Here is a 57,671-nt window from a genome sequence, read left to right on the forward strand (position 1 = left end):
AACGAGGACGGACTGTAAATCCGTTGGGAAACCTTCGCAGGTTCGAATCCTGCTCTCCCCACAGAGAATAAGAAGCATCAAGCCGGTGTAGCTCAGGGGTAGAGTGCTTCCTTGGTAAGGAAGAGGTCACGGGTTCAAATCCCGTCATTGGCTCAGGTTTTTTTATTATATTTGAACACTAATTATATAACTAAGATTAAATTATTAAATCATGGCAAAGGAAACTTTTGATCGTTCGAAACCGCACTTAAACATCGGTACTATCGGACACGTTGACCACGGTAAAACTACTACTACTGCTGCTATTACTAAAGTATTAGCTGACGCAGGATTCTCAGAAGCTCGTTCATTTGATTCAATTGATAATGCTCCAGAAGAAAAAGAGCGTGGTATTACAATTAATACTTCTCACGTAGAGTACCAAACAAAAAACCGTCACTATGCACACGTTGACTGTCCAGGTCACGCGGATTACGTGAAAAACATGGTTACTGGTGCTGCTCAGATGGATGGTGCTATCTTAGTAGTTGCTGCTACTGATGGACCAATGCCACAAACTCGTGAGCACATCCTTTTAGGACGTCAGGTAGGTATTCCAAGAATCGTTGTATTCTTAAACAAAGTTGACTTAGTTGATGATGCTGAGTTATTAGAGCTTGTTGAGATGGAAGTAAGAGATTTATTATCTTTCTACCAATACGATGGTGATAATGGACCAGTAGTTCAAGGTTCTGCTTTAGGAGCATTAAACGGAGAGCAAAAATGGGTTGACGCATTATTACACTTAATGGAAGAAGTTGATGCTTGGATCGAAGAGCCAGTACGTGACAACGAGAAACCATTCTTAATGCCAGTAGAAGACGTATTTACAATTACAGGACGTGGAACTGTTGCTACAGGACGTATCGAAACTGGAGTTGCTAATACAGGAGATGCTGTTGAAATCATCGGTATGGGAGCTGACAAATTAACTTCTACTATTACAGGAGTTGAGATGTTCCGTAAAATCTTAGACCGTGGAGAAGCTGGAGATAACGTAGGTTTATTATTGAGAGGTATTGACAAAACTGATATCCGTCGTGGTATGGTTATTTGTAAACCAGGTTCAGTAAAACCACACGCTAAATTCAAAGCTGAGGTTTATATCTTGAAAAAAGAAGAAGGTGGACGTCACACTCCATTCCATAACAACTACCGTCCACAGTTCTACGTACGTACAACTGACGTAACTGGAACTATCCAATTACCAGAAGGAGTAGAGATGGTTATGCCTGGAGATAACTTAACTATCACTGTTGAGTTATTAAGCCCAATCGCTTTATCAGTAGGTTTACGTTTCGCTATCCGTGAAGGTGGTAGAACAGTAGGTGCTGGTCAGGTAACTGAAATTATTGACTAATTATTTAGTATAAATAAGTTCCAAAAGTCAGTGGTTACGGCCACTGACTTTTATTAACAAACGGGTGTAGTTCAAGGGTAGAATAGCGGTCTCCAAAACCGTTGATGGGGGTTCGAATCCCTCCACCCGTGCAAAAACAATATTAACATGGCAAAGGTTTTTAATTACATATCTGATGCTTTCACAGAGTTAAAAAGTAATGTTACTTGGTCTCCGTGGTCAGAAGTTCAACGATACACTATAATAGTTGCTATTTTTGCAATTTTGTTTTCTTTAGCAACGTGGGGTGTAGACACTGCGTTCGGAAGAGTTTTAGGAGTATTTTATAATTGGGCTACTGCATAGAGAAAATTAAAGAAAGATTATGGCTGATACAAGTGTCAAAAAATGGTATGTGGTTCGTGCGGTAAGTGGACAGGAGAATAAGGTTAAGAATTATATCGAAACTGAAATTACTCGTTTAGGTTTATCAGATTACTTATCACAGGTATTAGTTCCTACTGAAAAAGTAGTAACTGTAAAAGATGGTAAAAAGAAGACTACGGAACGTGTTTACTTTCCAGGTTATGTTATGATTGAAGCTAACTTAACAGGAGAAGTTCCTCACGCTATTAAATCGATAACAGGAGTTATTGGTTTCTTAGGAGGTGAAAGAGGTGGAGATCCACTTCCTTTACGTGAGTCAGAAGTAAACAGAATGTTAGGTAGAGTTGATGAACTAGCTGTAAAAGTTGAGTCAGGATCTATTCCTTATGAAGTAGGAGAGTCAGTGAAAGTTATCGACGGGCCATTCAATGGATTCGATGGAACAATCGAAAACATTAATGAAGAGAAACGTAAACTAGAAGTAATGGTTAAGATTTTCGGAAGAAAAACACCATTAGAATTAAGTTTTACACAAGTAGAAAAATTATAATGTTACAATAGTCACATCTTGGCTTCCAAATGAGATGTGCCAAATTTTTTTAAGAAATGGCAAAAGAAATTAGTAAAGTAGTTAAACTACAAGTTAAGGGAGGTGCTGCGAACCCATCGCCACCGGTTGGACCTGCTTTGGGGGCTGCTGGAGTTAACATCATGGAGTTCTGTAAGCAATTTAATGCTAGAACACAAGATAAACCAGGCAAAGTTTTACCAGTACAAATTACTGTTTACAAAGACAAATCATTTGACTTTGTTGTTAAAACGCCACCTGCTGCTGTTCAATTATTAGAGGCTGCGAAAGTGAAATCTGGATCTGGTGAGCCTAATAGAAAAAAAGTAGCTAGCGTAACTTGGGAACAAGTTCGTGCTATTGCGGAAGACAAAATGCCTGATTTAAATGCATTTACTGTTGAGGCAGCTATGAGTATGATAGCTGGTACTGCAAGATCTATGGGAATATCAGTAACAGGAACAGCTCCTTTTTAATTGTAAAAGAAAGAAGAAATGGCAAAATTAACGAAAAAGCAAAAAGAGGCTGCTGCTAAAATTGAAAAGAATAGATTGTATTCTTTGAAAGATGCATCTGCATTGATTAAAGAAGTTGCTTCTGCAAAATTTGACGAGTCTGTAGATATCGCTGTACGTTTAGGAGTTGATCCACGTAAAGCAAATCAAATGGTTCGTGGTGTGGTTACGTTACCTCACGGAACAGGTAAAGATGTAAGAGTGTTAGCATTGGTTACTCCTGATAAAGAAGCTGAAGCTACAGCTGCTGGGGCTGACTATGTTGGACTAGATGAGTACTTACAAAAGATCAAAGACGGTTGGACAGATGTTGATGTAATCATCACTATGCCTGCTGTTATGGGTAAATTAGGTCCTTTAGGTCGTATTTTAGGGCCAAGAGGTTTAATGCCAAACCCTAAAACAGGAACTGTTACTATGGACGTAGCGAAAGCTGTTCAAGAAGTGAAAGCTGGTAAAATCGATTTTAAAGTTGATAAAACTGGTATTGTTCACGCATCTATCGGTAAAGTTTCTTTCGAAGCTGATAAAATTACTGAGAATGCAGCTGAATTAATCCAAACATTAATCAAATTGAAACCAACTGCAGCTAAAGGTACTTATATCAAGTCTATTAATATATCTAGTACTATGAGCCCTGCTATTGCTTTAGACCCTAAAGCAGTATAATTGGTAAATAAAAAATTATTCGTATGACTAGAGAACAGAAAGCAGTAGCGATAGAAGAATTAAAAGCTAAGTTAGCTGACGCTAATATCTTCTATATCGCTGATATATCAGGATTGAATGCTGAAGTTACTTCAAACTTAAGAAGAGCTTGTAACAAAGCTGGAATTAAAATTGAAGTAGTTAAGAATACATTGCTTGCTAAAGCAATGGAAGCTTCAGATAGAAATTATGAAGAGCTACCTTCTACTTTAAAAGGGAACAGTGCTGTTTTATTTGCAGATGTTGCAAATGGACCTGCTAAAATTATCAAAGACTTTAGAAAAAAATCTGATATTCCAGCTTTAAAAGGAGCTTATATCAACGAGGAAATCTATATCGGAGATAACAATTTAGATGCATTAGTTGCTATTAAATCTAAAGAAGAAGTTATTGGAGAAATCATTGGATTACTTCAATCACCAGCTCAAAGAGTTATTTCAGCTCTTAAAAACCAATTTAAAGACGAAGAATAGTCGACGACTAGATCTAGTTTTTAAAGTTCATCAGAACGCACATTAATAAATTATATTTTTACAAATCATTAAAAGATAGAAAAATGGCAGATTTGAAACAATTCGCAGAACAATTAGTTAACTTAACTGTAAAAGAAGTTAACGAATTAGCAACTATATTAAAAGATGAGTACGGAATCGAACCAGCTGCTGCTGCTGTAGTAGTTGCAGGAGGTGCTGGAGGTGATGCTGCTGAAGAGCAAACAGAATTCACTGTAGTATTAAAAGAAGCTGGAGCTTCTAAATTAGCTGTAGTTAAAGCTGTTAAAGAATTAACAGGTTTAGGATTAAAAGAAGCTAAAGATATCGTAGATTCTACACCAGCTAACATCAAAGAAGGAGTTTCTAAAGATGAGGCTGAAGGTCTTAAAAAAGCATTAGAAGAAGCTGGAGCTGTAGTAGAGCTTAAATAGTTTTTTTCTAAAAAATATTTTAGGTTTAGGTCTTGGGAAGCTTCCCACAGGCCTAAACCATTTTGCGTATAAAGAGATTTTGCGTAAAAACAATTCAAATTCTAATCAAAATTTTTTGTCCATTGATGATCACAAATCAGACTGAAAGATTAAATTTTGCCTCTACAAAGAACATACCTGCGTATCCAGATTTCTTGGATATTCAAGTTAAGTCTTTTAAAGATTTCTTTCAATTAGAAACGAAATCTGAAGAGAGAGGTAAGGAAGGTTTATACAATACCTTCATGGAGAACTTCCCGATCACTGATACAAGAAACCAGTTCGTATTGGAGTTCCTTGATTACTTTGTTGATCCTCCTCGTTATTCAATCGAAGAGTGTATTGATAGAGGATTGACTTACAGTGTTCCGCTAAAAGCGCGTTTAAAATTGTACTGTACTGATCCTGAACACGAAGATTTTGAAACAATAGTTCAAGATGTTTATTTAGGAACAATTCCGTATATGGCACCAAGTGGTACTTTCGTAATCAATGGAGCAGAGCGTGTTGTAGTTTCACAATTACACCGTTCACCTGGTGTTTTCTTTGGACAGTCATTCCATGCAAATGGAACTAAGTTATATTCGGCGAGAGTAATTCCTTTTAAGGGATCATGGATTGAGTTTGCTACCGATATTAATAGTGTAATGTACGCTTATATCGATAGAAAGAAAAAGTTACCTGTTACAACATTATTCCGTGCTATTGGATTCGAAAGAGACAAGGATATCCTAGAGATTTTCGACCTTGCAGAGGAAGTTAAAGTATCAAAAACAGGACTAAAAAAATATAGCGGAAGACGTCTTGCTGCACGTGTGTTAAACACTTGGCATGAGGATTTCGTAGATGAGGATACAGGAGAAGTTGTTTCAATTGAGAGAAATGAGATTATCTTAGACCGTGATACAGTCCTAGATAAAGATAATATCGAAGAAATCATTGAGGCTAACGTTAAGACGATCCTTTTACATAAAGAAGATAATAATCAGGCAGATTATGCCATCATACATAATACATTACAGAAGGACCCTACTAACTCTGAAAAAGAGGCAGTAGAGCACATCTACCGTCAGTTGCGTAATGCAGAACCGCCAGATGAGGAAACTGCACGTGGTATTATTGATAAATTGTTCTTCTCAGATCAACGTTACAATCTAGGTGAAGTTGGTCGTTATAGAATGAACAAGAAACTTAATCTTGATACTCCAATTGACAAACAAGTTTTAACAAAAGAGGATATTATTACTATTGTTAAATACTTGATTGAATTAATTAACTCAAAAGCTGAGATTGATGATATCGATCACTTATCTAACCGTCGTGTTAGAACAGTAGGAGAGCAATTATCTGCTCAGTTTGGTGTTGGTTTAGCTCGTATGGCTAGAACTATTCGTGAGCGTATGAACGTACGTGATAACGAGGTGTTTACTCCAATCGACTTAATTAACGCTAAGACTTTATCGTCAGTAATTAATTCATTTTTCGGAACGAACCAGTTATCTCAATTCATGGACCAAACGAATCCATTAGCTGAGATTACACACAAACGTCGTTTATCAGCTCTAGGACCTGGAGGTTTATCTAGAGAAAGAGCAGGTTTCGAGGTGCGTGACGTTCACTATACTCACTATGGACGTTTATGTCCTATTGAGACACCAGAGGGACCAAACATTGGTTTGATTTCATCTTTAGCAGTTTATGCTAAAGTAAATAATATGGGATTCATCGAAACTCCTTACCGTCCAGTTACTGAAGGGCAAGTAGATATCGTTAATGATCCTATTTATTTAAGTGCAGAAGAGGAAGAAGGTATGTTAATCGCTCAAGCGAACATTCCTGTTGATGAAAAAGGATTTATCACTGAGCAAAAAGTAGTAGTAAAAGAAGAGGGTGACTTCCCTGTAGTTGAACCAAAAGATGTTCACTATACTGACGTTGCACCAAACCAGATTGCTTCTATTTCTGCGTCATTGATTCCTTTCTTAGAGCACGATGATGCCAACCGTGCGTTGATGGGATCGAACATGATGCGTCAAGCGGTTCCTTTATTACGTCCAGAATCTCCAATCGTAGGTACTGGATTAGAAAGACAAGTAGCTTCAGATTCTCGTGTTTTAATTAATGCTGAAGGAGAAGGTACTGTTGAGTATGTTGATGCTCAGAAGATCATCATTAAGTATGATCGTACTGATGAAGAGCGTTTAATTAGCTTTGATCCAGATGAGAAAACATACAACTTAATTAAGTTTAGAAAAACGAATCAAAGTACAAGTATCAACTTAAAGCCAATTGTAAGAAGAGGTGATAGAGTTACTAAAGGACAAGTACTTTGTGAAGGATATGCTACTCAACAAGGAGAGCTTGCTCTAGGTCGTAATATGAAAGTGGCGTTCATGCCATGGAAAGGTTACAACTTCGAGGATGCTATCGTTATTAGTGAAAGAGTAGTACGTGAAGATATCTTTACATCTATCCATATTGATGACTATACTTTAGAAGTTAGAGATACTAAGTTAGGTAACGAAGAGTTAACTAATGATATTCCTAACGTTTCTGAAGAGGCAACAAAGGATCTAGATGAAAACGGTATGATCCGCATTGGTGCTGAAGTTAAGCCTGGTGATATTCTTATCGGTAAGATCACTCCAAAAGGAGAGTCTGATCCTACTCCAGAAGAGAAATTATTACGTGCTATCTTTGGTGACAAAGCAGGAGACGTTAAAGATGCTTCATTAAAAGCTTCTCCATCATTAAGAGGGGTTGTTTTAGATAAGAAATTGTTCGCAAGAGCAGTAAAAGATAAACGTAAACGTTCTAAGGATAAAGACGAATTGGCTTTATTAGAAACTAGATTTGAAGTTAAATTCAACGAGTTAAAAGAGCGTTTAGTTGAGAAATTATTCTTCATCGTGAATGGTAAAACATCTCAAGGTGTATTGAATGATTTAGGAGAAGAGATTTTACCAAAAGGTAAGAAATTTACTCAAAAAATGTTATTTGCAGTAGATGATTTCGCTCACTTAACTAAAGGACAATGGACAACTGATGAGGATACAAATGGTATGATTACTGATTTGATCCACAACTACAAAATCAAATTAAACGATCTTCAAGGAGTTCTAAGAAGAGAGAAATTCATGATTACTGTAGGGGATGAGTTACCATCTGGAATTTTGAAATTAGCGAAAGTATATATTGCTAAAAAACGTAAATTACGTGTAGGAGATAAGATGGCTGGACGTCACGGTAACAAAGGTATTGTAGCTCGTATCGTTAGAGATGAGGATATGCCTTTCTTAGAAGATGGAACACCAGTAGATATCGTATTGAACCCATTAGGGGTACCTTCTCGTATGAACATTGGACAGATTTATGAAACAGTATTAGGGTGGGCTGGTCAAAAACTTGGTAAAAAGTATGCGACTCCAATCTTTGATGGTGCTGAATTAGATCAAATCAATGCTCTTACAGATGAGGCAGGTATACCACGTTTTGGACATACTTACTTATATGATGGAGGTACAGGAGAGAGATTCCACCAACGTGCAACTGTTGGGGTTATCTATATGCTGAAACTTGGTCACATGGTAGATGATAAGATGCACGCGCGTTCTATTGGTCCTTACTCATTGATTACGCAACAACCATTAGGAGGTAAAGCTCAGTTTGGTGGTCAACGTTTCGGAGAGATGGAGGTTTGGGCATTAGAGGCTTATGGAGCATCTAGTACATTACGTGAAATCTTGACGGTAAAATCGGATGACGTTATTGGTAGAGCTAAAACTTACGAAGCAATCGTTAAAGGAGAGACTATGCCAGAACCAGGATTACCAGAATCATTCAATGTATTAATGCATGAATTAAAAGGTCTTGGACTAGACATCAGATTAGAAGAATAAACTAAGATTATAGGGTAAGCAGTGTTGCACTGCTTACTCTTTATCATACACTTTAACAAGTAAGTTTACCATGAATAAAAATAAAGAGAAAAATACCGTAAAAAGGTTTAATAAAATCTCAATAGGTTTAGCATCGCCAGAGTCTATTCTTGCAGAATCGAGAGGTGAGGTTTTAAAACCTGAAACAATCAACTATCGTACTCATAAACCAGAACGTGATGGTCTTTTCTGTGAGCGTATTTTCGGACCTGTAAAGGATTACGAATGTGCGTGTGGTAAGTATAAGAGAATCCGTTATAAAGGAATCGTGTGCGACCGTTGTGGTGTTGAAGTTACTGAGAAGAAAGTACGTAGAGATAGAGTTGGTCACATCAATTTAGTTGTGCCAATTGCTCATATCTGGTACTTCCGTTCATTACCAAACAAAATTGGTTATATCTTAGGTCTTCCTTCTAAGAAATTAGATATGATCATTTACTATGAGCGTTATGTGGTAATCCAAGCTGGTATTGCTAAAAACGTTGATGGTGAACCTATCAATAGATTAGATTTCTTAACTGAAGAAGAGTACTTAAACATTTGTGATACTCTTCCGATGGAAAATCAATATTTAGATGATACAGATCCAAATAAATTCATCGCTAAAATGGGTGCTGAATGTATTATGGATTTATTAGCTACTACAGACTTAGATCAGTTATCATATACTCTACGTCACGCAGCTAATAACGAAACATCTAAACAAAGAAAAACTGAGGCGTTAAAACGTCTTCAAGTAGTTGAGTCTTTCCGTGATTCTAATTTGAATCGTGAGAACAGACCAGAGTGGATGATTTTGAAAGTTATTCCAGTTATTCCACCAGAATTACGTCCATTAGTTCCACTTGATGGAGGTCGTTTTGCTACATCTGATTTAAATGACTTATACCGTCGTGTAATTATCAGAAATAATCGTCTGAAACGTTTAATGGAGATCAAAGCTCCTGAAGTAATTTTACGTAATGAGAAACGTATGCTTCAAGAAGCTGTTGATTCATTGTTCGATAACACTAGAAAATCTTCTGCTGTTAAAACAGAATCTAACCGCCCATTAAAATCTCTTTCTGATTCATTAAAAGGTAAACAAGGACGTTTCCGTCAAAACTTACTTGGTAAACGTGTTGACTATTCAGCTCGTTCGGTAATTGTTGTTGGACCAGAATTAAAATTATTCGAGTGTGGATTGCCAAAAGATATGGCAGCTGAGCTTTACAAACCATTCGTTATTCGTAAGTTAATCGAAAGAGGTATTGTTAAGACAGTAAAATCTGCTAAGAAGATTATAGATAAAAAAGAACCAGTTGTTTGGGATATTTTAGAAAACGTAATTAAAGGACACCCAGTTTTACTTAACCGTGCTCCTACGTTACACAGATTGGGTATTCAAGCGTTCCAACCTAAGTTAATCGAAGGTAAAGCGATTCAATTACACCCATTAGTGTGTACGGCATTCAATGCCGATTTCGATGGTGACCAGATGGCAGTTCACTTACCTCTAGGACCAGAGGCAATCTTAGAAGCACAATTATTAATGTTAGCTTCTCACAACATCTTAAACCCTGCAAATGGTGCTCCTATTACTGTACCATCTCAGGACATGGTATTGGGGTTATACTACATGACTAAGTCACGTAAATCTACTCCAGAACATATCATCAAAGGTGAAGGATTGACTTTCTACTCTGTAGAGGAAGTACATATTGCATTAAATGAAGGTAAACTTGATCTTAACGCTAACGTTAAAGTTAGAGCTAAAGATTATAATGCTGAAGGAGAATTAGTATATCAGATTATTGAGACTTCTGCAGGTAGAATTTTATTTAATGAAGTAGTACCTGAAGTTGCAGGATACATCAATGAGGTATTAACTAAGAAATCATTAAGAGATATTATCGGTCGTATTTTAAGTATTACTGATGTACCTACTACTGCTGCATTCTTAGATGATATCAAAAACATGGGATACGGTTACGCATTCCGTGGAGGATTATCTTTCAGTTTAGGTGATATTATGATTCCTGAGCGTAAACAAGAATTAATTGATGATGCGAACCAACAAGTAGATCATATTACTATGAACTATAATATGGGACTTATCACAAATAATGAGCGTTACAACCAAGTTATTGACGTTTGGACTTCTACAAATGCTATGTTAACTGAGTTAGCAATGAAAAACATTCGTGAAGACAAACAAGGATTTAACTCAGTATATATGATGCTTGACTCTGGAGCCCGTGGTTCTAAAGAGCAGATTCGTCAGTTAACTGGTATGCGTGGTTTGATGGCTAAGCCTAAGAAATCTACAGCTGGTGGTGGAGAGATTATCGAAAACCCAATTCTTTCTAACTTTAAAGAAGGTCTTTCGATTTTAGAGTATTTCATCTCTACTCACGGTGCTCGTAAAGGACTTGCGGATACGGCGTTAAAAACAGCGGATGCTGGATACTTAACTCGTCGTCTACATGACGTAGCTCAAGATGTTATCGTTAACTCTGTTGACTGTGGTACATTAAGAGGTATTGAAGTTAAACCACTTAAGAAGAATGAGGAAGTTATCGAATCATTAGGAGAGAGAGTTTTAGGACGTGTTGCTCTTAATGCAGTGATTAACCCACTTAATTCTGATGTATTAGTTGAAGCTGGTGAAGAAATTACTGAAGCTATTGCTAAATCAATCAACGCTGCACCAATTGAATCAATTGAGGTACGTTCGCCATTGACTTGTGAGGCTAAAGTTGGTATCTGTGCTAAATGTTACGGACGTAACTTAGCTACTGCTAGAATGGTTCAAAAAGGTGAAGCTGTAGGTGTTATTGCTGCTCAATCTATTGGGGAGCCTGGTACACAGTTAACATTGAGAACATTCCACGTGGGAGGTACTGCTGGTAATATCTCTGAGACATCTAGTATTACTGCTAAATTTAAAGGTCGTTTAGAAATAGAAGATCTTAAAACAGTAAAAGGTGAGGATAATGAAGGAAATGCTATTGATATCGTTATTTCACGTTCTACTGAGGCTAAGTTATTTGATACTAATACAGGTATCTTATTAACAACAAATAACATTCCTTATGGTTCTACAATCTATGTGAATGATGGAGATGTTGTTGAAGAAGGTGCTACGTTATTTAAATGGGACCCTTATAATGGTGTAATTGTTTCTGAGTTTACTGGTAAAGTTGCTTATGAGGATATCGAACAAGGACAAACGTTCATGGTTGAGATCGATGAGCAAACAGGATTCCAAGAAAAAGTTATTACTGAATCAAGAAATAAAAAATTAATTCCTACTTTATTAATCTATGGTAAAGATGGTGAGTTAATTCGTTCATACAACTTACCTGTAGGTTCTCACCTAATGGTAAATGATGGCGATAAGATTAAAGCTGGTAAAGTTTTAGTTAAGATTCCTCGTCATACATCTAAAGCTGGGGATATTACTGGAGGTCTTCCAAGAATTACTGAGTTGTTAGAAGCTCGTAATCCTTCAAACCCTGCAGTAGTTTCAGAAATTGATGGTGTTGTATCGTTCGGTAAAGTTAAGAGAGGTAACAGAGAGATCGTTGTTGAGTCTAAAACTGGAGATGTTAGAAAATACTTAGTTAAGTTATCTAATCAAATTTTAGTTCAAGAGAATGATTACGTGAAAGCTGGTATGCCACTTTCTGATGGAGCTATCACTCCAGACGATATCTTAAGAATCCAAGGACCTTCTGCTGTTCAACAGTACTTAGTAAACGAGATTCAAGAGGTTTATCGTCTACAAGGGGTTAAGATTAGTGATAAACACTTTGAGGTAGTTATCCGTCAAATGATGCGTAAAGTTAAAATCGAAGATCCAGGAGATACTTTATTCTTAGAAGATCAATTAGCACATGCTGCTGACTTCATCGCTGAGAATGATAGATTATATGGAATGAAGGTTGTAGTTGATGCAGGTGAGTCTGATAATTTGAAAGAAGGACAGATTATTACTATGCGTGAATTACGTGACGAGAACTCATTATTGAAACGTGAGGATAAGAACTTAGTAGTTAGTCGTGATGTTATGCCTGCTACTGGTACTCCAATGTTACAAGGTATTACTCGTGCGTCTTTACAAACGAAATCATTTATTTCTGCTGCGTCGTTCCAGGAAACAACGAAAGTGTTAAACGAAGCTGCTGTAGCAGGTAAAGTAGATGGATTAAACGGATTAAAAGAAAACGTTATTGTAGGTCACAGAATCCCTGCAGGTACAGGTATGAGAGAGTACGAAAGTATCCTTGTTAGTACTTCAGATGATGAAGGATTTGCAAATAAAGAAACAGATTTAAACTTCTAGTATTATGGAAAAAGAACAAGATCAATTTAGCCTTGAATTAGACGAGGCAACAGCAGAAGGAGTGTATTCTAATTTAGCGATTATCAATCATTCTAATACTGAATTTGTGGTTGATTTTGTTACCATAATGCCTGGAATGCCAAAGGGTAAAGTAAAGTCTAGAATTATTTTGACGCCTCAACACGCGAAGAGATTAATGACTGCTTTACAAGAAAATATCCAGCGCTATGAAGGTAGTAATGGAAGTATAGTTGATGTTGAAGCTACTGGTGAATTATCAGCTATAAAGTTTGGCACTAAAGGAGAAGCATAAATCCAATAGAATAGTTGATTTAACATCAACCAAAAGAAAAAGGTCTACATTTAATGTAGACCTTTTTTGTTTAAAAAGAGTTTTTTATTCTTGTCAATTTAGAATTATGGCTTTACTAATTAATGGAATAATCTCTTTTAGTTTTAAATATTATTAAGCTTCAGTTTGAAGTTAGCTAGTGTAATTGACATTTCATGATCTTTGCTTATAAGCTCTTTGACATTGTCAATATAATTGTTAAGCTTAGAGACTAGTTTTTTATACTTGTCAGTCTCCTGTTCTTTCCTATATAAGGTGGCTAACCTCATAGATATGTCTATGTATTGTAGATAGAGTTTAGGACCTGTTTTTAGATATGCTTTATAAGAAGCACATAATACTTCTAATCGACTTATGGCTTCGATATAGTAGTTAATAGCTAAACCATTATTTCCTTTTTGGAGCTGCTCATTAGCAAGTTCTTGCTTTAGTTGACAGCTTTTCTCTATGTGCATAATACATTCTATACTCATTTTACTAAATTTTTATTGACAAATTCCCAGTTGATTGCATTCCAAAATAATTGAATAAAGCTTGGCCTTGAATTTCTGTGGTCTATATAATATGCATGTTCCCATACATCTATAGTTAGTAAAGGCGTGTTTCCATAAACTATTGGTGTGTCAGCATCTTTTAGACTCATTAGTTCCAGTTTATTTTCTGGAGTTAGTACTAACCATACCCATCCACTTCCAAATAATTTAGTCGCTTTGTCAATGAATTGAGTTTTTAGTTCTTCTAGAGATCCGAAGTACTTACCTATCATATCTAGTAGCTCTTCATTAGGCTGACCACCTTGGTTCGGAGTGATGGATTTCCAGAAAAAAGAGTGATTAAAATGTTGTGCAGCATTGTTAAATATGGCTACTTCTCCTTCTGCTTGTGTACCTGTGATAATGTTCTCTAAACATTCATCTTCCCATTTCGTGTTTGTTATTAAATGGTTAAGGTTGTTTACATACGTTTGATGATGTTTTCCATAGTGATAATCGAATCCTTCAGTAGATATAAAAGAATTGAAAGAATTTTTATCATATGGTAAATCAGGAAGTTTGAATTTCATTATTTATAGTTTTATTTTTATTAGACAAGGCTAAATTAATAATTTAGATTAGACTAAAAAATTATTTAGATATTTTTTTGTTTACAATTATATAACAATGATTAACTGTTTGGTAATCGTTAAACGTTGTGCCGACTAATGGCATTTCATTCTTTTGTGACTGTATTAAGTGGGGTATTTAGTACAACCAACAACAACACAATTTTAAGTAATGAAAAAAGTTAGACGTAATTGTCATCAAATTTGTTTGATTATAGGAAGTGTTTTATTGCTACAATCAAATTCATTATTCGCTTCTAATGTTTCAACTGATGCGTTAGATAGTATGACTACTGAATCTTCTTCAGAGCAAAGTAGTGGCTCGATCGTAAAGGGAAAAGTAATTGATAACCTTGGATTGACTTTACCTGGTGCAGTGGTTCAGCTGTCTGGATCTAAGCACATCACATCGACTGATCTAGATGGTAACTTCACATTATCTGTGCCTGATACTTTCTTAAAAGGTGAGATCATCATTTCTTTTATGGGATTTGAAGAGAAGAAAATGATTGTTAGTAAAGGTGATTTTGTGAATGTGACCTTAGTAGAGTCAAGCAGTATGCTTAATGAAGTTGTAGTAACGGCTTTAGGTATTAAGAGAGAAGAGAAGCAATTGGGGTTCTCTCAACAGACTTTGAACAGTGAACAACTTGATAATACTCGTTCTAATACTTGGTCAGATGCTTTAAAAGGAAAAGTGGCTGGTATGACTATGACCTCTGCTAGTTCTGGTCCAATGAATTCGACACAAATTAAGTTGCGTGGTGATCGATCATTAAATGCTGATGCTAATGGAGCGTTAGTGGTAGTAGATGGTGTGATCGTTAATAGTACTTTGTGGAGCAGTGGTGCTGGAGATTCTTATATTGGTACTGATGCTCCTGTAGATTATGGTAACGGTATAGCTGATATAAATCCTGATGATATAGAAAGTATCTCTGTGCTTAAAGGACCTGGTGCAGCTGCATTGTATGGTTCTAGAGCTAGTAACGGAGTATTAATGATTACTACTAAATCTGGAAAAAAAGACAAAGGATTAGGTATATCATTTAATTCTAATGTTAGTTTTGATGTGATTCAGAGATGGCCAAAATATCAATACGAATATGGTCAAGGTAGTGGAAATAGCTTTGACAAGGAAGGTAATCCTTATTACTCTTACGGCTTATCAGATGATGGTGCGAATACGGGAAGTACGAGTAGTGCATTCGGACCTAAGTTTGAAGGACAATATTACTATCAGTACGATCCTACAACAGAGACTCAAGGTGCAGAAAGAACCTTGTGGAGACCATATAAGAATAATATAAAAGACTTCTGGCGTACAGGTATTACTACCACTAACACTTTAGGTCTATCAGGCGGAAGTGATAAAGGAGATATTAGAACAACGATAACGCACTCTAAGAATGAGTGGATCATGCCTAACACCGGCTTCGATAGAACTACGCTGTCTACTAAGGCGAAGTATAATATCTCTGATGCAGTTACTTTAAATGCTAATGTTAGTTATACCAACAGAAAGAGTGATAACCTACCAGGTACAGGATATGGTAACCATACGATAGGATATTTTATGATCTTTCAGAATCCTAATGTTGACTTAGAATGGTATAGACCTATCTGGAAAAAAGATTATAACCAGACACAACAAATACATCCGTTTAGCTCATATATAGAGAATCCTTATCTAATCGCTTATGAGACGACTAATCCAGTAAATACAAACACTATAACAGGAAGCCTATCGACTGATATTACTCTTGCACCTAAATTAAAATTAATGTTGCGTGCTGCGTTGAACTCACGTAATGATAAACGTGAACAACGTAGACCTTATAGCACGACTAAGTTCGGTAAAGGATACTTTAGAACACAACAGATAAACTTCCAAGAGATCAACACTGATGTCTTATTAACCTATACAGATAATGACTCAGATATATTTACCTATAGCGGATCTATAGGAGGGAATATGCTTGATTCTAAATATCACAGTGTGACATCTTATGTAGACGGACTAGTTACGCCTGGTGTATATATGTTAGCGAATGGTATCAATAATCCTATCACTAATGTTCTAGATGACGATTATAAAGTGAACTCTGTCTATGGAATGGCTTCAGTTGGGTATAAGAATATGGTATTCTTAGATGGAACTATTCGAAATGACTGGTCGAGTACATTGCCTAAAATGAATTGGTCATTTTTATATTCTTCATTAAACGCAAGTTTTGTGTTGAATGATATTTTTAGAATGCCTGCGAGTATTGATTACTCTAAACTGAGAGTGTCTGTGGCAAAAGTAGGTAATGGTACTAAACCATATCAAACGTTGAAATATTATTCTAATAGTGCTTTTGCGAGCTCTGCTACGTCTGCTACCACTTTACATAATGGTGAATTAAAACCAGAAGGTACTAATTCGTTTGAGATTGGATATGAACACAAAATGTTTGGCAATAGGTTAGGTCTTGATGTGACAGTCTATGAAACCAATACAAAAAATCAAATTATTACTGTACCATTAAATTATGTGACAGGATATAATAAGGCTGTAATTAATGGAGGAGATGTACGCAATAGAGGTATTGAACTAATGTTAAGTGGTACACCTATTAAGACAAAAGATTTCTCTTGGAACACCTCAGTGAACTGGGCTAAAAACAAGAATAAAATCTTAAGCCTAGCAGAAGAGTTCGAAGGAGGAGATCAACAAGTATTAGCTACATCTGGTACAGCATCTATTATAGCTAAAGTAGGAGGAACCACAGGAGACTTATACGGTTATAAATTTGTGAGAGATGATCAAGGGCAAATCGTATATACTGATAAAGGACTTCCTGAACAATCTAAAGAAATAGAATATATCGGTAGTGCTTATGCAGATTGGACGATGGGATGGACTAATACGTTTAAGTACAAAGGATTTAAGTTCAGCTTTACGATAGATGGGCAGTACGGAGGTAATGTATATTCACAGTCCCATCATAAGATGAGTGAACAGGGGAAACTAGAACACACTTTATACGGTAGAGAACAAGGATATATCATAGGAGATGGAGTAGTGAGAAATGGAGATGGTACATTCTCTCCTAATACGACTAAGGTAGACCCAGCTAGTTACTATAAAGAATACTATAGAAGAGCTAATCTAGAGTCTAATACATTCGATGCTTCTTACATCAAATTGAGAGAAGTGAGTTTTGAATATAATTTCTCTAAGCAGATATTAAATAAGTTACGCCTGAAGAAGCTAAGTGTGTCTGTATATGGACGTAATCTAGCGATGTTGTCTAACTTCCCGTTATTTGATCCAGAGACAGCAGCGTTAAATGGAGGTTCTATGATGCCAGGAGTAGAGATGGGGCAGATGCCATCACCTGCTACTTACGGTTTTAGCATTAAACTAGATATCTAATATTAAGAAAACGACAGATGAAAATCAAAAATATATTTTTAGGATTATCAGCAACAGTATTGCTGACTGTAAGTTGTACTTCTGATTTTGAAGAGAAGAATATTGATCCTAACCGTTTACAACAGATTAGCCCAGCAACGTTATTAAATCCTATCATCTATGAGATGGCTAGTCATAATATGTATCGCAGTTGGTCTCATAATAATCATTTAATGCAAGATATCGTGGTTTATCCTAGTGATGTACCAGGTATGCAACGATATGATTTAAGTGATGATGTAGGAGCGTCATCGTGGAATGCTTATTACAGATGGTTAAAGAATGCTCGAGATATGGAGTATGAGGCTGTGAAGGTTGCAGATCCTAACTATGAAGCGATGGCTTTAACTCTAAAAGCGTGGATCACTTCTAACTTAACTGATTTATTTGGGGATGTACCTTATTTTGAAGCGTCTAAGGGAGAAGAGAAGATTCTATATCCAGCATTTGATTCACAAGAGAAGATATATGATAGTCTTTTAGCTGATCTAGAGAGAGCGAATAGCTTATATGATTTAAATAGGAAGTTAGTATATAATCCTGATATTTTATATATAGACTCAAAGACATATTGGGATGACTGGCAAAAGTTTACGAATAGTTTGCATTTGCGTTTATTGTTGAGAATATCAAATAAAGAAAATAAGAATGCATATCAACGTATGCTAACGATACTTAACGATCCAGATAAATATCCTATTATTAATGATGTGAAGTCACAGGCTAACCTAAAGATAACAGGGGTAACACCTAATATCTCTCCATGGAGTCGTATTCAAGATTTTACATTAAGTCGTAAGATGGCTTCTTTCTTTATTGATAATTTAAATGATTTTAATGACCCAAGGCTTCCATTATATGCAACAGAAGCATACAGAGTAGAAGGAAAGAAGAAAATATATATAGGGTATAAAGGAATACCTAGTGCCTTTGATGGTTCAGATTCACAGTTTGATTACGAAGCTTCTACATTGAATAATGTTATGGCGGCTAATCCTACAGAAGCACCTATACTAACGTATGCTGAAGTATTATTTATAAAGGCTGAGTTAGCTCAGAAGGGATACTTATCAGATGCTAAGAGCTATTATGAGCAGGCGGTGAAAGAGGCTATTACATCTAAGGGATTAGAGATGCCAACTAATTATTTTACTTTAGAAAGTACTAGGTATAATGGTACATTAGAGCGTATTATGTTGCAGAAATATTATGCATTGTATATGAACGATTATCAACAGTGGTTCGAATACAAGCGTACAGGATACCCTAAACTACCTAAGACAGAGTCAATGCTAAACGATGGGAATATGCCTAATAGATTCCCATACCCGATCAATATACGTACTCAGAACAAAGGTAATTATGAGAAAAAGGTAGCAGAGATGGGAGGAGATAATATTAACTATAAGATGTGGTGGCAAAATTAGTTTTGATTAGAACTACTTAGTTTATTCACTATTATAGATCATTAAGTAAGAGAGTGTTTATAGTGTATTATATATTTTATAATGTAGAAGAGAGCCTGTGAGAATAGGCTCTCTTCTTTTTTAGGTATTGCATGCAAACTTAGTATGAATTGGTACTAAAGTAATGCGAGTTGAGTCCGTAGTGAGTCCGTTATGAGTCCGTAGTGAGTCCGTTAAAACAAGGATAGAAACGGACTTAGTATGCAGGCAAGATAGAAGTGCGATTAACTGATCTGCACTAAGAGACAATGAATAGTCAAGGTTGATAGATGACAGATAATAACACTAGCAGATGGAGAATACTATAAATGAGCTATAATAGGAGTTTTTAGAAGATTTTACAGACTAGTTGCCCTTTATTCGAAAGGTGGTATAATTTATGTCTCTTTAAATGAGGTTGATATTAGCAATATTGAGGATGTTATAATAAGATTAAAAAAGCAAAAGAGGGATTTTTAGGTTTAAGTTTTAAAAAATAGAAATGTAAGTAAACGATCTAATTATAAGGTATTGTTAAATTAATTGTCTAAAATATTATCAAATCTAAAATACTTCAAATAAATTTTTCAGTCTAGTGTAGATATATTATTTTTGCTTCTCCACAGTAGTGTGGTTAAACGAGAAAGTCTGTATTTTAAACGGGAGACCGTTTATGAAAAGTAAAGTCATATGAGAGAAATTACAAAAGAAGTTTATCTAAAGTGGTATGAAGACATGCTATTTTGGAGAAAGTTTGAAGATAAGCTTGCTGCTTTATATATTCAACAAAAAGTGAGAGGATTCTTGCATTTATATAATGGGCAGGAAGCAGTATTGGCTGGAGCTTTACATGCAATGGACATGTCTAAAGACAAGATGATTACAGCATATAGAAATCACGTTCAGCCAATCGGATTAGGAGTAGATCCTAAGCGTATTATGGCTGAGTTATTAGGAAAAGGTACTGGTACATCACAAGGATTAGGTGGATCTATGCACATCTTTTCTAAAGAACACCGTTTCTATGGTGGTCATGGTATCGTAGGGGGGCAAATTCCTCTAGGAGCTGGATTAGCATTCGCTGATAAATATTTTGACAGAAATGCTGTGACTATGTGTTACTTCGGTGATGGTGCAGCACGTCAAGGGTCTTTACACGAGACATTTAATATGGCTATGAACTGGAAATTGCCAGTAGTATTCATCATTGAGAACAATGGATATGCTATGGGGACTTCAGTAGAGCGTACAGCTAACCATAGTGATATTTGGAAATTAGGTTTAGGATACGAAATGCCTAGTGGACCAGTAGATGGTATGAACCCTGTAAAAGTAGCTGAAGCTATGTACGAGGCTATCGAAAGAGCTCGTCGTGGAGATGGACCTACTTTATTAGAAATGAAAACATACAGATATAGAGGTCACTCTATGTCAGATGCTCAACACTACCGTACTAAAGAGGAAGTAGAAGAGTACAAAAAAATAGACCCAATTACACAAGTATTAGATGTAATTAGAGAAAAAGGATATGCTACTGAAGCTGAGATCGAAGCAATGGATCAAAGAGTAAAAGATTACGTGGCTGAGTGTGAGAAATTCGCTGAAGAGTCTCCATTCCCAGAGAAAAACGTAATGTATGACGTAGTATACGAACAAGAGAATTACCCTTTTATCCCTCACAGATTATAATAAAAAGAACATGGCAGAAGTAATTACAATGCCACGCTTAAGCGACACGATGACAGAAGGTGTTGTTGCAGCATGGTTAAAAAAAGTTGGAGATAAGATTTCTGAAGGAGATATCCTTGCAGAAATTGAAACAGACAAAGCAACAATGGAGTTTGAATCATTTAATTCAGGTACATTGTTATATATTGGATTACAAGAAGGTGAATCTGCTCCTGTAGATTCGTTACTTGCTATTATAGGAAATGAAGGTGAAGATATTTCTGCTTTAATCAGTGGTGCGGGTAATGCTGCTCCTGCTGCTGAGGCTGCTGCTGCTGTAGCAGAGGCTAAAGTTGAAACACCAGCTCCTGCTGCGGCTACTATGCCTGCTGGAGTTAAAATCATTACTATGCCTCGTCTTAGTGATACTATGACTGATGGTACAGTAGCTACTTGGATTAAAAAAGTAGGTGATAAGGTTCAGGAAGGTGATATCCTTGCAGAAATCGAAACTGATAAAGCTACTATGGAGTTCGAAGCTTTTGAGGCTGGAACTTTATTATATGTTGGTATTAACGAAGGTGAGTCTGCTCCTGTTGATAGCGTATTAGCGATCTTAGGGCCAGAAGGAACTGACGTATCAGCTGTAGTTGCATCTGCTCAAAATGGTGGTACTTTCGCTGCTGAGGCTCCTGCTACGGAGGCTCCTAAAGCTGAAGAACCAAAAACTGTAAGTGTGGAGGCTGCTACTTCTACTAATGGGAGAGTATTCATTTCTCCATTGGCTAAGAAAATTGCTGAAGATAAAGGAATAAATATTACTGAGGTGAAAGGTTCAGGTGAGAATGGACGTATCATCAAGCGTGATATTGAAAACTATACACCTGCTGCTAAAACTGCTGCTCCTGAAGCTGCAGCTACTGCTGCTGTACCTGCTGTTAAGGCATTCGTACCAGCTGGAGAAGTAAGTGTAGAGGAAGTGAAAAACTCACAAATGCGTAAGACGATTGCTCGTCGTTTAGCTGAGTCTAAGTTTACTGCTCCTCATTACTATTTAACTATCGAGTTAGACATGGATAATGCTATTGAATCTCGTAAGATTATCAATAACTTACCTGATACGAAAGTGTCGTTTAACGATATGGTAGTGAAAGCATGTGCTATGGCACTTCGCAAACACCCTCAGGTGAATACACAATGGACTGATAATGCAACTATCTATAACAATCACATCAATATCGGTGTAGCTGTAGCTGTAGAGGATGGATTAGTAGTACCAGTATTACCATTCACAGATCAGATGTCTTTAACTCATATCGGTGGTAAAGTAAAAGAATTAGCTGGTAAAGCTAAGACTAAAAAACTTACTCCTGCTGAGATGGATGGAAGTACATTCACTGTGTCTAACTTAGGTATGTTTGGTATTCAGTCATTTACTTCTATTATTAACCAACCAAACTCTGCAATTCTATCAGTAGGTGCTATTGTAGAAAAACCAGTAGTGAAGAATGGTCAAATCGTAGTAGGTAATACAATGACAGTAACTCTAGCATGTGACCACAGAACTGTGGACGGTGCTACAGGTGCTCAGTTCTTACAAACATTTAAAGATTATGTAGAGAACCCAGTGACTATGTTGGCGTAATCTAAATAATAATATACTTAAGCCCTTATTCTTTTGAATAAGGGCTTTTTTATTGGTGATAATTTATTGTGTATGCTTGATATACGGTAGAATTTATTTTCTATAGTTGATTACCTTTTTGTATTTTTGATAAAAATATTTATAAATGAGAATTTTAAGCCTATTGGCAGCAGTCTTATTAGTTGGATGTGCTACTACTAAGACACCATCTGTTGTTAAAGCTAATGCTGAACAAAAGAATATTAAAGAAACATTATATTATTTAGCTTCTGATGAGTTACTAGGTAGAGATACTGGTACAGAAGGAGGTAAAATGGCTGGAGAGTACTTAGCTAAGCGATTAGAAGAGTACAAGATTAAGCCTTATTATAGTTCTTATAACGATACGTTACAGAATGTAGCAGATGCTTGGAATATCGTAGGAGTTATACCAGGTAGTGATGAGACTTTAAAAAATGAGGTAGTGGTGTTAGGTGCTCATTATGATCATATCGGAATAGAAAAGCCTGTAGATGGGGATTCTATTGCAAATGGAGCGAATGATAATGCTGCTGGTACAGCTATCCTGTTAGAGTTAGCACGTAACTTGAAGTTGCAAAATAATAAGCGTACAGTACTTGTGGCATTCTTCACAGGAGAAGAGAAGGGACTATGGGGATCTAAGCATCTAGCAGAGCGTTTAAAGAAAGAAAATGTGAATGTGGTATCTATGCTTAATTTTGAAATGTTAGGGCTGCCAATGAAGAGAGATTATATGACTTATCTTACAGGGTATGATCTATCTACTATGGCAACTAAGTTAAACGAATTGGCAGGGAAGCCTATTGTAGGTAAATTAGAAAAGGCTGAGGAGTTTAATTTGTTTAAGCGTTCTGATAATTATCCTTTCTATCAAATGTTTAAAGTACCATGTCAAACATTTAGTTCTTTTGACTTTGAAAATTATGAATATTACCACCATGTAAAGGATGAAGCTCATTTAATGGATTTAAATTTTATGACTTCTTTTACACAAGATATAATACCGGTTGTGAACAAACTTGTTAATTTAGCTCCGGGAGAAATAAGAATGTATTAAGATGAAAAATGTAATTGTTACAGGGACAAGTAGAGGTATTGGACTAGAGTGCGTACAATGGTTGTCAAAATTAGGTCATAATGTATTGGCTGTATCTAGAAAAATATCAGATAAACTTATTGATTTAGATAATGTTACTTGTTTAGCTGTTGATATAACTAAAGAAGAGGACATTCAGAAGGTAGTTGCCTTTGTACAGGACAATTGGGAGCATGTAGATATCCTGATTAATAATGCAGGGGCTATCGTGAACAAACCTTTTGAGGAGATCACACAAGAAGATTTTCAGTATGTATATAACGTGAATGTATTCGGTGCTGCTCGTCTAATGCAAGTTACTATCCCATTTATGAAAGTGAATAGTCATGTGGTATCAGTAAGTAGTATGGGAGGAGTGCAAGGAGTATTAAAATTCGGAGGATTAGCTGCCTATAGTTCTAGTAAAGGGGCTATCACTATCTTAAGTGAGTTGCTAGCTGAAGAGTATAAGGATAAGGGAGTATTCTTTAATGTAGTAGCTTTAGGAGCAGTACAGACAGAGATGTTAGAAGAGGCATTCCCTGGATATCAAGCTCCACTTATGCCAGATGAAATGGCTGAGTATATCGTGAATTTTGCGATACATGGAAATAGATTTTTTAATGGGAAGGTGTTGCAAGTGTCTACTACTACCCCTTAAATAAAAATGTAATTGATAGAGAAGCTAAAGCCATATTTACCAGAACAAGCAGTTGAACCTGTATTTGAATTGATAAAACACTATCATGTGCATCTAAAGATTGTACATGAGAGAGTTACACGTCATGGAGATTATACTCGTAATCACGATGGGAAACACATTATAACGATAAATTCTAACCTGAATCCTTACCGTTTTTTGATGACCTTGATTCACGAGATAGCTCATTTAGTGGCTTATCAGAAGTATAGAGGAGGAATAAAACCGCACGGAGTAGAGTGGAAAAGCACTTTTCAATTATTAATGTTACCCTTTTTAAGAGAAGAAGTGTTTCCTAGTGCATTATTACCTTTGTTAGCAAATCATTTTAGAAACCCTTCTGCTAGTAGCGATACTGATGAGAAGTTATCTATAGCGATGAGAAGGTATGATGTGCAGGATATAAATAATAACAATTGTTTTATATATGAAATCCCTTTAGGGAGTCATTTTAAAACGTATAACGGAAAGATATTTAAGCGTGGTCCTATACGGGTAAAACGCTTCGAGTGTTTAGAAGTTTCAACGGGCAGAATGTATACTTTTAAAGCAAATGCTGAAGTAGAGTTGTTGACCCATTATGTTGTAAATAGATAAAGATATATGAGTTCAAATTATTACGCTGTGATTATGGCAGGTGGAGTAGGGTCACGTTTTTGGCCTGTGAGTACACCAGAGTTTCCAAAACAGTTTCACGATATGTTAGGATCAGGAGATACCTTGATACAAAAGACTTTTAAACGTCTGTCTCAGGTAGTGCCTAAAGAGAATATTCTGATCTTAACACATGAGAATTATAAAGAAATTGTAAAAGAACAATTGCCTTCTGTAGAATCTGATAGTATTATCCTAGAACCAGATATGCGTAATACAGCTCCTTGTATTCTCTATGCAGCTATGAAGATTAAGAAGAAGAATCCTAATGCTGTAATGGTTGTGGCTCCTAGTGATCACTGGATAGAAGATGAGTTACAGTTCGTGTCTAACTTACAACGTACCTTTGATGTATGTGAGCGAGATAAGGTATTGATGACTTTAGGTATCTTACCTACGTTCCCAAATACGGGGTATGGGTATATAGAGTTTAACAAGTTAGACTCTCGTCCTATTAAAAAGGTAGTTCAGTTTAGAGAGAAGCCTGATTATGTTACCGCGCGTAAATTTATTCAAAGTAGACATTTTCTTTGGAATTCGGGTATTTTTATATGGAGTGTAAGCTCTATTTTAGATGCCTTTTCAGAATTTCAACCTGCGATGACTGAGTTGTTTGATAAAGGATATGAGTTCTTAAATACAGATAAAGAAAAAGCATTTATAGAAGAGAATTATTCTAAGGCAGAAAATATCTCTATAGACTATGCTGTGATGGAGAAGGCTAATAATGTATATGTATTGCCAGCTACATTTGATTGGAATGATTTAGGTACATGGGGATCTTTATATGATAAGCTTCCTAAAGATGATAATGACAATGCAGTAGTGAATGCTACAGCTTTCTTTAATAATGCTACAAATAACATTGTTAGAACTGCGAAAGGAAAAGTGGTGGTAGTAGATGGTCTGAATGACTATATCATCGTAGATAAGGATGATATCTTACTATTATACCCTAAGAAGAAAGAACAAGAGATTAAGGTTGTGAGTCAGCAAGTGACAGATAAACTTAAGTAAGAATACAAGAAAAGAAAAAGGAGTAGAACTATTAGTTTTACTCCTTTTTTATATTATTTCTTTTCGTTTCCGATTTGTCTCATAGCTTGACGTACCATTCTGAATAATTCTGATGAGTACACAAAGTCAACTACATCTTCATTGTCTGTCTGAATGATCTCTTTATGATTACCAGACCAAGCTAATACTCCATTCTTTAAGAATACAATGTGCTCGCCGATCTCTAATACAGAGTTCATATCGTGTGTATTGATTACTGTAGTAATGCCGTACTCATGTGTAATTTCTTGAATAAGGTTGTCTATAACGATAGCTGTCTTAGGATCAAGGCCTGAGTTAGGCTCATCACAGAATAAGTATTTAGGGTTGTTAACTATTGCTCTAGCTATTGCTACCCTTTTTTGCATACCTCCTGATATTTCTGAGGGCTTTTTTGTGTTAGCATTGATTAGATTCACACGATCTATAACTTCATTTACACGATGTGCTATTTCTGCATCGGATTTATTAGTAAACATTCGAAGAGGGAAAGCTATATTCTCTTCTACAGTCATAGAGTCAAATAAGGCACTTCCTTGGAATACCATTCCTATTTCTGTTCTCAACTCTCTTTTTTCGGTATTTGTCAGGTCTGTATATATTCTGCCATCAAAACTGATGGTTCCTTCATCAGGAGTGTGAATACCTAGAAGAGTTTTAAGCATTACTGTTTTACCAGATCCACTCTGCCCAATGATAAGGTTAGTTTTACCTGTTTCGAAAGTAGTTGTAATTCCTTTCAGTACTTGTGTACCATTGAACGACTTTTGTATATTTTTTACTTCGATCATTTCTTAGTTGCTTAAAAGTAGAGAGGTTAATATATAGTTGGTTAAGATAATAGCTACACTCGTCCATACGAATGAAGTAGTACTGGCTTTACCAACTTCTAATGCACCACCTTTCATATAGTAACCAAAGTATGATGGGATGGTAGCTAATAAGAATCCAAATAAGAAGGTTTTAATAAATGCGTATGTAACGTGGAATGGAGTAAATGAATCTTGTAATCCAATGATGAATTGTTCTGATGTAACAAAGTTCCCCATCACACCACCAAACCATCCTCCGACGATTCCTAAGAACATACTGATACCGATAACGAATGGATATAACATTACTGCTACTAGCTTAGGGAACACTAGGTAGTTAAGTGAGCTAACCCCCATTACTTCTAGTGCATCGATTTGTTCTGTTACACGCATCGTACCAATACTAGAGGTAATAAATGATCCCATCTTACCTGCCATAATGATAGAGATAAAGGTAGGAGCGAACTCTAGGATTACAGATTGTCTCGTCGCGAATCCAATAAGATATTTAGGTATAAGAGGGTTGGTTAAGTTAAGAGCAGTTTGGATAGCTACTACACCACCAACGAAAAACGATAGGAATGCCACAATACCTAAAGAACCAATGATAAGATCATCTATTTCTTTAAATATAAGTACTTTCATAACCTTCCACTTTGTCATTTTGCTAAACATTTCTTTTAGCATTATAAAGTACTGTCCTATATGTGTTAATCCAGATTTGATCATAAATATTAAAATATCGGCTAAATTACCAATTACAAATGAGTTTTAAGTTTATTAAAGTAAAAAAGTGATTAGAGTAACTTTGATTTTATCTTACTCCAACGGTATTTACGTATAAAAATGCCTTGCTCTTCAGTGACTAAATACGGTTGTTTTTCTCTTTTTGCTTTGTAGTAGCCACTGATATAATCTATGAATAAGAAAGGTTTCTTCTTCTTCATTGCTAGTTTTAATGCTGCTATACTTGTGATTACTATTCCGTAGTGAAGTCTGTAGAAAGCTTCTCCTTGTTTATACCTAGCCGCTTTATTATACATTGCACCAGTAGGTTTGAGGTGTTTCACTTTTAGCGTATCTATCGTAATGATCTTCCAGTTGTAAAATCTACACAAGAGTTCATCTACTGTATCCCATCCCATGGCAGGTTTAAGTCCTCCTATCTGTTTAAAACAGTCTAGTCGATATGCTTTAAATGCGCCTCTAATATGATCTTTATCTGTAAGGTTTTCGATTGTCCATTCCTTGTTTTTCTCTATGTAGGCAAAGCCTCCCACCATACCTATAGCTTGGTCTTGCGCAAAAGTACTTGCAATAGTAGCAAAGTAATCATTAGGTAGGATAAGATCAGCATCTAGCTTTACAATGAAGTCGTATTGATCTAAGTTGTTTACTTGTTCTAAACCATAGTTAAAAGCTTGTACAACTTTACTACCAGGTAGATGTATAGCCTCAGACGTTTTGTTGATTAGTGTGATATAAGGAAGATGAGCATAGTTGTTCATAATGATATTGGCTGTGTCATCTGTGGAATTATCGTTTACAACTATTACATCAGTAGGTAATAACGTTTGAGAAATTATACTGTCTAGAGTATGACCGATAAAAGCCGACTCGTTATAAGCAGGCATGATAATTAGGTATTTCATGTAATAGTGTTTGTGCGAATAAGTTTTCTTTTATAAGTTGGTATATTCACATAAGAATTACAAATTTAAAAAAAATAGTAGTTAAGGACTTATTAGCAAGTATATTTGTAAGTGATTAACAGATTTACGCATCCTCATGCAAGATAAAATATCTACAAAACAGGCATTTCTTTTTACTCTTATCAATTATATTGGTGTATTGATAGGAGTGGTGTCTACTGTGTTAATCTATCCTCAGGACAAAGAACTGTTAGGTATTATCCGTTTTGTAGATGCATGTGCGCAGATTATATTTCCGATTATTGTATTAGGGAGCACACATGCATTGATTAACTTTTATCCCAAATTAAGTGAGCGTTTACAGGGTAAACTCTTTAGTTATAGTATGCTCTCTATGATTAAGCTCACGATAGGAGTAGGGATAGTATTACTATTAGGATCCTATGTTTATGATGGTGCTGAGCTGAGATATGTAGTTATGGGGTTTGTACTAGCTATTTCGATGGCTTATATAGAGCTATTTAGACGACAAGCGACTAATCTACAACGCCTTTCTTTTCCTACGTTTTTTGAAAAGATTATCCCAAAGATAGCTTTACCAACAGTGTTCTTAATAGTAGTGTATGGTAGTTTTTCGATAGATAAGGCAGTGTGGTATTATATTGTTTCTTACTACGTTATCGCCATAGTAATAGGTGCTTATATATATAGACATTTTAAGTTTAATTGGCATTGGAAATACGAAGACTTATTTACTTATGTAGGAAAGAAGGAGTATTATGCATATAGCTTATTCGCCTTTGCAGGAAGCTTTGGATCTTTCTTTGCATTTAGAGTAGACTCTTTGATGATTCCTTACTTTATCTCTTATGAAGCGAATGGTACGTATAATATTGGAGTGACATTAGCGTCTACACTCGCTATACCAGCTACAGGAGTATTTGCACTATATGCGCCTATTATATCTGATTTAATAAAGAGAGCGGAACTGCGTACACTGAATATGAAATATAAAGAAGTAGCACGTAATCTTTTTTTTATCGGTATGCTTCTTTTTAGCTGTGTAGTCGTAGGTATAGAACCTCTTTTTCAGTTGTTGCCTACTTATGATAAGTTAGCCCCTTCATTGCCGATTATCTATTTACTTGGTATTAATGTGGTGATTAATATGTCTACGGGGTTTAATACAGAGATTATTTCTTATTCTAAGTATTACCGTTTTAATTTAGTTTCTATCTTAAGTTTGATGGTTCTTAATGTTGTTTTGAACTATGTATTATTAGCCTATACAGATTTAGGAATATTCGGTGTGGGACTAGCTTCACTATTATCTTTAACGTTGTTTAATATAGCTAAGACCTACTACATTTATCAGAAGATGAAGTTATGGCCATTCGATATTAACTTCTTTAAGCTATTGCTATTAATGGTCGCTTTTGTTGTTATTATATTTTCTATACCTAATAGTTCTCACCCTCTATTAGTCTTAGTCTTAAAAGTTGGATTAGTGATTATCCTAAACTTCATTGTTCTATTAAAGACAAATTGGGTTATAGGAATAAAGTCAATGTTAGATAAGCTACTTCGCAAACTAGGTTTGTAACCTATATAAAAACAACAACGCGATATACCTTACAGGGATATACCGCGTTGCTTATAAAAAATGGATATTCTCGTTGTTTAATTTTCTGGAATAACTTTCTTCTTGATTTTAGTCAATAGGAATATCGTTGTTATAATACAAAGACTTCCTATATAGTCCATCAATTCAAAGTTGACCCCAAAATATACTACAGCTATTAAAGTAGCAGACAGAGGTTCGGCACAAGCTAATAAACTAGCTCTTTGTGGTCCAATATTCTTTATCGCCATTAAGAAGATATAGAACGGTATCAATGTACCTAAGAAGATAATGAATAATACTGCCAAATATGTATCTGTATCCCATATACCTTCTAGCTTATGTGGAGGGTGTATAATACTCATCGCTATACCTGCGATAAGCATGCTCCAACCTATAATAGCAATAGGGCTATATCTATTCAATAAATGTACAGGCATAAGTGTATATACGGCTAATGCTATAGCAGAAGCTATACCCCATATTAATGCTGTAGGAGTGATATTCAGTGTATTAATATCTCCATGTGTTACCAATAAGAATGTACCTAACATCGCCATTCCTATCGCTAAGAATTCAATAGGCTTAGGCCATTTGCGCAGTCTTAATGCTAGATAGATAGCGATGAACACAGGGCCAGTGTATTGTATTACTGTTGCTGTTGCTGCATTAGAGTGAAGTATAGTTACAAAGTAAGTGTACTGTACTGTCAGCATTCCTAGTATACTGAAAAGAATCAATTGGACAGCATCTTTTTTGTCTTTCCAGATATTTACGACATCAGGATTCTTTCTGACAATCCCAAATAATAACATTAATACTCCTGAGATAAGAAGACGAACAGTAACTAACCATTCTGCGTTAAACTCTTTTTCTCTAAAAAGGAACTGAGCAAAAGCTCCAGATACTCCCCATAACATCGCTGCAAAGATTGCGGATGCAAAGCCTAAAAACTTATTGTTTAATTGCATTTTTAAAAACGTACTTCTAAGTACATTATTAGTTGAATATATTGTGATAAAAAGGATTCTTTTTACCTAAAGACTAACGCAAAATTACTGATAAATATGACTGTAAAATAGTAAAAAATACTACAGTATACGAATTGTCTACTCTGTATAAAATAGCTAGTTTTAAGAGAGGTTTATTAAGTATTTATCGAGATGTAATGCATATTCGATAAGTTATTTTTAGTTTTATAATTACAGCGATGTTCTATTTTATGCTGTATTGTATAGAAATATGCAAAGCTTAGTTATTTTTCTTCTAGTTTATTACTTTTTCTTTATTGTATAGCTTGATTATATAAAGTATAGCTAGTAGTAATGCTATAGCCGTTATGAGGTATCTTATTCCTAGTGCAGTGGGAGTGGTAATAGCTCCTGTAGATGAGATTATTAATGTGACAAAAGAGGTAAGCACATATACCAATCCGCCCATTAGACCACCTGCTGTACCTGCATTATTTGGAAACTGTAACATGGTCGTGGTAAAGAAATTATTAAATAAAGTACCAGAACAGATATGTATTAAGAATAAAAAACCTATTAGTATAGGAAGACTTTCTATCCATAAGGTAGAGAGTAGTAAAGCACTAATAAGTGTCAGTTGTACTCCAGAAGGTTGTAATACTTTTGGACGAAATGCTAAGTGCATCCTCTTTTTACCAATAAGTCCTCCTAACATCCATGAGAAGCCTAAGATAAGCGTACAGTATCCTATAATAACAGAGTTGTGAAGGAATACATTTTCTATTAAGAATGGTCCCGAAATATTAAAGATCATCACAATAGAGTAGCTCAATCCCAATATTAAGGTTCCCATCATAAATCTTTTCTCACTCAACATGACTTTGTATAAATCTAATGTATCTGATAAGTTAAACTTCTTCTTCTCAGGAATACTCTCACCACTGATACACAAGTCTAAGATTAATAATACCCCAGCATAGATAGCTAAAAAATAGAAGTTGGCATGCCAGTTAAATAGCTTCTCTAAGTATCCACCTAAGAAAGGCGCTAATATAGGACCACATGACCATACGATCGTAAAGTAGCTTAAGTAATACTGTCTCTTCGTTTCATCATAGATGTCTATAAAGATAGCACGCGTAGCAACTACTAGTGTAGAGATAGCCATCCCTAGTATAATCCTCATAATACAGATGTAGAAGACGCTATCCATCTGTGTGATACTAAGATTGGTAATGATTAATATCAGTAATGATTAATATCAGTAATGCGACTAAACGTGGTTTGTATCTTCCTATATTGTCTAAAAGGCTACCTACGAATATCTGTGATATACCATAGCTTAATAGATAGCAGGTAAGGGTAAGCTGTATGTCTTGTTCTGATACAGCTAGTCCTTTAGCCATAGAAGGGAATGACGGTAAATATATATCGGTCACAAAACCAGAAAGGGGTATAGAACAAAAGGCAAGTATTGTGGCTAGCTTTTTTCTTTGTTCACTTGCTTCTCTTAGCATATATTATAATTGTTGTTTGAGGAGCAAAATTAAGTAGGCAATCATTATCTTGAATTAAATATCTCAAAGGTATAATTGCAAAAATCAAAGATTGGTTATATTGGGTTTTTATATTTTAATGGAGTTACTCCAGCATTCTTTTTAAAGAAATTATTAAAATGAGAAGGCTGATCGAAGCCTAGTGTATATCCAACTTCTGCTATATCCCAACTCGTATTCTTCAATAGGTTTTTAGCCTCTTCGAATAATCTTTCTTTTATCAGTTGAGTAGTAGTCTTACTTGTTACAGACTTAATAGATGCATTCAGGTGATTGACATGTACGTTTAGGGCTGTAGCATAGTCAGACGCTGTCTTGAGGTTTAGAGGATAAGCAGGTGAGTCTAGTGGAAACTGTTTGTTTAGCAACTCATCAAATAGTCTGTATAATCTAGTGCTATTAGGTGTTTCATCTAGTTTAAGGTCTTCTACTTTTAACTGTAACGCTTGATGCAGTAATAGAGCAAGTAAGTTACGGATAATCTCAAACTTTAGGGGATAATCACTTTGTGCCATGGCATACATCTGTTTAAAGTAGGTAGAGGCCAACTCTAATTGCTCTTCATCTAAGAATATAAATGGCTTACTCCACTCTTTAAAGAGAGATGTTTTTTTAAAGAACTCTATTGTACTGTGTTCCACTAAAAACTCTTGGTTGAAAAGGCAGAAAAATCCTTCTTGTTGATTACTCAGACATTCCCATTCATAAGGTATCGTAGGACATGGAAGGAATAAAGCAGGTCTGTCTAGTATCAGTGTGTGTTCACCGTATTTAAATACACCTTCTCCTATAATTAAGCACACCTTGTAATAATCTCGTCTGTTATAAGGCGTATTAAAATTACAATATTTACGAATATTAATATTGAAGTGTGATTTACCACATTGGTAGTCAGACGCATCGAAGGCATAGTGACTAATCGTGTTCTCTCTATAGTGGTCACCGATTGTTTCTAGATGTTTGCTCATAGTATTAAGAGAATAAGTAAATTAGGGTAAAGTTACTAAAATCAAATAAAGTTCTGTTTCTTCTTTAATGTTGTTTTAACGTACAGATACAAAAAAAGAGCTAATAATTAGCTCTTTGTCTTGACTGCTTAGAAGTAAGCAGTCAGTCTAATTCCCATACTTAGATAATTAAGAGGGTGTTTGACTGTATTGACTTTGATGTCTTCTTTGTCTAGTACGATGTCATTTATTTTATAAGTAATCTTAGATTGACTGTGATTGAAGTCCGAGTAGGCAGTTAGTCCTAAGTTATCAGTGATATTATAAGTCAGCGCTAATCCACCTGTAAATTGAAATACATTAGCAGGTTTATATTCTGCTAGCTGTACTTTTCCATCTTCTAGTTCAGGGATATGAACTTCATGAGACAACACTTTTAACGAGATATTACCATCTGCTCCTATGCTATAACCTCCTAATGCTTTTATCATCAGATTCCATCTATCAGAGAAATGAATAGCATAGTATGGACCTAGAGAGAAAGTTAAATTACCCATTGATTCAGATAACACTTTTCCATTGATGTTTGTGTTATCAGGATCGTTGACTTTGTCTTCAGAGAATGGGAAACTAGCCACAGCTATTTGACCGCCTACTCCCCAGTGTTTATTGAAGAAATAAGCTCCTTCTAATCCCGCTTCCCATCCTAGCTTAGCTAATGGTTCTTCGTTTTCTGTTTCTACTATACTTTCTAGTCCGCTAGTGAATCCTAGTTTAATAGCCATAAAAGAAGGGTTTTCATTTCCTTCAAATCTAGAGATTAGGCTGAGGTTATCGCCTTTGTTTCCATATATTTTATCTACAAAGAAATAGGCTAGTTGAGTAGATAATATACCAATACCTGCTCCAGCTAATATATCGGGCACCCAATGTCTATTATTAAGGCTACGTCCAAGACCTGTCATAGTAGCGGCTCCATACCCACCTATAGAATACATAGGATTGACTAGACCGTATTCTTTGTCTAAGAAACTAGCGTTAGCAAAAGCCATTGCAGTATGACCCGATGGAAATGAATTCTTAGAAGAACCATCAGGGCGTTCTACTTTTGCAGTATATTTTACTCCATTGACTAGAATAGCCATGATAGCCATACTAGTAGCATAGGATATAGCAGAACGCTTAAAGTCATTACGCCCTTTTACACCAGCTGCTTTTAGACCAAAGGTAGCCGCTGCAGGAGCATATTGTAATAGATCATCATATTTATACTGAAATGTGGGAACGTATCTATTGCGTATTTCTCTAATTTCTTCTTTTTTATTCCACGTTAGCCCTGAAGCTGTTAAGAGTATCGCAGGGACAAAGCTAATTTGTACAGCATCTTTCTCAAAAAAAGTCTTCTCTTTCTTAGGAGATAAACCGTAGTTAGGCGTTGTCGGTGCAGTTAGATGTTGTTTATTATTGATTAATTGCCCCCAACCTAGGGTTTGATACAATGTTAATAAACAGACGAAATAAATAGTGTTTTTCATTCTTTACTTTCTTTTTGTTTGCAAAATTACCTTTTAAGGTGTTTTTTAGAATCAAAAAGAGCTTTATTATACTGATGGCGTTAGTTTAGAAAATTTGTTATTTGTATAAGGAAGCTGGAATTATTTTTCTTCTAATAAAGAATAAGAAGAATGACTAAAAATAGACGATTGCTTCTTTTATTATTGATTTAAACTTAAATATTTCTAGTAAACTTTCGATTTAATTAAAATGACTATATGTGAACTTGTCTTTTGAGCTTATATTTTGTGAAAAATTGGCATTACTATTGATAATTATTTGATAGTATTTTTATTGTGTTTTTAGTGATATTGCTAGACACAACAGATAGAACCATATAATAGAAAGTGTAGTCGAGTGTATAGTTTAGATCGGATTTTAAAGTTTATAATAGCTGTGGCTACATTATTATTAATCGTTGATTTATTTGACTTTTTTAGTAATAATGTAGTTAGTTATATATGTTATAGTGCATTAGGTATCTGTACAGCTATTCTCTTTTATACAGGAAAGTCTTGTGGAAAAGAGAGAAAGGAGAATAAATAATAGAGATATTAATAGAGTAGTTTTATAAAAAAAGAGAGCGCGAAGCTCTCTCTCTAATTGATGTTTTATACCTGATAAGTAAAGGCATTTATGTTCATCCCTGCCCCTACGGAAGCAAAGAGGATAATATCCCCTTGTTCTAATTGGTGTGGGTCTAGTTGCTTATTGATAATCATATCATATAGTGTCGGTAGAGTAGCCACACTACTGTTCCCTAGTTTTTGAATATTCATAGGCATGATATGCTCTGGCATTTCCATGTCGTATAACTCAAAGAAACGTTTTACGATAGCTTCATCCATTTTCTCATTAGCCTGGTGTATCATCACTTTTTTGATTTTGTTGATATCTATTCCGCTCTTATCCACACAGCTCTTCATTGCTAACGGTACATTAGTTAGTGCAAATTCATAAATCTTGCGTCCAAACATCTTGATGTACTTAGTGTTCTCGTCTAAGTCAGGATTATAAGATTTGCCATAATGAATGAAGAAAGCCTCGTCTAGTGTATAACTAGCAGACTCTACAGATAGTATTCCTCCTTCTTCATTAGTCAGTTCTAATATAGTAGCTCCAGCACCATCTGCATAGATCATAGAGTCTCTATCGTGTAAGTCTATCACACGTGATAATGTCTCTGCTCCGATGACTAAACATCTCTTAGCCATACCTACTTTCATAAACGCATAGGCTTGTATCACACCTTGTAGCCAACCAGGGCACCCAAAAAGAACATCAAATGCTACACATGATGGATTGGCGATCTTTAGGTTGTGTTTTACCCTAGATGCTAAGCTAGGTACGATATCAGACTGCAATGTTCCGTGCTTTACATCTCCGAAGTTATGCGCAAAGATGATATAGTCTAATGTCTCTGGGTCTATACCTGCACTTTTGATAGCGTGCTCAGAGGCGATAGTACCGATATCACTGGTAGTTAATTCATGTTCTACATATCTTCTTTCTTCTATCCCTGTTATTTGTTGTAGTTTATAAGCTGTACGTTGGTTAGTATCTTTTAATGGTTGTCCTTGTTCATCTCTAAAGTCAAATTGGTCGAAATTCGTATTATCTATTACTTTAGTCGGGATATAAGATCCTGAACTTATTATTTTAATATTCATAATATCGTTTTTGGGTTAATTGTAAGGTAAACTTAGAGCTTTATATTTATTAATGATAAGTTTTTTCTCTTTTTTTTGAAGTATTCTGAAATGCTGTTTTGATTTCGTAGTACTTTTCGTGTAGGTATATAATAATAATGCCAATAAGTAATATTTATTGTTTACTATTACTTATTGGCATTAAAAGAATGTGCGCGCGATACTACTGCGTTATTTCTTGTAAAGCGTATTCTTATACTTAGTGACTTGATTGGCTGTCTCATTGTCTCCTGTAGAGGTGAAATATTTAATCACCGTATCTAAGAATTTTTCAGTCGGTTTAAAATCATAATGCATCTGTTTATTCAGCTGATCGAAAGTTTCTTCTAAGAGTGTTGGATTGGTCTTTAATTCTTTAAAGTTGATTCGATAGCCGTCAAATATATATCTTAGTCCATCTAGATTTCCTTTTAGTGGTATACTACCGTGGTCTTCTCCTTCATAGGCTACATATTGATAACTCAGTGTAGTAGGAGTATTAGTACTTAATAATTTATCAAATTCTTTAATCGAACTATAATGATCACTTAGGTGACCTTTGTTCTCGCTTTCGCCCACTTGGGTAAGGAATAGTCTTCTGTGTTTAAAGTCTTGGTTTATCCCATCAGTATATTCTCTTAGTATAACCTTATTATCCCACCATATACTTGGGTCGTGTACGATATAAGCGTTAAACATATCTGTGTAGTTCAGTAGATTGTTTAACGCAGTAATTCCTCCGAATGAGTGACCGATTAGTATTTTGTAATCCAGTGTTCTGTAGTTGGTATCTACGTAAGTAAAGACTTCTTCCTTTAAGAATTTAAAGAAGGCATCATTCCCTCCATTTTCACCTTTTATTTTCTTAGCCTGTTCTGTAGACATCTCCTCACTACTTACTTTAGTAGGAGTCAGATCTCTTGTTCTATTGGTATTAATCACTCCTACTATGATCATCTCAGGGATAGAAGGGTATGGATATCTACTTAGCTTATCTAGATAGGCTGTTAGATAATTAAAGTTACTTTCTCCATCTAGTAAGTAGATGACAGGATACTGCTGATTAGGATATTGAGCTTCATTATATCCCGCAGGTAGGTATACTTGTATCTTTCTATCTTCGTTAAGCACTTTAGATTGGATTGTATATGTTTTTCCTATTTCTATTGCTTCTTGAGCAGTGATAGGATGAGCAAATAGTAGAGCCAATGGAAATAATAATGTATAGAAAAACTTCTTCATGATATAGATAATGATTGTTTTGTGTTTGAGTACAAATATAAGTCCTTATTTATACTTGTTCTAATTTGTGAAATTATAATTCCTTTTAGAGGACAAATAATATGTAGTTATTATCTTGTGCGGATTAAAGAGACGGTTGAAAATGAATAGATTAATTATTGTTTTTGTTGCACTTATTAGTGCATTTTGTGCTTTTGGCCAAAGCGCAAAAAAACCAATAGAGATTAAGGTGTTAGACTCCACTGTGAAGGATAATAGCCTAGCTACTATTGTAGTAATGAATAACTCTAATGATACATATTGGTTTCCGTGGGATACTTCAGAGTTAGCTTATGGAGCTAGTGTAGGAAGTACGTATGAGAACCAAGTATATGTGTTGAGACAGAGAGTGTATAATAAGGCAAGTCATATCGATGAGCCGATGCTGATGAGTGGGGATTATGATTCGGACGGTTTATTAACGAAGTGGCAAGAGAAGCTAAAAACAAAGAAGGTAACAGACTATGTGATCATCAAGCCGAAAAGCTTCGTACAGCTAAGACTTCCTTTTAAATCCGAACTAGCAGTAGCTCCTACTTGGTATGCGTGTAAAGATAGTATCAGTGATGGTGGGTATAAGTACTATGTAGCCTATGTGTATAATACGAAGGCTGTAGAGCAGGTACTAAGTCCTAAGCTACTAGAAGAGGTGAAGAAATTAGGGTATAAAATCTATGAGGCTCCACTAGAGTCTAACAAGGTTCCTATCGTGAAATAATAAAAAGAGAAGTATATCCCATATACTTCTCTTTTCGTCTAAAAAACAGCTGTATAAAAACTTTATACGAATTATTGGCACTGGTAAAAGTACTAATATCTAAATCGATATTATATGATAGTTATCAGTTTGTCTAAAAACAATATCACTGTAGAGAAATTTACTTTTATTTCATGAACGCTATGATTATAAGAGGGTAGATCAGGTAAGGATATTGTCTATAAATAGCATGTGTTATGTTTAGTTAAAGAATATGAGGAAGTAGTGGTTCTTCTGTGCATTTAGTTAGCTTTTAGTCTTATAGCAGTTATGTTGCTTTTGATTCTACACTAGAAGGGATGTGTCTCCTTCTTCAGTCCGTTGTTTTGGTTAAAATAACGGACTTACTACGGACTCATAACGGACTCATAACGGACTCACTACGGACTCAAGGCGACTAAAACTGAATGAAATGTAACAGTATGCAGAAGTAAACTTAGAAGGAAATAGTGGAGGACAGAAGACTGTACTTCTCGACTATACTGACAGTTGTTTTACTCTGTACTAAAGAATAGTATATCAATAGGATAAATATACATGATCATAAATTGTAATAAGAGGCGATTAAGTCAAATATTTGATTTATTGACGTATTAGTTATTTTTACTTTGAATAGTGAATAGAACTATAGATTATTATAAGTTAAATTTGCTTGAGAGGTTACAATTATAGTTCACAAGTTATTAAATGTTTTAGAGAAGAATTGTCTTAGTTAATAAGACAATTCTTTTTTTTATGTATAGGTGAGATATTTTACTAACTGTAAAATCTAGATTATCTTTGATGTTTAAAACGGATACTGCACATGCTTGATAATAAATATACTTCCTTATACTTTACCTCATTAGTAGATATTATCAATAATACAGAACTGACTACACGTGCTAAGTACAGACTACTTAGAAATCTACTAGAGAAAATATGTAAATATGTAGTAAAGGATGAGGTGATCAGTCTTTCTAATCTATTCTCTCGTCTATCCTTTATATGTAATAAGTATAATGCGAGCCGTGTTATCCACAGTTTTAGAATGATCAGTAATGATTTGACTAAGTATGATTCGGCAGAGTTAGATCTATATCTAGAGACCTACTGGATGGATGTAAATGATTTTATCTCTTACGTATTTCAGGTGCCTGTACCTGATGCGAATAGGTCATATTACCCATTTCCTATTCAGAGGTTAGCCCTGAAGCATAATGAGTTTGAGCAGATTATTGATAAGTTGAGAGTTAATGTATTGGGGATTAAGGATAATTTACTTTTATGTGATGTAGAGAATGCAGAAGATGGACAGCCTATACGTGTACAGATTAATGAAGAAGGAGTGAATGCTTCATTTAGTTCTATAGAGAAAATATGGAAGGGAGCTACACTACACTTGATTAATATAGGAGTGGATGATCATCAAATACATCATCCGAAGATATTTATACTAGAACCAGATTACTTAATAGATGTGTCTGCTATAGCAGAATGTTTTCAAGACTATGGGACTTCTTCATTGAGCTTTATAAAGTCGAAGTTCGATGAGATACCTAATAATAAGTATCTACTCATTGGTAACTTTGCTAATGCTGTCATGGATGAGTTAGTAGGTGCAGAAGACGCGCAGACAGTAGACTTTAATACAGTCTTTGTCCACCACTTTGAGAACTATCCTTTTGAACATACGGCTTGTCCTGATATATTAGACATAGAGCAGTTTAAACAATATCGATATGATTGTGAAACTCATTTTAATACAATCAAGAGAGTGTATCTAGAAGAGTTTGTACACTATGGTATCACGAATGAGGGAGATATTAATCTAGAGCCGAGTTTTTTGTGTAATACTTATGGGGTACAGGGACGTTTAGACCTTCTTCATAGTATAAAGAAAGATAACCTAAAGACAACTATCGTGGAGCTGAAGTCTGGTGGAACGGTCTATCCTGATGACGGGGTAGGGGTGAAACCTAATCACACTGTACAGCTGTATTTATATCACCTCATGCTATCTGTGGTATATGATATACCGTATCGAGAGATAGGAAATGAGAAGTATCTGAGTGGTTTTATTTTTTATAGTAAACCAAGAACTAATAATCTTCGTAAAGATCAGATCAACCTTCGTCGAGTGCAGGCGATATTTGAGTTGAGAAATAGAATAGTACTAAATGAACATATCTTAAAGTCAGATGATCTGGAGAAAGTAGCGCTGCTACTCCACTATGTAAAAGGGGAGAATATAGTGCGTAACCCTAATCTGAATACCAAGTTTAAAGATATGCTCTATAAGCAGATAGATATGTTTACGTCTGTGCTAGAGAAGTGCTCAGCGTTAGAGCGTACTTATTTTTATTCTTTTGTCAGCTTTATCGCAAGAGAACAATACATTAGTAAGTTAGGAGCGAGTGACTACGAAGGAAGTCACGGATTGGCAAGTTTATGGATAGACAGTGCTGAGGTCAAAAAAGATAAGTATAGTATCTTATATGATTTAGAGATTATAGAGAATAAAATCTTTGAAGAAGAGAAGCAAATTATCTTTAGGCGAACATTAGTAGATGACTTTGTCAACTTTAGAAAGGGAGATGTCTGTGTATTATATCCTCGAGATCACGATACTGACACAGCAGTGAAGCATCAGATATTTAAATGTACGATACAGAGTATCACTAAAGAAACGGTAACAGTTGTATTTCGTCATAAACAGAGAGGGATTAATTACTTTAATCAATATCGCTTATGGGCGCTAGAACGCGACTCTATGGATTCTTCTTTTACGAGTATGTATAAGAGTCTATATGCGTTCATGAACGCACCGAAGAATAAGAGAGAGGTAATCCTCAATGTGCTACCTCCTAGACAAGGGATAAATTATGGGTTCTATAAGCCTACTCTTTCTGTAGAGCAGAATAGAATATTAAATAATGCGTTGTCAGCAGAAGATTACTTTGTACTAAATGGACCTCCTGGTACGGGTAAGACTTCTCATATTATTAAGGAGCTTGTAGAAGAATTATATACCAATACTAATCAGAATATATTACTTCTAGCCTATACTAATAAGGCTGTGGATGAGCTATGTGGTGCGGTGACGGATGCGCTAGAGCATGTATCTGCTATAGATAAGTTTGTGCGTATAGGTAGCCCGTTATCTAGTAGTCAGAAATATGCTGATCATCTAGTCAGCACGATTATTAAGCGAGAGAGTGAGGCGTTAGAGAAATCGGGTAGGAGATTTACTAGAAATGTTTTGTCTAATATCATTCGTAATAATAGAGTGTTTCTGTCTACAGTAGCTACTATGTCTAGTAAGAATGATGTGTTCAAGCTAAAGAAATTTGATACGGTTATCATAGATGAAGCTTCTCAGATATTAGAACCTCAGATTATAGGGTTATTGCCGAAGTGTAAAAGGTTTATTATGATTGGTGACCACAAACAACTGCCTGCGATAGTGGTACAGAGTGATACATTGTCTAAGACTAATAATCCTCTGCTAGAACAGATAGGACTAGCGGATAGACGCAATTCATTATTCGAACGATTATATAACTTCTGTGAACTGAATAAACTTAGTTATGCACATGATACATTGACCTATCAAGGGCGTATGCATAGAGAGATAGCGGCATTTCCTAATATAGCATTCTATGAAGGCAAACTAAAAGAGGCATATACATTAGAGAATTTAACTAGAGTAGCTAAAAATAGTCTGGAGAGACAAGTAGCTCCGTTAAACTTAAAGCCTGTAGATGATGATCTATTAAGTGCAATACTAGCACAGAAGAGAGTCCTCTTTGTCAATGTGGAAGAACACCACGCAGGACAACAAAAGAAAACAAGTGAGAAAGAAGCTGACTTCGTAGTTCAATTATTACAAAAGATAGAACAACTTTATCAACTAAATGGTCGTAGTGCAGATTTGACTAAGCGAGTAGGAATTATAGCTCCGTTTAAGAATCAGATAGCCCTGATTAAAAATAAGCTAGAAGGTAGTGATATTCTAAATGCTGGAGATATAGTAGTCGATACAGTAGAACGCTTTCAGGGAGGGCAGAGAGATATTATTATTTATTCGTTTACCATTAATGAAGTACTTCAGCTAGATGGGGTAGTGAGTCTTAATGAGGATCAGTCAGTAGACCGTAAGTTAAATGTGGCTCTGACTCGTGCAAAAGAGCAAATGATTATCATCGGTAATGCTGAGGTGCTTAGTCATAATAGTATATATAAAGAGATGGTCACTCATATTAAAGAACAAGGAGGTTACTTCGAATACGATAGTTTATAGTTAACAACAGTGTTTATAACTATGTTGATAACCCTGTTAATAAAAATTATTTACGGAGTAAAAATGTTGATAACTCTAGAGATATATTATTCTCTATAATTAATATTTTTTTTGTAAGTGATTGTATTAGTGGTGTTTGTTTCTTTATTGATATTGAGGTTATCACTGTTTATAATGTGAATAAGATGAATTATAGTTATTAACAATATTGTTGATAACTATAGAGGTGCTACCTAGTAGCTTTGGTCAAAAAGAACATAGTAGAGCATAAAAAAACGCCATCGTAGTGATGGCGTTTTCTGTATAGATAAATCAGTTAAGATTAGTTCTCCATATAAACTTCGATAGGAGCACAAGAACAAATTAAGTTTCTGTCACCGTAAGCATCGTCAATACGACGTACAGTAGGCCATAATTTGTTTTCAGCTACATAAGGAAGTGGGTAAGCAGCTTTCTGTCTTGAGTATGGAAGATCCCAGTTATCAGCAGTTAATAATGCTAATGTGTGAGGAGCATTCTTAAGCTCGTTCACAGGGTTCTCGATAGTTGCATTCTCAATTTCTTGACGGATAGAAGCCATCGCATCACAGAATCTGTCAAGCTCTTCTTTGCTCTCACTTTCTGTTGGTTCGATCATTAATGTACCAGCAACAGGGAAAGATACTGTAGGAGCGTGGAAACCGTAATCGATAAGACGTTTAGCGATATCTGTTACTTCAATACCTTTTTCTTTGAACTCACGTACATCAACGATCATCTCGTGTGCAGCACGTCCTTTCTCTCCTGTATAAAGGATAGCGTAGTGCTCTTCAAGACGAGTCTTCATGTAGTTAGCATTTAAGATTGCTTGTTGAGTTACTTTCTTAAGACCTTCAGTTCCTAACATAGTGATGTATCCATAAGAGATTAAACATACTAATGCAGATCCATAAGGAGCAGCAGAGATAGCAGTGATTCCTTTCTCACCACCTACTTTAACGATAGGGTTAGTTGGTAAGAATGGTACTAAGTGCTCAGCCACACAGATAGGTCCTACACCAGGTCCACCACCTCCGTGAGGGATAGCGAAAGTCTTGTGTAAGTTTAAGTGACATACATCTGCCCCGATATTAGCAGGGTTAGTGATTGCCACCTGTGCATTCATATTTGCACCATCCATATATACTTGTCCTCCGTTATCGTGGATGATTTGAGTGATCTCCATGATAGCAGACTCATATACACCATGCGTAGATGGGTAAGTAACCATCAGACAAGATAAGTTGTCTTTATATTGTTCAGCTTTAGCTTTTAAGTCAGCCACGTCGATATTACCTTCTGGAGTAGTTTTAGTCACTACTACTTTCATACCAGCCATTGCTGCAGAAGCAGGGTTAGTACCGTGTGCAGAAGCAGGAATAAGTGCGATATCACGTTGGAAGTCTCCTCTAGAGTGGTGGTATGCACGGATAGCCATAAGACCAGCGTACTCTCCTTGAGCTCCAGAGTTTGGTTGTAATGTAGTACCAGCAAAACCAGTAATCACATTTAACTTCTCTTCTAATCCGTGTAACATCTCTAAGTATCCTTGTGCTTGGTCAGCAGGTACGAATGGGTGAACGTTGTTCCACTGTGCATTACTCAATGGCAACATCTCAGCAGCAGCATTCAATTTCATTGTACAAGAACCTAAAGAGATCATAGAGTGGTTAAGAGCTAAGTCTTTGCGCTCTAATTTTTTGATATAACGCATTAACTCCGTCTCAGAGTGGTAGCTGTTAAATGCAGCGTGCTCTAAGAACTTAGAAGTACGTTTTAGTTTATCTTGGTATTTAACTTCAGTGCTTAATGCAGTTACTTCTGTAGCTGTCTTACCAGTAGCTTGAGCAAATACATTAACGATAGCGTTAATATCAGCTAACTCTACAGTCTCGTTTAATGAGATAGAGATAGTGTTTGCATCGATATAGTTGAAGTTAATAGAATTTGCTTCAGCGATAGGTTTCACTTTAGCAGCATCCGCTTTCACTAAGATCGTGTCGAAGAAGTTAGCGTTAACTTGCTCGATACCTAATTTACCTAATTCAGTAGCTACAGTTACTGCTTTAGCATGGATTAAAGAAGCGATATTAGTCAACCCTTTAGGTCCGTGGTAAACAGCGTAGAAACTAGCCATAACAGCTAATAATACTTGAGCAGTACAGATATTAGATGTAGCTTTTTCACGTTTGATATGTTGCTCACGAGTTTGTAAAGCCATACGTAGAGCGAAGTTACCATCAGCATCTTTAGATACTCCGATGATACGACCTGGCATACTACGTTTATACTCTTCTTTAGTAGCGAAGAAAGCAGCGTGAGGACCTCCGAATCCTAATGGAATACCAAAGCGTTGAGTAGTACCTACTACTACGTCAGCTCCCATTTCTCCTGGAGGAGTTAATAATACTAATGACATGATATCAGCAGCTACAGCTACTTTAATGTCTTTTGCTTTTGCTTGGTTGATAAAGTCAGCGTAGTCAGCTACGATACCGTGTTTACCAGGGTATTGTAAGATCGCTCCGAAGTACTCTTCTGAGAAGTTAAACTCTTCGTGGTTACCTACTACTAACTCTACACCAAATGGAGTAGCACGAGTCTGTAATACTGATAAAGTCTGTGGTAATATCTCTTCAGAAACGAAGAACTTCACTACGTTGTTTTTCTTTTGATCTCTTGTTCTTACGTCAAATAATAAGATCATTGCTTCTGCTGCTGCTGTAGCCTCATCTAATAATGAAGCATTAGCAATCTCCATACCTGATAACTCGATAACAGTAGTTTGGAAGTTTAATAAAGCTTCTAAACGACCTTGAGCTACTTCAGCTTGGTAAGGAGTATAAGCAGTATACCATCCTGGGTTTTCAAATACGTTACGGATAATAGCTGCAGGAACTACTGCCTCATTATATCCTAAACCGATGAAAGAACGGAATATTTTATTTTTGTTTCCTAATGCTTGAATGTGAGATAAGTACTCATACTCAGTCATTGCAGGAGCAAGGTTTAAGTCTTCTTTAAGACGGATTGCGTCTGGGAAAGTTTCGTTGATTAATTGTTCGATGCTATCAGCTTTCACTGTTTTAAGCATTTCTGCCATATCCTCAGGACGAGGACCAATGTGTCTTAATGCAAATGCGTTTGTTTTCATTTGGACAATAAATAAAAGTTGTGTTTAATCACACAAAAATAACCATTAATCTGACAATTGTATGTTTATATCGATTAATTTTGAAAAGTAAATAAGCATTACACTAGTTAGATTGATAATTAATATGGATTTGTTAAAAAACAGAATAGTTGCTCTTTATTTAAACGGAAGTGTTCACGTTTCGTTAGCAGTCTTTGCTTTAGTGCAGATGACATTTTATTTCTGTCACCTTCCATTTGATGCAGTCGTGTCTACTTTAGCTTTTACAGGAACGCTGTTTTCTTATAACTTTATTAAGTATGCTGAAGTAATCTATAGACATAAGAACCCATTTACACTACGTCTGAAAGTCATTATAGGGATAAGTATTATTGCGTTGCTGATAGGTACTGTTGCCTTCTTTATGTTGAATTGGAAAGCACAATTCGTTACTTTGAGCTTATTGGTGTTGTCAGTACTATACGCTATACCTATAAGTAGTAACCGAAGTAATTTGCGCAATCTAGCAGGGCTTAAAGTGTATATCGTATGTCTGTGTTGGGCTACTGTAACGCTTATAGTGCCAGTGATGAATGCTGATATACCAGTTAGTTGGGATATTGTAGTTAAGTTTATACAGCGTTTTATCCTAGTGTTTATTCTAATTGGAATATTTGAAGTCGTTGATTTACAGTATGACGATAAGTATTTGAAGACCTTACCTCAGATGCTAGGAATAGCTAATACCAAATGGCTATTAGGATTATTACTAATTCCTTTTTATGTTATCGAATTCTTTAAGGTAGGCTATCAGCCTATACAGGCATGGAATAATATGTTGATTGTATTATTAACGTTGTTTTTTATTGTATATGCTTCACCGAAACGAACTAAGTTCTTTACGCTATTCTGGGTAGAGAGTGTGCCTATTGTATGGTGGTTAATTGTTGTTATTCAAGGGAATGCAAGTATGTTAGAATAAAAAGACCAAGCATTTAGCTTAGTCTTCATTTACATATTCTAGTATATCAGCTGGTTGACAATCTAATTCTTTACAGATTGCCTCCAATGTACTGAAGCGTATGGCTTTTGCCTTATTGGTCTTGAGTATGGATAGATTACTCACGGTGATACCTACACGCTCAGCCAACTCATTAAGCGATATCTTTCGCTTAGCCATCATGACATCAAGGTTTACTATTATTGGCATATCGTGGGGTTATATGGTTAGTTCTGCATCTTCTTTTAGACGCAAATGTTGTTTCAATACTTCTACAATCATCAGCAAAATTAAAGGAATAAAGAACATTGTGAAATTAAAGTTACCTTTTACAGCTTCTAGGTTATATAGAGATGCTATTCTCGATGCTTCATATGTAGATAGATATTCGAGTATGTTCTCATAAATAGCAAGACCTAAAAGTATAGAAGCTAGTACTTTTATACGTTTAATTTGAAAATGGCTAACAGTTTCTCCTTTGTACAAAAACTTTAGAATAATAAAGCTATTGTATAAGCCATAGACAATAAAACCAAGAAAAATGAATGTACTCATTATCATAACAGTTCTAAGAAATGAATAACTAAAAGGAACATCATCTACACGAATTCTACTTGTTGAATCAGTTACCGCTATTTTAGGTGAGTTATGATTAGTAGTTAATTTTGCATTGTATTCTGTACTGTTTTTGATTGTTATATAGTAAGGATTTGTTGAAATGCTTCTTGCGCTGTCATAACCTTCATTAAAACCTCTTTTCATATCTTTAAAGTGGTTGTTAAAGGAAAATAAATAGGCAATGATTAATAATATAGTTAGAAATTTTAGTTTCATAAGATCAAGTTATATGGTTAGTTCAGCATTTTCTTTTAAAGTTAAATGTTGCTTTAATACTTCAACAATCAATAACAGAATTAAAGGAATAATAAATAACGAAAAATCATAGTCATACTTAACTAGGTTGAGGTTATAGATATTAGCTACCTCTTGTTGTTCTTTGTTTGAATAAAAAACAAATATATTCCCTAATACAGGTAGAAGTAATTGAAAATAAGCTAGAATTTGTAGTCGTCTTATTTGACTATTAGATGCTATATTACCATTATATAAGTTTTTAAAGAATTTTATAAATACAATAATGATAACTGGGAAAAGGAGTATAGTAAGGATACCTAATAAACCTATGAAGAAATTACTAATCCCGTTCGAATATTGTTTAGGAACTTCTACTTCAATAGTCTCTTTTATTTCACGTATTTGTATACCAGTAGTTTTTTTATCTGTTAGAGATAAATGAAGGTCAGAGGTATCACTAGGAATCTGTTTAACGACCAAAGTAGTATACACTTTATCATCATGACATTCTGGAGCATTATTATACCCTTGTTGAAAATCTCTAAAGTGTACACAAAGATTGGCTATATATAATACAATAAATATAACTGTAAGTAATTTCAGCTTCATAATCTAGGTTTAAAATAATACGTTTATTAATCGTTCACATAATGCTATTAAAAGCATAGCCCAATGGATTAGTAATTTTATCATCGTTAGTAATTTAGTTGGTTAATTGTAATTCAAAAGTATATTTAATTTTTTATAAAACAAATGAAATTTATTGTTATTCGATAAATACTTGTCTAAAAACGTAAAATGTGTCTTTTTTGGATACTTCAAGGATTATAGCAGAGTTTTAAGAAAAGCTCTTTTTTAGTTGCGTCTAAAAATGTTATATTTGCAGTAATATAAAAAGACAAAGATGATACAACTAGTAAATAACATGAAAGAAAACGGGAACGTTGTTTTCGTTTTAAGTAGTGAGAACAAAGGAATTGTTGAGGTTCCTGCATTCTTAAATGATTTTGTAAAAGCATTCGAAGAAGGGAAAAAAGAAGAAGACTTTGCTAAAGTGGGAAGTCAGTATTTCTTTTTCGTAAAAGAGAATGAGAACTTAGAAAAAATGCGTTTAGCTGGTAATAGCGTTCGCAAACAATTAGATAAAAAAGCTGACAACCTTACTATCGTAGGTAATGGAGCTTCTACATTAGCTTTAGTAGAAGGATTTATGTTGTCAAACTACCAATTCTTAAAGTACTTCAAAGAAGCAGAAGAAATGAAGTTCGCTTTGAGTAATGTTGAGGTAAAAGGAGATTTCACAGCTAAACAGATCAGTGACTTAAACAATACTGTAAAAGCGGTGTATTGGGCTCGTACAATGGTAAACGAACCTGTAAGCTTCTTAAATGCTACTCAATTAGCAACTGAAATAGAAGCTTTAGGTAAAGAGGCTAACTTCTCAGTGAAAGTATTAGGTCGCAAAGAAATTGAAGACTTGAAGATGGGTGGTTTATTAGCTGTTAATAAAGGGTCTATTGATCAACCTACTTTTACTATTATGGAGTACAAGCCAGCTAATCCAATCAATAAAAAGCCTATCGTATTAGTAGGTAAAGGAGTAGTGTACGATACGGGTGGTCTAAGCTTAAAACCAACTGCAGGTTCTATGGACTCTATGAAGAGTGATATGGGAGGTGCAGCATGTATGGCAGGTACTATCTATGCAGCAGCTTTAAACGACGTGAATGTTCACGTTATCGGATTAGTTCCTGCTACAGATAACCGTCCTGGAGGAAATGCTTATGCTCCTGGTGATGTGATTACTATGTTTGACGGTACAACGATCGAGGTATTAAACACAGATGCAGAAGGACGTATGATCTTAGCAGATGCTGTTGCTTATGCTACTCAGTATGATCCAGAGGTTATTATTGATGCAGCTACGCTTACAGGTGCAGCTTTAGTAGTAGCTGGAGATATGGCATCTTGTATTATGGGGAATGATGAGCAGACTATCGATGCTATTATCGCTTCAGGCTACAACGTACACGAGCGTTTAGCTAAGTTGCCTTTCTGGGATGACTATAAAGACTTGTTGAAATCTAACGTAGCAGATATGAAGAATATCGGTGGACGTTTTGCAGGTACTATCACAGCAGGTAAGTTCTTAGAGCACTTCGCTAAAGCACCTTATGTACACATGGATATCGCAGGTCCAGCTTGGATGGATGCTCCTAGAGATTATAAAGGTAATGGTGGTACAGGAAGTGGAGTACGTACTCTAGTTGACTTCTTGACTAACTATAAAGGATAATATCTAATCAGGATATAAAGAATAAGAACGAGAGTAGTCTAACTACTCTCGTTTTTTTATACTTGTATTTATAGTTTTATCGTATTTTCGTCATCTTATAAAGAATCATAACAATGAATAACTTAGCAGAAACAACCACTTTTATACCTGTGGATAAAAGTAATATACACTTAATTCTTCCTTTGGCAGAGAAGATCTGGGAGGATACGTATCTTCATATTATCGGACAAGAACAGATAGACTATATGCTACCAATGATGTATAGTGATGAGCGTATATTAGGTGAACTAAAAGAAGGGTACCAATGGGAACTGTTAATGCAAGGTGAAGAACTGTTAGGATATACAGATTATAAACTAATGCCTGATAATAGAGTATTTATTTCTAAACTATATACTAATGTGTATAAGCAAGTAAAGGGCTTAGGGCATTTTATGTTTGAGCATGTAGTAGAGTATGCTAGACGTGAAGGCGCTACTGCGGTATATCTTACTGTGAATAAAAATAACCAACGAGCTATAGACTTCTATATCCGCAATAATATGAAGTGTATAGAGTCTAAGACTTTTGATATCGGACAGGGATATGTAATGGATGATTATATCTATCAGTTAGATTTATAATAACAAAGAAGGTTAGCCATTGGCTAACCTTCTTTGTTACAACATCAGCTCTATTACTCTATAAGTAAACTCATATTCATAAATACTCGGTTGCTCGTTAGGCATAGACTTGACTACTGTTTTTACCTTAGCAGTCAGAGGTAGATCTTGAGCATTATAAGTGTACTCTATCGTAGTTAGGAGGTCGCTACTTTCTATTTTAACGACATTGTTTTGTTGATTATAGTTAGTGTACATCAGCTCATTAGCACTAAGATAGTTTGACACATTATACGCATAAGGCAAGTAAGCAAATGGGTAATTCTTTTGGTCATAAGTATAGATTGTCTTATTGCTATCTAGGTTGACTAACTTTAGATTGTTACTAGGATTATAGATAAAGTCAGTTACTTCAGGATCAGAATACTGAGGCTTAGAAGATATCTCTATAGAACCGGGCAGGTCTAGTCTATTATACACGATTTTACTTACTCTAGACTCGTCATAGTATAAATCCTTAAACTCTGTATATTGAAGTATTTTATTGTCATATACTAGGTCTAAGCTCATTTTATTCTCTCCATAGATGACTTTGCGCAGTAGATTATTCTCATCTAACTCGATGGTAGCAGTGAAGGAACTAGTAGGTGCTCCATCCTCTACTAAGTATGATTCCACAGAATTCAGTTGACCTAAATCATTATAATTAAAGTCATATTTAGTGATAGATATCTCTGTACTAGATGTACTTCTGTCTACGACATTCACATCATCAATAAGAGTTGTACTATCTACAGGAACATAATTCTTCTCAACAACTTGGCTTACTACAGTCAGTTTCTTTATCTGATCAGAAGGTATAGGACTGGATGTACTATAACTATTCCAACTAATTACGAATAGTAACAGTGGAGTGAATAACAAACTTCTTTTCATAGTATTTTTATAATATATTACTTCATTATTGGTATATGTAATTCTTTATAGATGAATTCATACTCATATAAAAGCCTTTTGTTGTTCTTATCCTCTTTATCTATACTAGTGATTCTAGCAGTAATAGGGAATCCTTTCTTGTTATATGTGTAGTCTATAGAAGTTATAAATTTAACATTTTCAATTCTAATTACATTGTTTTGTTGAATATAATTTGTAAATATTAAGGATTCACTCCCTAAGAAACTAGATATAGTATATCCGTATGGCAGATAGCTGAAAGGATATTTTTTATTGTCAAAAGTATAGTCAGTGTATTGACCATTATATATTTCTCTGTTCAAGTTTAACTTATCGTTATACTCCAAACTTATTTCAATAGCATTCGTCTGTTCTGGTATAGTGCTAATCGTAATCTGACTTGGTAATAAGTTCGTGTTATAGTTATATGTACTAGTTCTCGTTTCTCTAAAATTACTGTTAGTAAATATAAACGAACTAAGTAGTTTATCTATGTATTCTAGTTTGTAAGAGCTCGTATCAGATCCTAAATCAATATTTTTAATAGTATGCTTATCCTTCATCTCTATGTATGTAGTAAAGGGATAACTAGGCATATCATTTTCTATAGTGTAACTACTAGTCGATATTAAGATACCTTGCGTATTGTATGTAAAATCATAGTGTCTTATAAATACCTCAGTATCTCTATCAGTTTGATCTGTGGAAGGATTAGGGGTGATAGATATAATATGCGCTTTCGGTATATGTTGTTTCTCTATTACTCGTTCTACTACTGTGATTGGTTGTCCCCAAGCAATAGGAAATATAAGTAGTAGTAGAAGAACTAAGCTGATAGACTTCATGGTTTTATCTTTTCTTGTTTTTTAAACGGATAACCTCTAGTTCTTTATAATAAAACTCATATTCACACGTCACTCTACTATCTAGTGCATTTGTTTTAGAAGTCTTTCTAACCCTTGCTGTGATAGGTAAGTTGTCTGTATTATAGGTATAGTCTATCGTAGTGATGTGTTCATCATCTTCGAAGCCCACAATGTTGTTTTTAGGAGCATAAGTAGTAAAGGTCAACCAATCTATAGACATATAGTAGAACGGATTATAGTAATAAGGCTGCCCTGCTAGTATATACTGCTTATCATCATAGCTAAAAGAGAATAACTCTAGAGGATTCTTATAGGTACGTACATTCTGATTAAGGTCATAGGTGAAGTCAAGATTGATAACTTCATTAGGTTTGCTTTCATTGCCTAATCTTGCATGTACAGGTAGTTGATGCTTATCATAGCTAAATGTACTAACCACTAGTTCTTTAAACTCTGGCTCGTAATGTGTGATTTGATGAAGGATATTATCTTTATAAACAGCTTTTAACTTATCGGTATCCTCGTCTAGTGAAATAGTTGTCAATTGCTTCTTAGCATTTAACACCACTCCTAAGCTAGAAGGGTTAGTCGCTTTCTCATTGACGATATTACTAGAGTAGGTGTTGACTAATTGACCATATTCATCATAAGTAAATAAGAAGTTGCGTATTTCTGTTTCTGTATTCTCTTTATCTTTATTTATTGTATTCGATTTTCCATCTGCATAAGTTTCTGTGATTAGTAAGTAACTTTTCTCTACAGCATGGTCTAATACTGTTGTTTTAAATGTTTTCCCTTTTCGTTTTGTAGTAGAGTTAAAACTACCACAATTCATTAATAGTAATAATAGTGGTGCTATTAAAAGTGTTCTTTTCATTGTTGTCTTGACTAGGCGATAAAAATACAATTATTTTTAAACACACACTTCTAGGCAATTTATTTAAACCTAGTACGGATAGCTAGTACATTTATTTGTGTCTTTATGGCATAATGTTGTTAAAGCTACTTTCTTATTCTTATTTAGTTTAAATAATTTATTATCTTCGCTTCATTAAAATTTATAAGAGATGAGTACAGATACAATAAACCCAAATTTCGATCAACATAAAGTAAAGCCTAAAGCTCCTAAAATCGAAGAATTAATCAATGAGTGTAAGTCAGTAATGATGGCTACTATCAGCGAGGACGGAACACCATTAGTAAGTACAGCTCCTTATTCTAGAGTAGGTAATGAGTTTCAGATATTAGTTTCTTTTATGGCAAAACATACAAAGAACTTACGTGATCGCAAGCAAGTATCATTCATGTTTGTAGAAGATGAGAGCGTATCTAAACAATTATATGCTAGACACCGTTTAACTTTAGATACTCAAGCGGAGTTAATCGAGAAAGAAAACCCATTATACGAGAAAGCAATCGCTGACTTAAGAGAAAGACATGGTAAGGTAGTAGAAGTATTAGATAACTTAGAAGACTTCATCATGTTTAACTTTAAGCCAGTTAAAGGTTCTTATGTGAACGGATTCGGTAGTGCATACTTCGTAGATGAGAATCTAGAAGTGATGGAACACAGAAGAGGTGCTCATGGACAACATAACGTAGATCAAAAGTAATAACTATATTTTTATTAACGGAAGAAGCCTTTATTTCCTTATTGGAGTAAAGGCTTTTTTTATTGTACTATAAAATAGTAGTTTTGAAGACAGAAGATTATTTTGATTTATGACTAAAGGACAAGTACATATTCGCTGTTCTAAATGCGGAACATTTAATGTAGATACAGATAACTGTATATCGTGTGGACATGCATTGAATATGGTACAGCAACGTGAAGAAGAACGCAAGCACTTAGAACGCGAACGCATCGCTAAGGCGTTAGCTGAAGAACCTTCTGCTATAGAGAAGTTTTTACTCCGTATGACGAAGCATCCATGGCTGTTAGTACGTTTATTTTTTAAGTTAGTCTATGGCGTTTGGTTTACTGTGATGGCAGTGACGATGTTTATAGCTTGGCTAATCGGGATGATAGTAGCATGAGTGTATTGAAGCATTGGACTTTCATTACTATGTTAGTAGTGGGTGGGGCTATCTATACAGCACAGCGGCTGGAGGTAGAGTTACCATCCTTTATTAATAATTATGTCAACGATATTCTCTCTATTCCCCTTACGATGGCAGTGATATTAGTCATTCTACGCCTGTGGAAAGGGAGTACATATCAGTTATCTCCCCTGATGATCACTAGTGTAGTCTTGTACTACACCTTTTATTTTGAATATTACCTTCCTCAGCACACTTCTCGTTATACTGCAGATTTATACGATATAGGCTGTTATATCTTAGGGGGTATCCTCTTTTATCTCTTACAACAATATGTGTGGAGCGCAAATAACTCCCTTCAGAAGAAAGTATCACACAAATAAATAGCATTACTTTTTTTGTTTTCATCTAGTTATTAGTCGTTTTTTTCTCTCATTTTAGAAATTTTGAACACCTTTTTTTTAGAAATCCCGCTTTTTTGGAGGTTTATGGGTATTTAGTAGAAAAAAGCTGTATGTTTTTTTTGAGCAGTATTTTTGTTAAGTATTTGATATATAGTTTATTGTTGTTTTTTGTATTAAGTGTACTATTATCATGCACCTATCCTGAAGCCAGTATTCATGGGGTTTTATCGCATATTGTTCGACAATAGTGGGACAATACACCGAGAATGGTGGAGCTAAGAGGTTGTTTGTCGAAAGAATCTCCTTTTATACTCCACGTATTCTTCATGTATTAGCTCTTGAGGTTGTGATAGGTTATTTTGAAGGTGGGAGTTTTAATTACAGAGAAGATTCAGGAGGATAAGGCAAAAAATGAAAAAAACGATACCTTTGTACTTCCACTGAGATAGCGTTGTCTAGAAGGTGTTATAACAATTAAAGCGCAGTATGATTACAGTATTTTATACAGATTATTATGAGAATTTATCTGAAGAGAATCTAGAGCTAACACTAGAAGAATGTATAGAGATATTCTCAGAGACGATAGACTTAGTGGATAACTTCGTCGGTATTACGGTAGGTGCACACACGATGCAGTTTCACTGTGATGAAGACCGTATCTTAGTAGAGGTGTTAAATCCTCCTACCTTAGTCAACCCACAGATGTATGCTGACAAAACACAATGTCTAGCCATCATTAAAGATATTTATGCAAAACAACAACTGTTCGTCTATCCACAGATGAAATTAGTAGATGTACGCAAAGAGAGTCTTGACGATGTATTAGAAAGAGAGTCTTAATAAAGAAGAATAGAAAAGCCTGCTAGACATACTAGCAGGCTTTTTTTATGAAATTGTTTTTTTGTTTTTTTGTGAAGGTGTGAAATCGTTTAGTCTTATTTCATCACTACATAGTTTGTCACATCATCTAAGTGTCTTATGCCCGTAGGGCAAGGCTGTTAACCGATAACCGATAACCGATAACTGTTGACCAATAACTATTTCTTCTGATTAGCAATAATAACTAAGGTTACAGCACCCAATACGAATAGTAGACCTATAGCAGACATCCAGTCGAAGTGCTCTGCGAAGAATAAGGTACCTACTAGTACAGCTACTACTGGTTCCATAGATCCTAGGATAGAGGTGACAGTACTACCTGCGTGCTTCACTGCTAGTACTAGACATAAGTCAGAAATGAAGGTAGCGAATACTCCTAATAGAATAAGGTTAATCCAATCACTCGTTAGGGGCACCGTCTGTATTCCTGTCGTGAATAGACAGTAGAATAAGAAGATTAAACACCCCATTAACAATACATAGAAAGTCAATGAATCAAAGTTCATCTCTGATATTCTTGATTTATTTAAGCCTACGATATACAGTCCATAGGTGAATATCGTCAGTGCAGAGAGCACTAGACCTGTGATCAGTGAAGGCGAAGCCTCACCGTGTATACACATCATACCCACTCCCACTAGAGATAGAATAGACGCTACTAAGAGTGCGATAGACTTCTTCTCCTTATAGAACATAATCATGACAATACTGACGAATATAGGGTATAAGAAGTGTACAGTAGTGGCTAGCCCACTATCTATATACTCATACGCATCGACTAAGAATTTGGCTGTTGCGGCATACAATAACGCCAAGAAAAAGACGACTGCTAGATCTTTAATAGAAATTTTTAAGCTTGTTTTTTTGTACAAACATACTGCGCCCATGGTCACAGATGAAAATAAGAATCGATAAAATAGAATGGTCGGTATGCCTATAGCAACCACTCCTTCTGGTCGCAAGTTCGGCAGTATCAATGGTAAGGAGAACAAAGGCACCAAACCAAATGTACCCGAAGAAATCAATGCGAATAGAATTCCTTTAAGGTTTTTCATTGTTTTAAAAATCTTTTAATTAAAAATCTGCGCAAAGGTACATTTTCAAGTCGGGGTATAGAAGTAGGAGGTATATTATTGCTAATCTCTTGTTTTACCTAGGATAGGACCGTTTATTTTGATAAGAGATTTGGTAGAGAAAAATTAAGATGATAACATTTTTCGTAATAATTTTAGAATAAGATAATTAAGGAATAGTGTATCTTTAACATAAAATTCGATATGAGGAATATGTTGATATTGACCTTTATACTTATTTCTGTCTCTTGTTTAGGGCAAATACCTACAGATTGGCAAGTGGATGGGTTAAAAGGAAAGGTGAAGAATATGGAAATAGTTATGAATGGGGTAGGTGAAAGTGCATGCTTTAAAGAAGTAAATGTTTATAATGAAGAGGGGTATTACCTATCTAAAAAGATGTCAGTTTTAGATGAAAAAGCACCTGATGTTGCTATGTTTTTAAATATGATGGAGAACTATGA

The 57,671-nt window shown here is 35.3% G+C and carries 49 protein-coding genes, 2 tRNA genes and 1 pseudogene (1 of these 52 running past the window's edge); 33 read left to right on the forward strand and 19 right to left on the reverse strand.

Going from position 1 to position 57,671, the window contains the following annotated elements; genetic code table 11:
- Window positions 1–81: 81 nt before the first annotated feature.
- The 12 genes from MODO_RS13470 to MODO_RS13525 all read left to right on the forward strand — a co-directional run bounded on the left by MODO_RS13470 (window position 82) and on the right by MODO_RS13525 (window position 13,098).
- Window positions 82–153 (forward strand) — tRNA-Thr (locus MODO_RS13470).
- 58 nt (window positions 154–211) lie between these two features.
- Complete coding sequence (tuf, locus tag MODO_RS13475; protein WP_006259596.1) at window positions 212–1,399, forward strand: elongation factor Tu; 1,188 nt, start codon at window positions 212–214, stop codon at window positions 1,397–1,399.
- A 60-nt stretch (window positions 1,400–1,459) separates the two neighbouring features.
- A tRNA-Trp gene (locus MODO_RS13480) sits at window positions 1,460–1,530 on the forward strand.
- A gap of 16 nt (window positions 1,531–1,546) precedes the next feature.
- Window positions 1,547–1,744, forward strand: a complete 198-nt coding sequence (gene secE, locus MODO_RS13485; protein ID WP_006259595.1) for a preprotein translocase subunit SecE — start codon at window positions 1,547–1,549, stop codon at window positions 1,742–1,744.
- A gap of 19 nt (window positions 1,745–1,763) precedes the next feature.
- Window positions 1,764–2,315, forward strand: a complete 552-nt coding sequence (gene nusG, locus MODO_RS13490; protein WP_006259594.1) for a transcription termination/antitermination protein NusG — start codon at window positions 1,764–1,766, stop codon at window positions 2,313–2,315.
- A 56-nt stretch (window positions 2,316–2,371) separates the two neighbouring features.
- Window positions 2,372–2,809: a 50S ribosomal protein L11 gene (gene rplK, locus MODO_RS13495; protein WP_006259593.1), complete on the forward strand. Its 438-nt coding sequence runs from the start codon at window positions 2,372–2,374 to the stop codon at window positions 2,807–2,809.
- A gap of 18 nt (window positions 2,810–2,827) precedes the next feature.
- Entirely contained in the window at window positions 2,828–3,517 is a 690-nt protein-coding gene (gene rplA, locus MODO_RS13500; protein ID WP_006259591.1) for a 50S ribosomal protein L1, read from the forward strand.
- A 23-nt stretch (window positions 3,518–3,540) separates the two neighbouring features.
- Window positions 3,541–4,029: a 50S ribosomal protein L10 gene (gene rplJ / locus MODO_RS13505; RefSeq protein WP_006259590.1), complete on the forward strand. Its 489-nt coding sequence runs from the start codon at window positions 3,541–3,543 to the stop codon at window positions 4,027–4,029.
- 83 nt (window positions 4,030–4,112) lie between these two features.
- Window positions 4,113–4,481: a 50S ribosomal protein L7/L12 gene (gene rplL, locus MODO_RS13510; protein WP_006259589.1), complete on the forward strand. Its 369-nt coding sequence runs from the start codon at window positions 4,113–4,115 to the stop codon at window positions 4,479–4,481.
- A gap of 125 nt (window positions 4,482–4,606) precedes the next feature.
- Complete coding sequence (gene rpoB / locus MODO_RS13515; RefSeq protein ID WP_006259588.1) at window positions 4,607–8,419, forward strand: DNA-directed RNA polymerase subunit beta; 3,813 nt, start codon at window positions 4,607–4,609, stop codon at window positions 8,417–8,419.
- 70 nt (window positions 8,420–8,489) lie between these two features.
- Entirely contained in the window at window positions 8,490–12,785 is a 4,296-nt protein-coding gene (gene rpoC, locus MODO_RS13520) for a DNA-directed RNA polymerase subunit beta' (RefSeq protein ID WP_006259587.1), read from the forward strand.
- Window positions 12,786–12,789: 4 nt separating this feature from the next.
- Complete coding sequence (locus MODO_RS13525; RefSeq protein WP_006259586.1) at window positions 12,790–13,098, forward strand: DUF3467 domain-containing protein; 309 nt, start codon at window positions 12,790–12,792, stop codon at window positions 13,096–13,098.
- Window positions 13,099–13,241: 143 nt separating this feature from the next.
- Here MODO_RS13525 and MODO_RS13530 read toward each other — a convergent pair whose 3' ends face one another.
- Both MODO_RS13530 and MODO_RS13535 read right to left on the reverse strand, forming a co-directional pair.
- Window positions 13,242–13,610, reverse strand: coding sequence for a hypothetical protein (locus tag MODO_RS13530; RefSeq protein WP_006259585.1), 369 nt, complete (start codon window positions 13,608–13,610; stop codon window positions 13,242–13,244).
- On the reverse strand, window positions 13,607–14,200 hold the full coding sequence (locus MODO_RS13535) for a superoxide dismutase (protein WP_006259584.1): 594 nt from the start codon (window positions 14,198–14,200) through the stop codon (window positions 13,607–13,609). The genes MODO_RS13530 and MODO_RS13535 overlap by 4 nt, the downstream gene beginning before the upstream one ends.
- Window positions 14,201–14,411: 211 nt before the next feature.
- Between MODO_RS13535 and MODO_RS13540 the strand changes: the two genes are divergently transcribed.
- From MODO_RS13540 to MODO_RS13575, 8 genes are all read left to right on the forward strand, one after another.
- Window positions 14,412–17,660 carry a SusC/RagA family TonB-linked outer membrane protein gene (locus MODO_RS13540; RefSeq protein ID WP_006259583.1) on the forward strand — a complete coding sequence of 1,083 codons (3,249 nt, stop codon included), beginning with the start codon at window positions 14,412–14,414 and terminating at the stop codon, window positions 17,658–17,660.
- Between the two features lie 17 nt (window positions 17,661–17,677).
- Window positions 17,678–19,126, forward strand: a complete 1,449-nt coding sequence (locus MODO_RS13545) for a SusD/RagB family nutrient-binding outer membrane lipoprotein (protein ID WP_006259582.1) — start codon at window positions 17,678–17,680, stop codon at window positions 19,124–19,126.
- 708 nt (window positions 19,127–19,834) lie between these two features.
- The gene (pdhA, locus tag MODO_RS13550; protein ID WP_006259581.1) at window positions 19,835–20,833 is read left to right on the forward strand and encodes a pyruvate dehydrogenase (acetyl-transferring) E1 component subunit alpha; all 999 of its coding nucleotides are present in this window, start codon (window positions 19,835–19,837) and stop codon (window positions 20,831–20,833) included.
- Window positions 20,834–20,843: 10 nt separating this feature from the next.
- Window positions 20,844–22,457 carry a dihydrolipoyl dehydrogenase family protein gene (locus MODO_RS13555; protein WP_006259580.1) on the forward strand — a complete coding sequence of 538 codons (1,614 nt, stop codon included), beginning with the start codon at window positions 20,844–20,846 and terminating at the stop codon, window positions 22,455–22,457.
- 145 nt (window positions 22,458–22,602) lie between these two features.
- Window positions 22,603–23,535 (forward strand): M20/M25/M40 family metallo-hydrolase, encoded by a 933-nt coding sequence (locus tag MODO_RS13560; protein ID WP_006259579.1) that lies wholly within the window; start codon window positions 22,603–22,605, stop codon window positions 23,533–23,535.
- Window position 23,536: 1 nt separating this feature from the next.
- Window positions 23,537–24,214 (forward strand): SDR family NAD(P)-dependent oxidoreductase, encoded by a 678-nt coding sequence (locus MODO_RS13565; protein WP_006259578.1) that lies wholly within the window; start codon window positions 23,537–23,539, stop codon window positions 24,212–24,214.
- A gap of 12 nt (window positions 24,215–24,226) precedes the next feature.
- The gene (locus MODO_RS13570; protein ID WP_006259577.1) at window positions 24,227–24,850 is read left to right on the forward strand and encodes a SprT-like domain-containing protein; all 624 of its coding nucleotides are present in this window, start codon (window positions 24,227–24,229) and stop codon (window positions 24,848–24,850) included.
- 6 nt (window positions 24,851–24,856) lie between these two features.
- On the forward strand, window positions 24,857–25,924 hold the full coding sequence (locus MODO_RS13575; RefSeq protein WP_006259576.1) for a mannose-1-phosphate guanylyltransferase: 1,068 nt from the start codon (window positions 24,857–24,859) through the stop codon (window positions 25,922–25,924).
- 53 nt (window positions 25,925–25,977) lie between these two features.
- Here MODO_RS13575 and MODO_RS13580 read toward each other — a convergent pair whose 3' ends face one another.
- The 3 genes from MODO_RS13580 to MODO_RS13590 all read right to left on the reverse strand — a co-directional run bounded on the left by MODO_RS13580 (window position 25,978) and on the right by MODO_RS13590 (window position 28,427).
- Window positions 25,978–26,754: an ABC transporter ATP-binding protein gene (locus MODO_RS13580; RefSeq protein ID WP_006259574.1), complete on the reverse strand. Its 777-nt coding sequence runs from the start codon at window positions 26,752–26,754 to the stop codon at window positions 25,978–25,980.
- A 3-nt stretch (window positions 26,755–26,757) separates the two neighbouring features.
- Entirely contained in the window at window positions 26,758–27,504 is a 747-nt protein-coding gene (locus MODO_RS13585; RefSeq protein ID WP_006259573.1) for an MlaE family ABC transporter permease, read from the reverse strand.
- A gap of 68 nt (window positions 27,505–27,572) precedes the next feature.
- Window positions 27,573–28,427, reverse strand: a complete 855-nt coding sequence (locus tag MODO_RS13590; RefSeq protein WP_039328535.1) for a glycosyltransferase family 2 protein — start codon at window positions 28,425–28,427, stop codon at window positions 27,573–27,575.
- 136 nt (window positions 28,428–28,563) lie between these two features.
- Between MODO_RS13590 and MODO_RS13595 the strand changes: the two genes are divergently transcribed.
- The gene (locus MODO_RS13595) at window positions 28,564–30,030 is read left to right on the forward strand and encodes a lipopolysaccharide biosynthesis protein (RefSeq protein ID WP_006259571.1); all 1,467 of its coding nucleotides are present in this window, start codon (window positions 28,564–28,566) and stop codon (window positions 30,028–30,030) included.
- A 77-nt stretch (window positions 30,031–30,107) separates the two neighbouring features.
- Here the strand turns inward: MODO_RS13595 and MODO_RS13600 are convergent, their stop codons facing one another.
- From MODO_RS13600 to MODO_RS13615, 4 genes and pseudogenes are all read right to left on the reverse strand, one after another.
- Complete coding sequence (locus tag MODO_RS13600; RefSeq protein ID WP_006259569.1) at window positions 30,108–31,019, reverse strand: DMT family transporter; 912 nt, start codon at window positions 31,017–31,019, stop codon at window positions 30,108–30,110.
- Window positions 31,020–31,314: 295 nt separating this feature from the next.
- A pseudogene (locus MODO_RS13605) lies at window positions 31,315–32,536 on the reverse strand (MFS transporter).
- Window positions 32,537–32,631: 95 nt separating this feature from the next.
- A complete protein-coding gene (locus tag MODO_RS13610; RefSeq protein ID WP_006259565.1) occupies window positions 32,632–33,543 on the reverse strand; it encodes a helix-turn-helix domain-containing protein in 912 nt (303 codons plus the stop codon).
- Between the two features lie 128 nt (window positions 33,544–33,671).
- Window positions 33,672–35,057 carry a phosphatase PAP2 family protein gene (locus tag MODO_RS13615; RefSeq protein ID WP_006259564.1) on the reverse strand — a complete coding sequence of 462 codons (1,386 nt, stop codon included), beginning with the start codon at window positions 35,055–35,057 and terminating at the stop codon, window positions 33,672–33,674.
- 415 nt (window positions 35,058–35,472) lie between these two features.
- Here MODO_RS13615 and MODO_RS19250 point away from each other — a divergent pair, with 415 nt between their 5' ends.
- Window positions 35,473–35,622, forward strand: coding sequence for a hypothetical protein (locus MODO_RS19250; RefSeq protein ID WP_155242285.1), 150 nt, complete (start codon window positions 35,473–35,475; stop codon window positions 35,620–35,622).
- Window positions 35,623–35,687: 65 nt separating this feature from the next.
- Here MODO_RS19250 and MODO_RS13620 read toward each other — a convergent pair whose 3' ends face one another.
- On the reverse strand, window positions 35,688–36,746 hold the full coding sequence (locus MODO_RS13620) for a 3-oxoacyl-ACP synthase III family protein (RefSeq protein WP_006259563.1): 1,059 nt from the start codon (window positions 36,744–36,746) through the stop codon (window positions 35,688–35,690).
- Window positions 36,747–36,956: 210 nt separating this feature from the next.
- Window positions 36,957–38,006, reverse strand: coding sequence for an alpha/beta hydrolase (locus MODO_RS13625; RefSeq protein WP_006259561.1), 1,050 nt, complete (start codon window positions 38,004–38,006; stop codon window positions 36,957–36,959).
- Between the two features lie 142 nt (window positions 38,007–38,148).
- Between MODO_RS13625 and MODO_RS13630 the strand changes: the two genes are divergently transcribed.
- Together MODO_RS13630 and MODO_RS13635 are read left to right on the forward strand one after the other, a co-directional pair.
- Window positions 38,149–38,763, forward strand: coding sequence for a hypothetical protein (locus MODO_RS13630; protein WP_006259560.1), 615 nt, complete (start codon window positions 38,149–38,151; stop codon window positions 38,761–38,763).
- An 844-nt stretch (window positions 38,764–39,607) separates the two neighbouring features.
- The gene (locus MODO_RS13635; protein WP_006259559.1) at window positions 39,608–43,084 is read left to right on the forward strand and encodes an AAA domain-containing protein; all 3,477 of its coding nucleotides are present in this window, start codon (window positions 39,608–39,610) and stop codon (window positions 43,082–43,084) included.
- 322 nt (window positions 43,085–43,406) lie between these two features.
- On the opposite strand, the gene gcvP is transcribed toward MODO_RS13635, so the two are convergent.
- Window positions 43,407–46,256, reverse strand: coding sequence for an aminomethyl-transferring glycine dehydrogenase (gene gcvP / locus MODO_RS13640; protein WP_006259557.1), 2,850 nt, complete (start codon window positions 46,254–46,256; stop codon window positions 43,407–43,409).
- Between the two features lie 124 nt (window positions 46,257–46,380).
- Here gcvP and MODO_RS13645 point away from each other — a divergent pair, with 124 nt between their 5' ends.
- Window positions 46,381–47,217 carry a UbiA prenyltransferase family protein gene (locus MODO_RS13645; protein ID WP_006259556.1) on the forward strand — a complete coding sequence of 279 codons (837 nt, stop codon included), beginning with the start codon at window positions 46,381–46,383 and terminating at the stop codon, window positions 47,215–47,217.
- An 18-nt stretch (window positions 47,218–47,235) separates the two neighbouring features.
- On the opposite strand, the gene MODO_RS13650 is transcribed toward MODO_RS13645, so the two are convergent.
- From MODO_RS13650 to MODO_RS13660, 3 genes are all read right to left on the reverse strand, one after another.
- Window positions 47,236–47,445 carry a helix-turn-helix domain-containing protein gene (locus MODO_RS13650; RefSeq protein ID WP_006259555.1) on the reverse strand — a complete coding sequence of 70 codons (210 nt, stop codon included), beginning with the start codon at window positions 47,443–47,445 and terminating at the stop codon, window positions 47,236–47,238.
- 9 nt (window positions 47,446–47,454) lie between these two features.
- A complete protein-coding gene (locus tag MODO_RS13655) occupies window positions 47,455–47,997 on the reverse strand; it encodes a DUF2975 domain-containing protein (protein WP_230486185.1) in 543 nt (180 codons plus the stop codon).
- 81 nt (window positions 47,998–48,078) lie between these two features.
- On the reverse strand, window positions 48,079–48,699 hold the full coding sequence (locus MODO_RS13660; protein WP_006259553.1) for a DUF2975 domain-containing protein: 621 nt from the start codon (window positions 48,697–48,699) through the stop codon (window positions 48,079–48,081).
- A 295-nt stretch (window positions 48,700–48,994) separates the two neighbouring features.
- Between MODO_RS13660 and MODO_RS13665 the strand changes: the two genes are divergently transcribed.
- Window positions 48,995–50,386, forward strand: coding sequence for a leucyl aminopeptidase family protein (locus MODO_RS13665; protein ID WP_006259552.1), 1,392 nt, complete (start codon window positions 48,995–48,997; stop codon window positions 50,384–50,386).
- Window positions 50,387–50,499: 113 nt separating this feature from the next.
- Window positions 50,500–51,009 carry a GNAT family N-acetyltransferase gene (locus MODO_RS13670; protein ID WP_006259551.1) on the forward strand — a complete coding sequence of 170 codons (510 nt, stop codon included), beginning with the start codon at window positions 50,500–50,502 and terminating at the stop codon, window positions 51,007–51,009.
- Window positions 51,010–51,045: 36 nt separating this feature from the next.
- Here the strand turns inward: MODO_RS13670 and MODO_RS13675 are convergent, their stop codons facing one another.
- The 3 genes from MODO_RS13675 to MODO_RS13685 are packed head-to-tail and all read right to left on the reverse strand — an operon-like array spanning window position 51,046 to window position 53,688.
- Window positions 51,046–51,924, reverse strand: a complete 879-nt coding sequence (locus MODO_RS13675; RefSeq protein WP_006259550.1) for a hypothetical protein — start codon at window positions 51,922–51,924, stop codon at window positions 51,046–51,048.
- A gap of 17 nt (window positions 51,925–51,941) precedes the next feature.
- Window positions 51,942–52,790 (reverse strand): hypothetical protein, encoded by an 849-nt coding sequence (locus MODO_RS13680; protein ID WP_006259548.1) that lies wholly within the window; start codon window positions 52,788–52,790, stop codon window positions 51,942–51,944.
- 4 nt (window positions 52,791–52,794) lie between these two features.
- Complete coding sequence (locus MODO_RS13685; protein ID WP_006259547.1) at window positions 52,795–53,688, reverse strand: hypothetical protein; 894 nt, start codon at window positions 53,686–53,688, stop codon at window positions 52,795–52,797.
- A gap of 190 nt (window positions 53,689–53,878) precedes the next feature.
- Here MODO_RS13685 and MODO_RS13690 point away from each other — a divergent pair, with 190 nt between their 5' ends.
- The 5 genes from MODO_RS13690 (at window position 53,879) to MODO_RS13705 (ending at window position 56,095) form a co-directional block, all read left to right on the forward strand.
- Window positions 53,879–54,424 carry a HugZ family pyridoxamine 5'-phosphate oxidase gene (locus tag MODO_RS13690; RefSeq protein ID WP_006259546.1) on the forward strand — a complete coding sequence of 182 codons (546 nt, stop codon included), beginning with the start codon at window positions 53,879–53,881 and terminating at the stop codon, window positions 54,422–54,424.
- A 109-nt stretch (window positions 54,425–54,533) separates the two neighbouring features.
- Window positions 54,534–54,848, forward strand: a complete 315-nt coding sequence (locus tag MODO_RS13695; protein WP_006259545.1) for a hypothetical protein — start codon at window positions 54,534–54,536, stop codon at window positions 54,846–54,848.
- Window positions 54,845–55,234 carry a hypothetical protein gene (locus MODO_RS13700; protein ID WP_006259544.1) on the forward strand — a complete coding sequence of 130 codons (390 nt, stop codon included), beginning with the start codon at window positions 54,845–54,847 and terminating at the stop codon, window positions 55,232–55,234. The genes MODO_RS13695 and MODO_RS13700 overlap by 4 nt, the downstream gene beginning before the upstream one ends.
- Before the next feature lie 268 nt (window positions 55,235–55,502).
- Complete coding sequence (locus tag MODO_RS19255; RefSeq protein WP_155116060.1) at window positions 55,503–55,658, forward strand: hypothetical protein; 156 nt, start codon at window positions 55,503–55,505, stop codon at window positions 55,656–55,658.
- Between the two features lie 83 nt (window positions 55,659–55,741).
- Window positions 55,742–56,095, forward strand: a complete 354-nt coding sequence (locus MODO_RS13705) for a hypothetical protein (protein ID WP_006259543.1) — start codon at window positions 55,742–55,744, stop codon at window positions 56,093–56,095.
- 197 nt (window positions 56,096–56,292) lie between these two features.
- Here MODO_RS13705 and MODO_RS13710 read toward each other — a convergent pair whose 3' ends face one another.
- Window positions 56,293–57,189 carry a DMT family transporter gene (locus MODO_RS13710; protein WP_006259542.1) on the reverse strand — a complete coding sequence of 299 codons (897 nt, stop codon included), beginning with the start codon at window positions 57,187–57,189 and terminating at the stop codon, window positions 56,293–56,295.
- 222 nt (window positions 57,190–57,411) lie between these two features.
- Here MODO_RS13710 and MODO_RS13715 point away from each other — a divergent pair, with 222 nt between their 5' ends.
- Window positions 57,412–57,671, forward strand: the start of a protein-coding gene (locus MODO_RS13715; protein WP_006259541.1) for a hypothetical protein. The gene runs 451 nt beyond the window's last position; 260 of the gene's 711 nt are visible here — the first part of the coding sequence; it begins with the start codon at window positions 57,412–57,414; its stop codon lies off the right edge, out of view.

It is taken from the genome of Myroides odoratimimus (assembly GCF_001485415.1).
GTDB lineage: Bacteria > Bacteroidota > Bacteroidia > Flavobacteriales > Flavobacteriaceae > Flavobacterium > Flavobacterium odoratimimum.

What these genes read in the sequence shown, in the direction of transcription:
- tuf (WP_006259596.1), top strand. Translation starts at nt 212, where the DNA reads ATGGCAAAGGAAACTTTTGATCGTTCGAAACCGCACTTAAACATCGGT.
- secE (WP_006259595.1), top strand. Translation starts at nt 1,547, where the DNA reads ATGGCAAAGGTTTTTAATTACATATCTGATGCTTTCACAGAGTTAAAA.
- nusG (WP_006259594.1), top strand. Translation starts at nt 1,764, where the DNA reads ATGGCTGATACAAGTGTCAAAAAATGGTATGTGGTTCGTGCGGTAAGT.
- rplK (WP_006259593.1), top strand. Translation starts at nt 2,372, where the DNA reads ATGGCAAAAGAAATTAGTAAAGTAGTTAAACTACAAGTTAAGGGAGGT.
- rplA (WP_006259591.1), top strand. Translation starts at nt 2,828, where the DNA reads ATGGCAAAATTAACGAAAAAGCAAAAAGAGGCTGCTGCTAAAATTGAA.
- rplJ (WP_006259590.1), top strand. Translation starts at nt 3,541, where the DNA reads ATGACTAGAGAACAGAAAGCAGTAGCGATAGAAGAATTAAAAGCTAAG.
- rplL (WP_006259589.1), top strand. Translation starts at nt 4,113, where the DNA reads ATGGCAGATTTGAAACAATTCGCAGAACAATTAGTTAACTTAACTGTA.
- rpoB (WP_006259588.1), top strand. Translation starts at nt 4,607, where the DNA reads ATGATCACAAATCAGACTGAAAGATTAAATTTTGCCTCTACAAAGAAC.
- rpoC (WP_006259587.1), top strand. Translation starts at nt 8,490, where the DNA reads ATGAATAAAAATAAAGAGAAAAATACCGTAAAAAGGTTTAATAAAATC.
- MODO_RS13525 (WP_006259586.1), top strand. Translation starts at nt 12,790, where the DNA reads ATGGAAAAAGAACAAGATCAATTTAGCCTTGAATTAGACGAGGCAACA.
- MODO_RS13530 (WP_006259585.1), bottom strand. Translation starts at nt 13,610, where the DNA reads ATGAGTATAGAATGTATTATGCACATAGAGAAAAGCTGTCAACTAAAG.
- MODO_RS13535 (WP_006259584.1), bottom strand. Translation starts at nt 14,200, where the DNA reads ATGAAATTCAAACTTCCTGATTTACCATATGATAAAAATTCTTTCAAT.
- MODO_RS13540 (WP_006259583.1), top strand. Translation starts at nt 14,412, where the DNA reads ATGAAAAAAGTTAGACGTAATTGTCATCAAATTTGTTTGATTATAGGA.
- MODO_RS13545 (WP_006259582.1), top strand. Translation starts at nt 17,678, where the DNA reads ATGAAAATCAAAAATATATTTTTAGGATTATCAGCAACAGTATTGCTG.
- pdhA (WP_006259581.1), top strand. Translation starts at nt 19,835, where the DNA reads ATGAGAGAAATTACAAAAGAAGTTTATCTAAAGTGGTATGAAGACATG.
- MODO_RS13555 (WP_006259580.1), top strand. Translation starts at nt 20,844, where the DNA reads ATGGCAGAAGTAATTACAATGCCACGCTTAAGCGACACGATGACAGAA.
- MODO_RS13560 (WP_006259579.1), top strand. Translation starts at nt 22,603, where the DNA reads ATGAGAATTTTAAGCCTATTGGCAGCAGTCTTATTAGTTGGATGTGCT.
- MODO_RS13565 (WP_006259578.1), top strand. Translation starts at nt 23,537, where the DNA reads ATGAAAAATGTAATTGTTACAGGGACAAGTAGAGGTATTGGACTAGAG.
- MODO_RS13575 (WP_006259576.1), top strand. Translation starts at nt 24,857, where the DNA reads ATGAGTTCAAATTATTACGCTGTGATTATGGCAGGTGGAGTAGGGTCA.
- MODO_RS13580 (WP_006259574.1), bottom strand. Translation starts at nt 26,754, where the DNA reads ATGATCGAAGTAAAAAATATACAAAAGTCGTTCAATGGTACACAAGTA.
- MODO_RS13585 (WP_006259573.1), bottom strand. Translation starts at nt 27,504, where the DNA reads ATGATCAAATCTGGATTAACACATATAGGACAGTACTTTATAATGCTA.
- MODO_RS13590 (WP_039328535.1), bottom strand. Translation starts at nt 28,427, where the DNA reads ATGAAATACCTAATTATCATGCCTGCTTATAACGAGTCGGCTTTTATC.
- MODO_RS13595 (WP_006259571.1), top strand. Translation starts at nt 28,564, where the DNA reads ATGCAAGATAAAATATCTACAAAACAGGCATTTCTTTTTACTCTTATC.
- MODO_RS13600 (WP_006259569.1), bottom strand. Translation starts at nt 31,019, where the DNA reads ATGCAATTAAACAATAAGTTTTTAGGCTTTGCATCCGCAATCTTTGCA.
- MODO_RS13610 (WP_006259565.1), bottom strand. Translation starts at nt 33,543, where the DNA reads ATGAGCAAACATCTAGAAACAATCGGTGACCACTATAGAGAGAACACG.
- MODO_RS13615 (WP_006259564.1), bottom strand. Translation starts at nt 35,057, where the DNA reads ATGAAAAACACTATTTATTTCGTCTGTTTATTAACATTGTATCAAACC.
- MODO_RS13620 (WP_006259563.1), bottom strand. Translation starts at nt 36,746, where the DNA reads ATGAATATTAAAATAATAAGTTCAGGATCTTATATCCCGACTAAAGTA.
- MODO_RS13625 (WP_006259561.1), bottom strand. Translation starts at nt 38,006, where the DNA reads ATGAAGAAGTTTTTCTATACATTATTATTTCCATTGGCTCTACTATTT.
- MODO_RS13630 (WP_006259560.1), top strand. Translation starts at nt 38,149, where the DNA reads ATGAATAGATTAATTATTGTTTTTGTTGCACTTATTAGTGCATTTTGT.
- MODO_RS13635 (WP_006259559.1), top strand. Translation starts at nt 39,608, where the DNA reads ATGCTTGATAATAAATATACTTCCTTATACTTTACCTCATTAGTAGAT.
- gcvP (WP_006259557.1), bottom strand. Translation starts at nt 46,256, where the DNA reads ATGAAAACAAACGCATTTGCATTAAGACACATTGGTCCTCGTCCTGAG.
- MODO_RS13645 (WP_006259556.1), top strand. Translation starts at nt 46,381, where the DNA reads ATGGATTTGTTAAAAAACAGAATAGTTGCTCTTTATTTAAACGGAAGT.
- MODO_RS13650 (WP_006259555.1), bottom strand. Translation starts at nt 47,445, where the DNA reads ATGCCAATAATAGTAAACCTTGATGTCATGATGGCTAAGCGAAAGATA.
- MODO_RS13655 (WP_230486185.1), bottom strand. Translation starts at nt 47,997, where the DNA reads ATGAAAAGAGGTTTTAATGAAGGTTATGACAGCGCAAGAAGCATTTCA.
- MODO_RS13660 (WP_006259553.1), bottom strand. Translation starts at nt 48,699, where the DNA reads ATGAAGCTGAAATTACTTACAGTTATATTTATTGTATTATATATAGCC.
- MODO_RS13665 (WP_006259552.1), top strand. Translation starts at nt 48,995, where the DNA reads ATGATACAACTAGTAAATAACATGAAAGAAAACGGGAACGTTGTTTTC.
- MODO_RS13670 (WP_006259551.1), top strand. Translation starts at nt 50,500, where the DNA reads ATGAATAACTTAGCAGAAACAACCACTTTTATACCTGTGGATAAAAGT.
- MODO_RS13675 (WP_006259550.1), bottom strand. Translation starts at nt 51,924, where the DNA reads ATGAAAAGAAGTTTGTTATTCACTCCACTGTTACTATTCGTAATTAGT.
- MODO_RS13680 (WP_006259548.1), bottom strand. Translation starts at nt 52,790, where the DNA reads ATGAAGTCTATCAGCTTAGTTCTTCTACTACTACTTATATTTCCTATT.
- MODO_RS13685 (WP_006259547.1), bottom strand. Translation starts at nt 53,688, where the DNA reads ATGAAAAGAACACTTTTAATAGCACCACTATTATTACTATTAATGAAT.
- MODO_RS13690 (WP_006259546.1), top strand. Translation starts at nt 53,879, where the DNA reads ATGAGTACAGATACAATAAACCCAAATTTCGATCAACATAAAGTAAAG.
- MODO_RS13695 (WP_006259545.1), top strand. Translation starts at nt 54,534, where the DNA reads ATGACTAAAGGACAAGTACATATTCGCTGTTCTAAATGCGGAACATTT.
- MODO_RS13700 (WP_006259544.1), top strand. Translation starts at nt 54,845, where the DNA reads ATGAGTGTATTGAAGCATTGGACTTTCATTACTATGTTAGTAGTGGGT.
- MODO_RS13705 (WP_006259543.1), top strand. Translation starts at nt 55,742, where the DNA reads ATGATTACAGTATTTTATACAGATTATTATGAGAATTTATCTGAAGAG.
- MODO_RS13710 (WP_006259542.1), bottom strand. Translation starts at nt 57,189, where the DNA reads ATGAAAAACCTTAAAGGAATTCTATTCGCATTGATTTCTTCGGGTACA.